Consider the following 55,558-nt stretch of genomic DNA (forward strand, 5'->3'; position numbering starts at 1 on the left):
AGAACACGGAAGTTAAGCTCGCGCGCCGATGGTAGTTGGGGGCTCTCCCCCTGCAAGAGTAGGACGTCGCTAGGCAAATGAGAAGTCAGAGCATTGAGCTCTGGCTTTTTTGTTTTGTCTGAATGCGGGGTTGAGTCATCAGGGGCTCTTCTTGAAATGTGGTTCGCGGATATGTCCTCAGAATCGCGGATAAATGCCCCGGTTTCGCGGATATAAATCGAAAAGCGCGGATATATCATGATTATCGCGGATAAAATGAAAATTTCGCGGATATCGCCCCAATTCACGCCCCAAAAGGTTTTATCTGAATGTGCTTTTAACAAATCAAAAGTTACAAACAACGCTTCGCTGATAAAACCAAACGATCGCCGATAAATCCAAAATATCGCTGATATCCTTCCTAAAAGCGCAAATAACCCATTCCAGCATTCTACCCTAAAACAAACCCATTGCATCCTTTCTAATCTCTCCCATTTCGAAGCAACAATCAATACATTCCACGTTAAACTTCACTAATAGAAGGGTAAAATACATCAAAAGAAAACAGAGAAAGGGATCTATTATGGAAGTATTCGACATCACACTAGCAGACAATTTCGATACAATATCGATACGGATTTTGATCGCAGCAGTATTAAGTGGAGTTATAGGAATCGAGAGAGAGTTTAAAAGGCACCCAGCAGGTTTTCGAACTCACATTCTTGTTGGGGTTGGAGCGTGTTTGATGATGCTATTATCTCTATATGGTTTTGAAGAATATAATGAGACTCACGCTAATATTAACTTTGACCCTTCTCGTATCCCCTCATATGTCATAAGTGGTATAGGGTTTTTAGGTGCTGGAACAATATTAGCAAACGGTTGGACCGTGAGAGGACTAACAACTGCAGCATCGATTTGGGTAGTTGCTGGGATAGGGTTAGTTGTCGGAGTAGGAATGATCTATGAGGCGATATTGACTACACTGATCGTTGTATTGAGCCTCGTTTTCTTAAGCAAAATCGAGAAGCTCTACCTTTCTAAGTCACAGCATTGGGTGAATCTCTTTGTTGAGGAGGGGCTTTCGTTAAAGTCTGTTATAGAAAAGATAGAGGAAATGGATATAAGTGTTCTAGAAATGAAAACGGATGATCCAAAAAAAGCGCGATATGAAGGAGATAAGAAAATCTATACGTATTCAATCCTAGTGAATACAAATAATGCAACGAAACTCTCAACACTAGTCGATCACCTTAAAGAAATCGAGAAGATAAAAAGAATTAATTGCAAGGAATGAATGCCATATATATGGGAATGATGGTAAGGTTCAAGCAAAGAATTGAAGAGACATGTTACTTTCCAATCCATTTGAAAAACGTTATAATGTATTTAACGTCAAATATAGTCAAAGTCAGTTTGGAGACGGAAGGGAGGCAGCGATGTGCGGAATGTTTCCGATGTAATTGAAGCATACATTAAGAAAATCTTGATGGTAGAAGGTAGAGATGCTGTTGAGATAAAAAGAAGTGAGATTGCTGATAAGTTTCAATGTGTTCCTTCTCAAATTAATTATGTGATCAACACCCGCTTTACGATTGAAAAAGGATATATTGTGGAAAGTAAAAGGGGTGGAGGCGGTTATATAAGAATATTAAAAGTGAAGCCTGAGACGCATGCAGATTTAATAGATGACATGCTGAATATGATTAAGACCCAAGTGCCACAGGCGGTATCTGAAAATATTATTCTAAGGCTGTTAGAAGAAGAGGTTATTTCAGCACGAGAAGCGAAGTTAATGCTAAGTGTTCTCGATCGAACAGTCATTACGATAGAGTTGCCGCTGAGAGATCACCTTAGAGCTAATATGCTGCGTGCAATGCTGACATCACTAAAATATAAACAATAGCATTTGTGTACAAATAGGAGGGTTGCCCTATGACGTGCCAGGAATGTGGTGAGCGTCCCGCTACGCTCCACTTCACTAAGATAGTCAATGGACAAAAAACAGAGTTCCATATCTGTGAAGTGTGTGCCAAAGAAAAAGGTGAGGTTGAGCCAGGCACTAACCATTTTTCTATCCATAACTTATTATCGGGGTTATTAAATTTTGAAACACCTTTAAGTGAAAGTTCTTCACACCCTATTTACAATAGAGAACGGCAAAGTTGCCCGAAATGTGGATTAACATATCAGCAATTCACACAAATCGGTCGATTTGGTTGTTCAGAATGCTACACTACGTTCTCAGAGAACCTCGATCCAATACTTAGAAAGGTTCATGGTGGTAATACCGTTCATTCTGGCAAATTACCAAAACGTGCTGGAGCAGCGATCGAGATTGAACGTAAGGTACAAAATCTTCGCAGTAAAATGCAAGAATACATTCAGCAGGAGGAATTTGAAAAAGCTGCTGAAACGAGAGATTTAATTCGATCCCTCGAACATAAAGCGTCGGAAGGGGGAGAATGATGTCACTTCAGCGTTTTATCAGTGAAGCTGTTAGTCCATGGATGCAAGATGAAGGACCAGATTCAGATATTGTCATGAGTAGTAGAATAAGATTTGCTCGAAATCTGAAGAATTATGTTTTTCCGGTTCTTTCTAACGGGCAGCAAAATTTAGAGGTTCTAGAAAGTATCAAGAAGAAATTTAATGCAGCTCCGAACGAAGAAATTGGGAAGCTTGAACTGATCGAGATTGAATCGCTTAGGCCTACTCAGAAAAGAGTTCTTGTAGAAAAACATTTGGTTAGCCCAAATCTTGTAGAACAATCAAAAAATGGAGCAGTCTTACTCAGCGAGAATGAAACGATCAGCATAATGATAAATGAAGAAGATCATTTTCGTATTCAGTGCCTTGAAGCAGGGTTTAGATTGAAAGAAGCCTTAAACCTCGCGAATGCTTTGGATGACTGGATTGAAAGTAAGGTAGATTATGCGTTTGATAAGCGAAAAGGATATTTAACGAGCTGTCCAACGAATGTTGGCACAGGGATGAGGGCATCTGTTATGATGCATCTACCTGCTTTAGTGCTAACACAGCAGCTAAATCACATCATACCTGCAATCAACCAGCTAGGTCTTGTTGTTAGAGGGAGCTACGGTGAAGGAAGTGAAGCTCAAGGAAACATTTTTCAAATATCAAACCAGATTACATTAGGTAAGACCGAGAATGATATTATTGAGGACCTCCAGGGCGTAGTGATGCAAGTCATTGAAAAAGAACGATCAGCAAGAAGGATGTTGCTAGATAATTCAAGAATTGAATTGGAAGACAGAATCTATCGTTCTCTTGGAACTCTTGAGAATAGCAGAATCATTCAATCGAAGGAAGCTGCGAAGTGTCTTTCAAATGTCCGGTTAGGAATCGATATCGGTCTTGTAGCTGGTATCTCGAAATCAATTCTTAACGAGCTAGTAATTCTAACTCAACCAGGTTTTCTTCAGCAATATGCAGGTGCAAGCCTTAATCCTGCAGAACGTGATATTAAACGTGCCACATTAATTAGAGAGAGACTTGAACTAGAAAAACAAACGAAGAAATCGGAGGGTGATGAACGATGATGTTTGGACGATTTACAGAGCGTGCTCAAAAAGTGCTCGCATTAGCACAGGAAGAAGCGATTCGTCTTGGTCATAACAATGTCGGGACTGAACATATCCTATTAGGCTTGATTCGTGAAGGCGAAGGAATTGCTGCTAAGGCATTGACTGCTCTTGGTCTTGGCTCAGAAAAGATTCAGAAAGAAGTAGAAAAGCTGATTGGTAGAGGGCAAGATTCTGTCCAGTCTATTCACTACACACCTCGTGCTAAGAAAGTAATCGAACTATCGATGGATGAAGCACGAAAGCTAAGCCATTCTTATGTTGGTACAGAGCATATCCTATTAGGTTTAATTCGCGAAGGTGAGGGCGTAGCAGCAAGAGTGCTCAACAACCTTGGTGTTAGCTTGAATAAAGCTCGTCAGCAAGTTCTTCAACTTTTAGGAAGCAATGAAAGTTCTTCATCTAGTCACCAGGGGGCAGGAGCTAGTGCTAATACCCCAACGCTAGATGGTCTTGCTAGAGATCTAACAGTCATTGCACGTGACGGCGGACTGGATCCCGTAATCGGTCGTAGTAAAGAAATCGAACGTGTTATTGAGGTATTGAGCCGTAGAACGAAGAATAACCCAGTTCTTATCGGTGAACCGGGTGTTGGTAAAACGGCCATTGCAGAAGGTCTAGCACAGCAGATCATCAATAACGAAGTTCCTGAGACACTTCGTGATAAGCGCGTCATGACACTCGATATGGGTACAGTAGTAGCTGGTACAAAATATCGTGGTGAATTTGAAGATCGTCTTAAGAAAGTGATGGATGAAATTCGTCAGGCAGGAAACATCATCCTATTCATCGATGAACTTCACACCCTTATCGGTGCCGGTGGAGCAGAAGGTGCGATCGATGCATCTAACATCTTGAAGCCAGCGCTAGCACGTGGAGAGCTTCAATGTATCGGAGCAACTACGCTAGATGAATATAGAAAATATATCGAAAAAGATGCAGCATTAGAGCGTCGTTTCCAACCGATTCAGGTAAACGAACCGACGAGTGACGAGTCAGCTCTTATTCTAAAAGGTCTACGCGACCGATATGAAGCACATCATCGCGTAACGATTACAGATGAAGCGATCGACGCTGCGGTAAAACTTTCAGATCGCTATATTTCAGATCGTTTCCTTCCAGACAAAGCGATCGATTTGATCGATGAAGCTGCTTCAAAAGTGCGCCTACGCTCTTATACAGCTCCTCCGAACCTAAAAGAGCTAGATAAAAAGCTTGAGGAAGTTCGGAAAGAAAAGGATGCAGCTGTACAGAGTCAAGAGTTTGAGAAAGCAGCATCTTTAAGAGATTCTGAACAACGCTTGAGAGAAGAACTCGAGCAGACTAAGAAAGAATGGAAAGAAAAGCAGGGTAAAGAAAACCAAGAAGTTTCCCCTGATGATATTGCAATCGTCGTAGCAAACTGGACGGGAATTCCAGTATCAAAGCTTGAAGAACAAGAAACAGAGCGGCTGTTGAAAATGGAAGAGATCCTTCATAATCGCCTGATCGGGCAGGAAGAAGCTGTTAAATCTATTTCTAAAGCGGTTCGAAGAGCTCGTGCCGGGCTAAAAGATCCTAAGCGTCCGATCGGATCATTCATCTTCTTAGGACCTACGGGTGTTGGTAAAACTGAACTCGCTAGAGCCGTTGCTGAAACGCTGTTTGGCGAAGAAGATTCAGTGATCAGAATCGACATGTCAGAGTATATGGAAAAACACGCAACTTCAAGACTAGTAGGTTCGCCTCCAGGCTATGTGGGTTATGAAGAAGGCGGTCAACTTACAGAAAAAGTTAGACGTAAGCCATACTCTGTTATTCTGCTTGATGAAATTGAAAAAGCTCACCCAGACGTCTTTAACATCTTACTTCAAGTACTAGAAGATGGGCGTTTGACAGATTCTAAAGGGCGCGTAGTCGACTTCCGAAATACAGTCGTTATTATGACTTCAAACGTAGGAGCAAGTACGCTGAAGCGTAATAAATACGTTGGCTTCACAACAGGCTCTGAGGGCGAAGAGTACAATGATATGAAGAGTAAAGTGATGGATGAGCTGAAGAAAACGTTCCGTCCAGAATTCTTAAACCGTATCGATGAGATCATCGTGTTCCATTCTCTTGAGAAAAAACACTTAAAAGAAATCATCGTACTGATGGCGAACCAGTTAAAAACTCGCCTCTCAGATCACGGTATCGAATTCGAACTTTCTGATTCTGCTCTCGACAAGATTGCAGAGGAAGGATACGATCCAGACTATGGAGCTCGTCCGTTGAGAAGAGCACTTCAACGTCACATTGAAGATCGTCTTTCTGAAGAACTGCTAAAAGGCAGCATCGAAAAAGGTCAGCGCGTGAAAATCGACTACAAGAACGAAGATTTCGTAGTTGAAACGCTGTCTGAAGCAACGTCTAAGTAAAATGTTTCTACCGGAAGGCTGCTGTCTTCCGGTTTTCTTTTTTTTATAGGCATGTTTCGTCTCAATAAAGGGAAAAGAACAGCGAGTATTTCCATACATAGGCAAGTGCTGTAAGGTCATAGGACCTTGAAAATTGTGATATGATGATATAAGAAAAAGTGTTCGGTACATTGAAGGTGGGGAAGAAGATGGCTAAGAAAAAAACGAAGTTTATGTGTCAAGACTGTGGTTATGAATCTGCGAAATGGATGGGGAAATGTCCAGGCTGTCATCAGTGGAATACGATGGTAGAAGAGTTTGTTCCATCTGACACTGATCGTAGACGATTTGTAACCTCTAATGATACGACAACAAGCAAACCTGAATCGATCCGAAATGTGAAAAAGGAGAAAGAGGATCGTATTTTAACAGGAATCGTAGAACTTGATCGCGTATTAGGGGGAGGAATCGTTCCAGGCTCTCTTGCTCTTGTAGGAGGAGACCCAGGGATCGGAAAGTCTACTTTATTATTACAAACTTCATCAAAACTTGCAGAAAGAGACCACCCAGTTCTTTATATTTCTGGTGAAGAGTCTGTGAAGCAAACGAAGCTCCGAGCAGACCGATTAGGGGTAGATGCAGAAAAACTATTTGTATTAGCTGAGACTGATTTAGAGTATATTAGTAAAGCGATAGATGAAATTGAACCACAACTCGTCATTATCGATTCTATTCAGACCATATTTCGATCGGAAGTTACATCTGCGCCAGGAAGCGTCTCCCAAGTAAGAGAATGTACTTCACAATTGATGAGAATAGCGAAAACACGTGGAATCGCGATCTTTATCGTTGGTCACGTAACAAAAGAAGGATCGATTGCAGGACCTCGTCTACTTGAGCATATGGTTGATGCAGTTTTATATTTTGAAGGAGAACGCCACCATACGTTCAGAATTCTAAGAGGTGTCAAAAATCGATTCGGATCAACGAATGAAATAGGTGTTTTCGAGATGAAAGAAGAGGGTCTAGAAGAAGTTCTTAACCCTTCAGAAATCTTCCTTGAAGAGCGGTCTTCAGGTGCAGCAGGTTCCACTGTTGTCGCTTCGATGGAAGGGACGAGGACTGTATTAGTAGAGATTCAAGCGCTCATATCACCAACAAGTTTTGGAAACCCTAGAAGAACAGCAACGGGTATTGATCATAATCGAGTCTCACTACTGATGGCGGTTCTAGAAAAGCGGGTCGGACTACTCCTTCAAAATCAGGATGCATACCTAAATGTTGCGGGTGGGGTAAGATTAGATGAACCGGCGATCGATTTAGCCATTGCTATCTCTGTAGCTTCCAGTTTTCGTGATAAACCGACGAGAGCTACAGACGTCGTTGTTGGAGAAATTGGCCTTACCGGAGAAATCAGACGAGTATCCAGAATCGAACAACGTGTGCAAGAGGCAGCAAAGCTTGGCTTTGAGAGAGCAATCATTCCTAAGAAGAATATTGGTGGATGGTCATTTCCAGAAGGGATTCAGGTAATAGGTGTTCAAACCGTAGATGAAGCATTAAACGAAGCATTGGGAGGTTAACTGATGGAGATAGAAAAAAAGCAGGAGGTAATCAATGACATCTTAAAGATTGTGGCGCCCGGTACGATGTTACGACAGGGCATCGATAACATATTACGAGCGAAAACGGGTGGATTGATCGTTGTCGGCTATAACGGAAAAGTGCAAGATTTAGTTGATGGTGGATTTTCCATCGACTGTCGTTTCACTCCAGCCTATCTATATGAACTCGCTAAAATGGATGGCGCGATCATCATCAATAAAGAGGCAAACAAAATTCTTTATGCAAACACGCAGTTAATACCGGATACCACGATTCCCTCAACAGAAACCGGGATTCGCCATCGAACGGCAGAGCGTGTCGCCAAGCAAACAGGCAATCTAGTGATTTCGATCTCTCAAAGACGAAACGTTATCACGCTTTACCAGGGCAACATTCGCTATTCATTGAAAGAGATCGGCGTTATTTTGACAAAAGCGAATCAAGCGATGCAGACGCTCGAAAAGTATAAATCAGTACTAGATCAAGGGATAACCGATCTTGGAGCTCTTGAATTCGAAGAGCTTGCCACCTTGCAAGAGGTAGCGCAAGTTATTCATAGAATAGAAATGGTTCTTAGAATCAAGCAAGAAATATTAAATTATATAAACGAGCTCGGTACTGAAGGACGATTGATCAGCATGCAGATGGAAGAACTCGTAACAAATCTTGAAGCAGAGGCAAGATGGCTGATCGGAGACTATGTTAAAGATGTCGACGAAACACCAGCAGATGTTATGAAGAGGTTGAAAAAACTAACGAGCGATGATTTGCTTGAAGATCATTCGATCATGAAAATATTAGGGTATGAAGAACAAAACGAAGCTGTAAAACCAAGGGGATATCGGATCTTACATAAGATTCCTCGCTTACCTTCAAATATCATAGAGAACCTTGTTAGTAGTTTTGGGAACCTAAATGATATTGCTACAGCTTCTATAGAAGAGTTGGATAAGGTTGAAGGAATTGGAGAAATTCGGGCGAAAAAAATAAAAGCGGGCTTGAAACGCATTCAGGAACAGTTGTTTGTAGATCGGCACATATAGGGCGAACAAATAGACATTCAATAGGGGCTGTGCTACTCTATAATTAATTTATATGCATAAAAGCTAACCTATTATCATACTATAAAATTCGCAAACTTCAAGAATAACGTTTCAATTTTAGTAAATTGTATATAATGATAGAAGGAGGTGAAAACGTCGATGATAAAGTGGATCATTCAGTTATTTTTTATCATTTTAGGCGGCGCGCTGGGCTTAATTTACTTACCAGAACTCATTCAATTACTCAATATAGGTGACATACCAACCGTTTTCAGTAATTCTTATGCTGGTGCTGTGATCGGAGCGGTTCTATTTTTCCTAGCAACTTTTTGGATAACAGATTATATAGTTGATTTTATTCGCATCATTGAAGAGAAGGTTGTTAAAGCTCCTGTTGGTGATGTTTTATTTGGGACAATTGGGCTGATTATTGGACTTATAGTTGCATTTTTAATTAATATGCCTCTGGCTGAAATTAAGCTGCCAGTCGTAAGCAATGTTCTGCCTATATTCATGACTGTACTTTGTGGTTATTTTGGGTTTCAAGTTGGGTTCAAGAAACGTGATGAACTTATCAACCTATTCAATAACAACAAAGGTAGAGAGAAGAAGCGAGAGTCTGAAGAACCAGAGATCGATTCTGGCTCATCAAAGCTAAAGATTCTCGATACAAGTGTCATCATCGATGGACGAATCGCTGACATATGTCAAACTGGCTTCCTCGAAGGGACGCTTGTCATTCCGCAGTTTGTCCTTGAAGAACTCCAGCATATTGCTGATTCTTCAGATGTTTTAAAGAGAAACAGAGGCCGACGAGGTCTAGATATTTTAAACAAAGTACAAAAAGAGCTCGCAATAAATGTTGAGATCTATGAAGGCGATTTTGATGACATTCAAGAGGTGGACAGTAAGCTAGTGAAGCTTGCTAAGCTTGTGAATGGAATGGTTGTTACGAACGACTTCAATCTTAACAAAGTGTGCGAACTGCAAAAGGTTCAAGTGCTTAATATCAATGATCTTGCAAATGCAGTTAAGCCCGTTGTCCTTCCTGGAGAAGAGCTTAATGTACAGGTGATCAAGGACGGGAAAGAATACAACCAGGGAGTTGCATACCTGGATGATGGTACAATGATCGTAGTAGAAGACGGTAGAGACTACATTGGTAAAACAATCGATGTTCTTGTGACGAGCGTACTGCAAACATCTGCTGGACGTATGATTTTTGCCAAGCCTAAATTGCTTGAAAAGGCGCTCTAGGGGATAGCTAACGGGGGTTCTAGGTTTGAAGTATTCTGTTGTTATACCTGCAGCAGGCCAGGGGAAGCGTATGAATGCAGGTAAAAATAAACAATTTATCATGCTTGATGAAAAGCCGATTATCGTGCATACGATATCGGTTTTTCAGAGTGATAAGAACTGTGAAGAAATAGTATTAGCAGTAAATGAACGAGAACATGAGGATTTTCATTTATTGATCAGGGAGTACAACCTTACGAAGGTTACTAGGGTCGTCACAGGTGGTAGAGAACGGCAGCAAAGTGTATACGAAGGCCTTAAGGCGCTAGATGGCGAAAAGGTCGTTCTCATTCACGATGGCGCTCGTCCTTTCTTTACACTTGATATGGCTTCTAGTTTAGCGGAGGCTGCCTCTACATATGACGGCGCAGTAGTGGCTGTGCCAGTAAAAGATACCGTAAAGCAGGTAAGTGATTTAAAGGTTGATAAAACCATTGATCGATCAAGCTTGTGGGCAGTTCAAACTCCGCAGGCTTTTCGTCTTTCTATCATAAAGGACATTCATCGTTGGGCCGAAGAGAACAATATCGTTGGGACAGATGATGCGAGTCTTGTAGAAATGAACGGAAGGACCGTTAAGATTATTCCAGGCGACTATTGGAATGTTAAATTAACGACTCCTGAAGATTTAATTTTCGCTAGGGCTATATTAAGAGAGAAGAAGGAGAGTGGATCTTAATGCGAATCGGGCATGGATTTGATGTACATCAGCTTGTCGAGGGACGCCCTTGTATCATTGGTGGCGTTACAATTCCCTTTGAGAAAGGGTTACTAGGTCATTCAGATGCAGATGTCTTGCTTCATTCTGTGGCAGATGCCTGTCTTGGAGCTATTGGGGAAGGAGATATCGGGAAGCATTTTCCTGATACGGATGAGGCATTTAAAGATGCGGATTCGAAAGAACTTCTGCGCCATGTTTTTCACATTGTGAAAGAAAAAGGCTACGTTCTTGGAAACGTAGACTGTACGATTATTGCACAGATGCCGAAGATGGCTCCTCATATCTCTGCGATGCGTGAAGTCATTGCAGAACTCCTTGAAGCAGAGCTTGAACAAGTGAATGTCAAAGCGACAACTTCAGAGAAGTTAGGGTTTACAGGTAGAGGAGAGGGCATCGCGGCAGAAGTAGTCGTCTTACTACAAACCAGTTGACCGATAATTTGACTCTAATGGTAAAATAATAAGACAGTTAAAGATAAAATTAATGGTGGTGTATAAAATGGGAAACGAAGTTAGGGTGCGTTATGCGCCGAGTCCAACGGGGTATCTACATATAGGGAATGCTCGTACTGCATTATTTAACTATCTGTTCGCAAGAAGTCAGAACGGTGAATTCATTATTCGAATCGAGGACACTGATCAAACTCGTAACGTTGAGGGTGGCGAACAGAATCAACTCGATTACTTAAAATGGCTAGGTATGGATTGGGATGAAAGCATCGACAAAGAAGGAGAGTATGGCCCTTATCGTCAGATGGAACGTCTTGATATTTATACAAAACATACGGCTGAACTTCTTGAAAAAGACCTTGCTTACAAGTGTTACTGTACGGAAGACGAGTTAGAGGCTGAGCGGGAAGCGCAGCGTGCACGAGGAGAAATGCCTCGCTACTCTGGTAAATGTCGCCATCTAACTGAAGAAAAGCGTGAAGCGCTAGAAGCGGAAGGCCGCGAGCCAAGTATTCGCTTCGCAGTACCTCGCGACAGAGAATTTTCATTCGACGATATTGTAAAAGAACGCGTTTCGTTCGATTCCAATGGCATCGGTGACTTTGTTATTGTGAAAAAGAATGGGATTCCAACTTACAACTATGCGGTAGCGCTAGATGATCATTATATGAAGATCTCTCACGTGCTGCGCGGAGATGATCATATCTCAAACACACCGAAACAGCTGATGATTTACGATGCGTTCGGGTTTGAACCACCTAAATTTGGTCACATGACTCTGATCGTAAATGATCAGAAGAAGAAGTTAAGTAAACGCGATAAGTCCATCGTTCAATACATTGAGCAATACCACGACCTTGGCTTCCTACCAGAAGCGCTGTTTAACTTTATTACGTTGCTCGGTTGGTCACCGAAAGGCGAAGAAGAAGTATTTACGAAGGATGAGTTGATCGAAATCTTTGATGCGGAGCGCTTATCAACGTCTCCAGCAGTATTTGATTCACAAAAACTGTACTGGATGAATAACCAGTATATTAAAGCTGCTAGCCTTGATCGAGTAGTGGACCTTACACTTCCACATCTTATTGAAGCGGGTCGTTTGTCGGAAGATATGACAGATGAGCAGCACCAGTGGGCGAAAGAGCTTATTTCTCTTTATCAAGAGCAGCTTCATTATGGAAAAGAAATTGTCGAGCTTACAGAGTTGTTCTTTAAGCAAGAAATTAATTATAATGAAGAAGCAATGGCCGTACTGAACGAAGAACAAGTGCCTGAAGTGATGGAAGGTTTTCTTCATCAGCTTGAAGAAGTAGCTAATTTTGAGCCAGCTGAAATCAAAGCTGCAATTAAAGCAACGCAAAAAGCTACGGGTCATAAAGGCAAGAAACTATTTATGCCGATTCGAGTTGCTACTACTGGCGAAACTCACGGACCTGAGCTGCCGAATGCGATTTCCCTGTTAGGTAGGGAAACAGTAAAGGCGCGTTTGAATCAGGTTATCGGATTAAGTCAATCCTAAGAATAAAATACAAAACGATGATGAGGAGAAGTAAGTGAATCGCATCTTATTAGAGAGAGCCGTCTCGGCTGAAAGCGGCTTAAGATTGTCTTCACTGAAATGCACCTCTGAGTCTCCTACAGAACTTCTGTCAGAAAAGTATGTAGGAGCGGTAACCGCCGTTAATGGTGAAAGGTATTTCCTTATAGGAGATATAAAACAGAGTGGAACCACGCGAAAGCGTCTCTGTGTGATCGATATAATCACACAGAGACGCTTTTTTTAATAAGCTGTTTTTGATGAAAAAGGGGAGGGATGAATTCAGTGTGGAAGACAATGAAACAGGATATAGATGTCGTCTTTGATCAAGATCCGGCTGCAAGAAGTTACTTTGAGGTGATTTTGACCTACGCAGGACTTCATGCGATCTGGTCACATAGGTTCGCTCATTGGTTTTGGAAGAAAAAGTTCTTCTTCTTAGCACGATTCGTTTCTCAAATCAGTCGCTTTTTCACTGGGATCGAAATTCACCCCGGTGCAACGATCGGGCAACGTTGTTTTATCGACCATGGAATGGGTGTGGTTATCGGGGAAACCTGTGAGATTGGGAATAACGTAACACTGTTCCAAGGAGTCACTCTTGGAGGAACAGGTAAAGAAAAAGGGAAACGGCACCCTACATTAGAGGATAATACGCTTGTCGCTACTGGAGCAAAAGTTCTAGGTTCGATTACGATTGGAGAGAATTCGAAGGTAGGAGCGGGGTCCGTCGTGTTGCAGAATGTTCCTGCAAATTCAACGGTCGTCGGTATTCCAGGAAAAGTTGTGATTCAAAATGGCGTCAAAGTGCCTCATGATCTTGAGCATCATAATATGCCTGACCCAGTCGCAGATAAATTTAAGCAGATGGAAAAGGAAATGCGTTCGTTACAAGAACAATTAGAGAAGCTAAGGAGTGAAAAAGATGGCGATTAGACTATATAACACTGTGACACAAAAGAAGGAAGACTTTCAGCCAATAGAAGAAGGTAAGGTAATGATGTATGTGTGTGGTCCTACCGTATACAACTATATCCATATCGGAAATGCGCGCCCAGCGATCGTATTCGATGTTGTTCGTCGCTATCTAGAATATAGAGGATACGATGTTCGATATGTTTCTAACTTTACAGATGTAGACGATAAGTTGATCCGTGCTGCAAATGAGCTAGGAGTAGAAGTTCCGGAAGTCGCTGAACGTTTCATCGATGCCTATCATGAGGACGTTGGCGCACTAGGAGTACTCAAAGCAGATGAGCATCCTAGAGTAACGGAAAACATGGAGGAAATCATCACCTTTATCTCCGCTTTGATCGAGAAAGGGTTCGCATATGAATCTGAAGGTGATGTCTATTTTAGAACGAGAGAATTTGAGGGATATGGTAAGCTTTCTCATCAATCGATCGACGAACTCAAACTGGGCTCGCGAATTGTCGTAGGTGAGAAGAAAGAAGATCCGTTAGACTTTACGCTATGGAAGCAGGCTAAAGAAGGAGAGATTTCGTGGGAAAGCCCATGGGGGGCAGGTCGACCAGGCTGGCACATCGAGTGCTCTGCGATGGCAAAGAAATACCTTGGTGACACGATCGATATTCATGCAGGTGGTAAAGACCTCGCTTTTCCACACCATGAGAACGAAGTGGCACAAACAGAAGCACTAACAGGAAAGTCTTTTGCGAATTATTGGCTGCATAACGGGTATATCAATATCAATAACGAAAAAATGTCTAAGTCACTCGGTAACTTTGTGCTCGTGCATGATCTGATCAAACAGCATGATCCAGAGGCTATCCGATTCTTTATGTTATCTGTTCATTATCGTAATCCAATCAACTTCAATCACGAGCTTCTTCAAAGTGCGAAGACTGGTTTGGTGCGTATCAAGGATACTGTAGAGAATTTAACACATCGACTTGAAAATAGTGCGGATCTTGCAAAAGATGCGGATGAATGGAAGCGAAAAATCAAAACGTATCATGACCGTTTCGTTACAGAGATGGATGATGATTTTAACACAGCAAACGCGATCTCCATTTTATTTGAACTATCGAAGGAAGCAAATCTTTATTTGCAAGAATCAAATTCATCAAAAGATGTACTAGAGATGTTCTTAGAGCGATTTAAGGACATTGGATCTGTACTTGGTCTTTCGTTTGAACAAGAACAGGGCCTCCTTGATGAGGACATCGATCAATTGATCGAAGAACGAAATGAAGCTAGAAAGCAACGCAACTTTGCAAGAGCGGATGAGATTCGCGATGAATTGAAGGAGCAGGGAATTCTTTTAGAAGATACACCACAGGGCGTTCGTTGGAAGAGGAGCGAGTAATGAAAGAACTAGACGTAAAACAGCTAAATTCATTAGCTTTGGCTTATATGGGAGACTCAGTGATCGAAATCCACGTTAGAGAACGGCTTTTATCACTGGGTCATATAAGACCGAACCAGCTTCATAAAACAGCAACGAAATATGTATCAGCTAAAGCACAGGCGGCGTATCTTCACGATCTTTTGGACAAGGATGCTCTCACAGAAGAAGAAATAGGGGTCGTGCGCAGAGGAAGAAATGCGAAGTCAGGAACCGTTCCTAAAAACACGTCAGTGAGCACGTACAAATATTCCACAGCTCTAGAAGCGTTGTTTGGATACTTGTACTTACAGGGGAATGCAGAACGACAGCATGAGTTGCTTGAGAAATTTTATAAATTTGTGGAAGAACCGAAGAAAGAAGTGAAATCTGATGGGTAAAGAGTTTATCGTAGGCCGAAATGCAGTGTTAGAAGCACTGAAGTCAGGTCATGAAATTAATAAAATCTGGATTAATGAAGGATCGCAAAAAGGGCCGCTTCAACCTATTGTACAAAAGGCAAAGGCGCAAAATGTTCTTGTTCAATTTGTGCCAAAGAAGAAGTTAGAGCAACTCTCAGGAGAATCAAATCATCAAGGCGTAGTGGCTTCGATTGCTGCATACGAATATGCAGATCTTGAAGATCTCTTTCAGAAGGCGGAGGAATCTGGTGAGCAGCCTTTGTTCCTAATTCTTGATGAAATCGAAGATCCTCACAACCTTGGATCCATTTTGAGAACGGCTGATTCAGTTGGGGCTCATGGTGTGATTATACCTAAGCGGAGAGCTGTTGGACTCACATCGACAGTTGCAAAGTCATCAACCGGGGCGCTCGAATATGTGCCAGTAGCGAGAGTGACGAATCTTGCTCGTACGATGGATGAACTAAAGGATAGAGGAATCTGGTTCGTAGGAACAGATGCTAAAGGTGGACAAGATTACCGAGAAGCGTCATACGACATGGGGATTGGACTTGTTATTGGTAGTGAAGGTAAAGGAATCGGTCGCTTAATAAAAGATAAATGTGACTTTCTCGTTAGCCTTCCGATGGCTGGTAAAGTTACGTCACTAAACGCCTCAGTAGCGGCAGGGCTAATGATGTATGAAGTCTACCGACAACGTCATCCCCTGGGGGAATAGACATGGATGTGCTGCTTGTTGATGGCTACAACATTATCGGCGCCTGGCCTGAACTCAGGAACTTAAAGGACAATGATTTTAGCAAAGCCCGTGAGTTATTGATCGAATATATGGCTGAATATCAAGCATACACAGGGTTTAGGGTGATCGTCGTATTTGACGCTCACCTCTCCCGTGGTGTGGAGAAGAAAGGTAGTTTGTATGGTGTAGAAGTCATCTATACGAGAGAAAACGAGACTGCAGATGAACGGATTGAGAAGCTTGCGCGCGAGCTTAAAGATATTCGTACACAAGTTCATGTGGCTACATCTGATTATACTGAGCAATGGGCCATATTTGGCCAAGGTGCATTGAGGAAGTCAGCTCGGGAGCTATACAATGAAATGCAGCGAATCGAAAAAGGTATTGAAAAAAGAGTAGATCATGTTAATAGAGAAAATCGCAGCTCAGGTTTGTTTTTAACGGATGAAGTTAGCGAAATATTTGAAAAATGGCGAAGAGGCGGTAAATAGTAGGTTGACGATTTTTCGACATGTCCTGTATAATATTTCTATATAGCGTACTGGTCGGGGGGAACGCATATTGAGCACAGTAGACCTCAAGGAAAGCACGGTAGATAATGAGCAGCTGACAGCAGGCCAAAGACACCTGGAAGAAGTAGCGTTCGATCAACTTGATGATGAATTGCTAGTAGTGATGGTTCATGAAGGTCATAGTCGAGCGTTGGAACATCTGATTACGAAGTATAAAAATTTCGTACGCGCTAAAGCGAGGTCATATTTTCTTATTGGAGCAGACCGCGAAGACATCATTCAAGAAGGAATGATCGGTCTCTACAAAGCTATTCGTGATTTTAGAGGAGACAAGTTCTCATCTTTTAAAGCGTTTGCCGAACTGTGCATCACCCGGCAGATGATTACAGCGATCAAAACTGCAACGAGACAAAAGCACATTCCGCTAAATTCTTATGTATCGTTAGACAAACCAATCTACGATGAAGAATCTGATCGGACGTTGCTAGATGTCATTTGCGGCACGAAGGTCACAGATCCTGAGGAACTCATCATTAATCAAGAAGAATTTGATGACATAGAACTTAAAATGTCAGAAATTTTGAGCGATTTAGAAAGAAAAGTGTTGATGCTTTATCTTGATGGACGTTCTTATCAGGAAATTTCTGTGGATTTAAATCGTCATGTCAAGTCCATTGATAACGCGCTTCAACGTGTGAAACGTAAGCTCGAACGCTATTTGGAACTGCGTGAAGTAAGCCTTTAATATGGACAAGCCTCAAGCAGGGGAATTCTTTCCCCTGTTTTTTCTTTGGTAGTGTCCTTCCAGCCTTTATTGACACTCTGAATCGTGCTGTGATAAATTGATAGATGTACTAATATGTACTTTTTGCTAGATTTTTCAACGAACGTCACAGCGTCACTGAACGTTTTTTTATTTTTGTCTTTTTTATGCTGTATAAATGTATGGATTTATATAAAATAAAAGGTGAAGCTAATGTCATACCATCAATTTCGGTATGATCGGCTTATCAAACTTCAAACTGCGTGGCTTAGGAAGGTGTCATTATGCGTAAAAAAGTAGCACTAGCATGTGTCCAATGCAATAGCCGTAACTACACAACTATGAAAAACTCTCAAGCAAACCCAGCCCGCATCGAAGTGAACAAGTATTGTAAATACTGTGATGCGCATTCAGTGCATCGTGAAACAAAGTAAAGGGCGTTCGAATATCGGACGAACAATTATAATGATTCTCGGGGGAGTTTATTTCCACCAGACAATTGGGGGTAGCAGGTAATGGCAAGTATTGTACAACGTTCTGGTAAGTTCTTACGTGAAGTGACAAGAGAAATGAAGCGAGTGAGTTGGCCTACGCGCAAGGATCTAACACGCTATACGATCGTAACGGTTTCAACAGTTATTTTCGTAGCGGTATTTTTTGCTTTGGTTGACCAGGGTATTTCTTCACTTATCCGCCTCATTTTAGGTTAATTCGTTATAAATCTTTCACTATCAGGTTAGAATGATAGAGTAAATGAGTTGGGGAGGGAAGGACGACTAGTCCTGTATATATGGAAAAAAGATGGTATGTTGTTCATACGTATTCTGGGTATGAAAACAAAGTAAAGACAAACCTTGAAAAAAGAGTTGAATCAATGGGCATGACAGATAAAATCTTTCGTGTTCTTGTACCAGTAGAGGAAGAAACTGAAGTTAAGAACGGTAAGAAGAAAACCGTTCTAAAGAAAGTATTCCCTGGTTATGTTATAGCTGAAATGGTTATGACAGATGACTCATGGTATGTAGTTCGTAACACCCCTGGGGTAACTGGCTTCGTAGGATCAGCAGGTGCAGGTTCAAAGCCAACAGCACTTCTTCCTGAAGAAGTTGAAAATCTTCTGAAGCAGATGGGGATGGAACAGCCGAAAGCGGATGTTGATTTCGAACTACAGGAAAAAGTTAAGGTTAAAGAAGGTCCTTTCGCTGACTTTGTCGGTTCGATCGAAGGCATCGACACAGACAAAGGCAAGGTGAAAGTACACGTTAACATGTTTGGTCGTGAGACTCCTGTAGAGCTTGATTTTGGACAAGTTGAGAAGATCTAAAAGAAAAGCTCTTGAAAAACATTTTTATTAATGATAGAATTTTAATGTTTCATGAGTCTCATACCAATCGAGACATTATTTGATATAAAGGTGGGAGGGTGAAAACACCCAAATACCACATCACGGACTTAAGGAGGTGTGTCGCGTGGCTAAAAAGGTAATTAAAGTTGTTAAGTTGCAAATCCCGGCTGGGAAGGCGAATCCCGCACCGCCAGTTGGACCTGCACTAGGTCAGGCTGGAGTTAACATCATGGGATTCTGTAAAGAGTTCAATGCTCGTACTTCTGACCAGGCTGGCATGATTATTCCAGTTGAAATCACGGTTTTTGAAGACCGTTCATTTACATTTATCACAAAAACTCCACCAGCTGCAGTTCTTCTTAAGAAAGCAGCAGGTATCGAGTCAGGTTCTGGTGAACCTAACCGCAACAAAGTTGCGACTGTAAAGCGTGATAAAGTGCGTGAGATCGCTGAAACAAAGATGCCAGATCTTAACGCAGCTAATGTTGATTCCGCAATGCGTATGGTTGAAGGAACTGCACGCAGCATGGGAATTACGATCGAAGACTAATGTGTCACAAGCTGTTGCGATTAAAAGGGATTCCTGCCTGTAACTTTACAGGTTCGCAACTTTTATTATGATATCGGGTAATCCTGGTGTCATAAATAGTGGGAGGTTAATCCGCTAAACCACATTCAAGGAGGAACACAAAATGGCAAAAAGAGGTAAAAGATACCAAGAGGCTGCGAAGCTAGTTGATCGTACAACTTTCTACGAGCCTCAAGAAGCAGTAGAACTCGTTCAAAAGACTTCTATTGGAAACTTTGATGGAACAGTTGAAGCAGCAGTACGTCTAGGAGTAGACCCTAAGAAAAACGACCAACAGGTTCGTGGCGCGGTAGTACTTCCTAACGGAACTGGTAAAACTCAACGCGTTCTTGTATTCGCGAAAGGCGAAAAAGCTAAAGAAGCTGAAGCAGCAGGCGCTGACTATGTTGGAGATGCTGAGTTCATCAACAAAATCAACCAAGGTTGGTTCGAGTTTGATGTAATCGTTGCGACTCCAGACATGATGGGCGAAGTTGGTAAGCTTGGTCGTGTACTAGGACCAAAAGGCTTAATGCCAAACCCGAAAACTGGAACAGTAACATTCGACGTTGAGAAAGCTGTTAACGAAATCAAAGCTGGTAAAGTAGAGTACCGCGTAGATCGTGCTGGAAATGTTCACGCACCAATCGGTAAAGTATCTTTCGAAGCTGATAAGCTAGTTGAAAACTTGAACACTCTAGTTGAAACGCTTATCAAGGTTAAACCTGCAGCTGCAAAAGGAACTTACATCAAGAACGTTTCTGTAACATCTACAATGGGACCTGGTGTAAAAGTTAACGCTTCTAGCTACCGCTAATAAAATTAGCTATTGACTTTAGCGTTTAAATTTTATATACTTTAAAATGTTGTTTGATAAGTTAATACTTTCTGTACCGTAGACAGCAGGGGTGCTAGGCACTTAATATCCTGCCGAGGTGTGAAGTGTTTCGATACAAGTGATCGTTAATGCCTTCATGTCTTCGGATGTGAAGGCTTTTTATATGACCTCATACTCCGGAACGGTATAGACACATTTCTATAGGAGGTGGAACAATGAGCAGTGCAGTTGAACAAAAAAAGAAGCTAGTTACGGAAATTGCAGACAAACTTCGCGATAGCCAATCAACAATTTTTGTTGACTACCGTGGACTTGATGTAAGTGAAGTAACTGAACTTCGTAAACAATTGCGTGATGCAGATGTTGAATTCCGTGTTTACAAAAACACAATGACTCGTCGCGCTGCAGAAGAGCTTGAACTTACTGATTTAAATGAACACCTTGTCGGACCTACGGCAGTCGCGTTCAGTAATCAAGATGTTGTTGCTCCTGCTAAAATCTTGAACAACTTTGCTAAAGATCATCAAGCTCTTGAAATCAAGACTGGTGTAATCGAAGGTAGCGTTGTTTCATACGAAAAGATCAAGGAACTTGCGGATCTACCGAACCGCGACGGACTACTTTCTATGTTGCTATCTGTGCTACAAGCACCTATGCGCAACATGGCATTGGCTACAAAAGCTGTTGCCGATCAAAAAGAAGATCAAGGCGCGTAAGTTTACGGCCTATCAATTCGGTTAATAAAAAACAACTATTAAGGAGGATTTACTCATGAGTAACGAGCAAATCATTGAAGCAATCAAAGAAATGACAGTTCTTGAGCTTAACGACCTAGTTAAAGCTATCGAAGAAGAATTTGGTGTAACTGCAGCGGCTCCAGTAGCAGCAGCAGGTGGCGCAGCTGAAGGTGCTGCAGAAGAGAAGACTGAATTTGACGTAGTACTTGAATCTGCTGGAAGCAGCAAGATCAAAGTCATCAAAGTCGTTCGCGAAATCACTGGTCTTGGCTTGAAAGAAGCTAAAGAACTAGTTGACGGTGCTCCAAGCCCGATTAAAGAAGGCGTATCAAAAGAAGAAGCTGACGAAATGAAATCTAAGCTTGAAGAAGTTGGCGCTGCAATCGAAGTTAAGTAATTGGTTTGAAACAAAAAGCTCGCTTTTAAAAGCGAGCTTTTTGTAGTTTAAAAGTAATTGTAGGTTATGAATGGTTTAAAGCTGGATATGCTTGTAGATGATGGCAATGAAAAGAGGGATTGCGATGGGAGAGCATTACTATACGAGGAAGCCTGAAGTGAAAAGTCAACCCAACCAAATCACGGAAGTTTTGCGAGGGTCTAAGTTTCAATTCACGACGGATTCCGGAGTTTTCTCGAAGAAGGAAGTTGATTTTGGCAGTAAACTTCTTATTGAATCATTTGTAGATCCGGAAGTAGAAGGAGACGTTGCTGATGTTGGTTGTGGGTATGGACCGATTGGAATCTCACTCGCATCTCAGTTTCCTGAACGCCGATTTTACATGTTGGACATTAATGAGCGTGCAGTCGATTTAGCGATGTCGAATGCAGCTCGTAACAACGTGTCAAACCTTTCCGTGATGACAAGTGATCAGCTAAGTTCTGTAAAAGACCGAACATTTGCGTGCGTTATTACAAACCCGCCTATTCGAGCAGGCAAGCAAGTCGTGCATGGTATTTTTGAAGAAGCCCATGATGTATTGAAGGAAAACGGAGCCCTTTGGGTCGTGATCCAGAAAAAACAGGGTGCGCCGTCCGCTATTGCAAAGCTTGAAGAAATGTTCCAAACGGTCGAAACGGTTGTCAAAAAGAAAGGATACTATATTCTTAAAGCAGTCAAGTAAAATATTAAATTATCCTTTGACTTCGTAGACAGGCTGTGCTAATATATTATAATGCCAATGATGGATTTTCCAGGCCTTTTTTGTGTCGAAAAGACGCGAAGTATATTATACTTGAGACTGGGAAAACTAATATAATCGCTTATAGATAAGGGGAAAAACTAATTTGTGCCCTTTTTCTTTTTTGTCCAACGATAGTTTTCTTTTTATAGAGGAAATCGAGGGGCAAAAAAAATAAATACGCTGGATTTGAGGGGTGAATCATTTGACAGGCCAACTAGTTCAGTATGGACGCCACCGCCAAAGAAGAAGCTACGCGCGAATCAAAGAAGTATTAGATTTACCAAATCTAATTGAGATTCAAACGGCTTCTTATCAATGGTTTCTTGATGAGGGTTTACGAGAAATGTTCCAGGATATTTCTCCGATTGAAGATTTCACTGGTAATCTTGTGCTAGAGTTTGTTGACTATAGCCTGGGTGAACCAAAGTATCCCGTGGAAGAAACCAAAGAGCGAGATGTGACATACTCTGCACCTTTACGAGTAAAAGTGCGCCTAATCAATAAAGAGACGGGTGAAGTTAAGGAACAAGAAGTATTCATGGGTGACTTCCCGTTGATGACTGAAACAGGTACTTTTATTATTAATGGGGCAGAACGAGTCATCGTATCTCAGCTTGTGCGTTCTCCAAGTGTCTACTATAGCAAGAAGATTGATAAGAACGGCAAAAAGGGATATACAGCTACTGTCATTCCAAACCGAGGAGCATGGCTGGAATTTGAAACTGATGCCAAGGATATTGTCTACGTACGGATCGACCGTACTAGAAAGCTACCGATTACGGTATTGCTCAGAGCGTTAGGGTTTGGGTCTGATCAAGAAATCATAGATCTCCTAGGTGAAGATGAATATCTTCGCAATACCCTGGAAAAGGACAACACGGACGGAACAGAAAAAGCGCTTCTAGAAATCTATGAACGCTTACGTCCTGGTGAGCCACCGACTGTCGATAACGCAAAAAGCTTACTTGATTCCCGCTTTTTTGATCCGAAGCGTTATGACTTAGCAAATGTAGGACGCTACAAGATTAATAAAAAGCTTCATATCAAGAACCGTCTATTCAATCAACGTTTAGCAGAAACGCTCGTTGACCCTGAGACAGGCGAAGTGATTGCGGAAGAAGGCGCGATTCTTGATCGCCGCCTGCTAGATAAGATTCTACCTGCTATTGAAACAAACGTTGGATTTAAAAACGTTGAACCTCATGGCGGGGTAATTGAAGATGATTCTATAGGATTACAATCTATTAAGATATATGCACCTGACGATCCTGAAGGTGAACGTGTGATTAATGTTATGGGTAATGGTGGAATTGACTCCGGAGTGAAAAACATCACGCCTGGAGATATCATTTCTTCTATCAATTACTTCTTTAACCTTCTTCACCAGGTTGGTAACACAGATGATATCGATCATCTTGGTAACCGCCGCCTTCGTTCAGTAGGTGAATTGCTACAAAACCAATTCCGTATTGGTTTGTCCAGAATGGAACGTGTAGTAAGAGAGCGTATGTCAATCCAGGACACAAATGTGATCACGCCACAGGCGCTAATCAACATTCGTCCGGTAATTGCATCGATCAAAGAATTCTTTGGTAGCTCACAGCTATCTCAGTTCATGGACCAGACAAACCCGCTAGCTGAGCTTACTCACAAGCGTCGTTTATCTGCTCTTGGACCGGGTGGACTAACTCGTGAGCGTGCAGGATTCGAAGTTCGTGACGTTCACTATTCTCACTACGGAAGAATGTGTCCGATCGAAACACCAGAGGGTCCAAACATCGGACTGATTAACTCCCTATCTTCATACGCGCGAGTTAACAAGTTTGGGTTTATCGAGACGCCTTACCGCAGAGTAGATCCTGAAACAGGAAAGGTAACAGAGTTTATTGATTACCTTACTGCTGATGAACAGGATAATTACGTTGTGGCACAGGCAAACGCTAAGCTAAACGATGATGGATCATTTAAAGAAGAAGATATTGTTGCGCGTTTCCGTGATGAAAACATCATCATCAACCGTGACAAGATCGATTACATGGACGTATCCCCGAAGCAGGTTGTTTCGGCTGCAACGGCTTGTATCCCGTTCCTTGAGAACGATGACTCCAACCGTGCACTAATGGGTGCGAACATGCAGCGTCAGGCTGTACCTTTGATGGTTCCTGAATCACCAATCGTAGGAACAGGGATGGAGCACGTTAACGGAAAAGATTCCGGTGCTGCTGTCATCTGTAAACACGACGGTATCGTCGAGTATGCGTCTGCTGCAGAAATTCACGTTCGTCGTATCTCCGTTGTAGATGGTCAGGAAGTGAAAGGCGACCTCGATCGCTATCGATTACTGAAGTTTATCCGTTCCAACCAAGGAACTTGCTATAACCAGAAGCCGATCGTAGACGAAGGTGACCGCGTCGTTAAAGGAGAAATTCTTGGTGACGGTCCTTCAATGGAAAAAGGCGAAATGGCACTCGGTCGTAACGTCCTTGTCGGATTTATGACATGGGAAGGTTACAACTACGAGGATGCTATTATTATGAGCGAACGTCTCGTAAAAGATGACGTTTATACGTCAATTCATATTGAAGAGTATGAGTCAGAAGCTCGTGACACGAAGCTTGGACCTGAAGAAATCACTCGTGATATTCCTAACGTTGGGGAAGACGCTCTCCGTAACCTTGATGAGCGAGGAATTATTCGCATGGGTGCTGAAGTAAAAGACGGCGATATCCTCGTTGGTAAAGTAACGCCTAAGGGTGTTACGGAACTTACGGCTGAAGAACGTCTTCTTCACGCAATCTTCGGAGAAAAAGCTCGTGAAGTACGTGATACTTCATTACGTGTCCCTCATGGCGGCGACGGAATCGTGCTCGACGTGAAGATCTTTAACCGAGAAGATGGCGATGAGCTTCCTCCGGGAGTAAATCAGCTAGTTCGCGTATATATCGTACAGAAGCGTAAGATTCATGAAGGAGATAAAATGGCGGGACGCCACGGTAACAAGGGTGTTATCTCAAGGATACTTCCTGAAGAAGACATGCCGTACTTACCTGATGGTACGCCGATCGATATCATGTTGAACCCGCTTGGTGTTCCGTCTCGTATGAACATCGGACAGGTGTTAGAGATGCACATCGGAATGGCAGCGCGTGCGCTTGGCATCCATGTTGCAACTCCAGTATTTGATGGAGCCCGCGAGGAAGATGTGTGGGAAACGCTTGAAGAAGCAGGTATGCCACGTGATGGTAAAACTGTTCTTTACGATGGTCGTACAGGTGAACCATTCGACAACCGCATCTCTGTCGGTGTCATGTATATGATCAAACTTGCTCACATGGTTGATGACAAACTTCACGCACGTTCTACAGGACCATACTCACTCGTTACACAGCAGCCGCTTGGTGGTAAAGCACAATTCGGTGGACAGCGTTTCGGTGAGATGGAGGTATGGGCACTTGAAGCATACGGTGCTGCATATACACTACAAGAGATTCTAACTGTTAAGTCAGATGATGTTGTTGGACGTGTTAAGACTTACGAAGCAATCGTAAAAGGTGAAAATGTTCCTGAGCCTGGTATTCCTGAATCGTTTAAAGTTCTGATCAAAGAATTGCAATCTCTAGGTATGGACGTGAAAATGCTAGCTAGTGATGAGCAAGAGATCGAAATGAAAGAGTTAGACGATGAAGAAGACCAATCCAGTGAGAAATTAAACTTGAATGTTGGGTCAAATCAGGCGAGTGAGTAAGGGTTAAACCTGAATTCTAAAGGGAGGTAGGCCCCTTGATAGATGTCAATAAATTTGAGTATATGAAAATCGGTCTGGCGTCACCGGATAAAATTCGCTCCTGGTCAAGAGGAGAAGTGAAGAAGCCAGAAACCATTAACTACCGTACCTTAAAGCCAGAGAAAGATGGACTTTTCTGTGAGCGTATCTTCGGCCCTACTAAGGACTGGGAATGTCACTGTGGTAAATACAAGCGTATCCGTTATAAAGGAGTCGTTTGTGACCGCTGTGGAGTTGAAGTAACACGTGCAAAAGTACGTCGTGAGAGAATGGGGCACATTGAGCTTGCTGCCCCTGTCTCCCACATCTGGTACTTTAAAGGGATTCCAAGTCGTATGGGACTTGTTCTTGACATGTCTCCACGCGCACTTGAAGAGGTTATTTACTTTGCTTCTTACGTTGTAACAGAAGCAGGTGACACGCCTCTAGAGAAAAAACAACTTCTTTCAGAGAAAGAATACCGTGCATATCGCGAGAAGTACGGGAAAACTTTCTCAGCTGAAATGGGTGCCGAGGCAATCCGTAGATTACTGTTTGACATCGACCTTGATAAAGAAGTAGATGTTTTGAAAGAAGAATTGAAGACGGCTCAAGGACAGCGTAGAACAAGAGCGATCAAACGTTTAGAAGTACTTGAAGCGTTCCGTGGCTCTGGTAACAATCCAGCATGGATGATCCTAGATGTTCTACCGGTAATCCCGCCAGAACTTCGTCCGATGGTTCAGCTTGATGGTGGTCGTTTTGCGACGTCTGACCTTAACGATCTTTACCGTCGTGTGATCAACCGTAACAATCGTTTGAAGCGACTTTTAGATCTTGGGGCACCGAGTATCATCGTTCAGAACGAAAAACGTATGTTGCAAGAAGCAGTAGACGCTCTAATCGACAATGGTCGTCGTGGCCGACCTGTTACAGGTCCTGGTAACCGTCCATTGAAGTCTCTTTCTCACATGTTGAAAGGTAAGCAGGGACGCTTCCGTCAAAACCTTCTTGGTAAGCGTGTTGACTACTCAGGCCGTTCCGTTATCGTCGTAGGTCCACACCTTAAGATGTACCAGTGTGGTCTACCAAAAGAAATGGCACTTGAACTATTCAAGCCATTCGTGATGAAGGAGCTTGTATCTAAAGGTCTTGCTCACAACATTAAGAGTGCTAAGCGTAAAGTTGAAAAGGTTCATCCTGAAGTTTGGGACGTACTCGAGAACGTTATTAAAGAACACCCTGTTCTTCTTAACCGAGCGCCAACTCTTCACCGTCTTGGTATCCAGGCGTTTGAACCGATTCTTGTAGAAGGACGTGCTATTCGTCTTCACCCGCTCGTTTGTACAGCATACAACGCTGACTTTGATGGTGACCAAATGGCAGTTCACGTTCCACTATCTGCAGAAGCTCAAGCTGAAGCACGTATCTTGATGCTTGCAGCACAGAACATTCTAAACCCTAAGGATGGTAAGCCAGTTGTAACACCATCACAGGATATGGTACTAGGTAACTACTACCTTACTATGGAACGTGAAGGAGCAATTGGAGAAGGTTCTGTATTTAAAGATACAAACGAAGCGCTGATCGCATACCAGAATGGATATGTACACCTTCATTCTCGTGTTGCAATCCCAGCTTCTTCTCTTAATAAATCTGCATTTACTGAAGAGCAGAATAAACAGTTGTTAGTTACAACGGTCGGTAAGCTGATCTTCAACGAGATCTTACCGGAGTCGTTCCCGTATATTAACGAGCCAACGACGACTAACCTTGAAGTAGCAACTCCTGAAAGGTACTTCCTTCCACATGGTGTAAATGTGAAAGAAGAGATCGCAAAGCGTGAGATCATCACTCCGTTCAAGAAAGGCATACTCGGTAAGATCATCGCTGAAGTATTCAAGCGTTTCAAAGTAACGGAAACTTCTCGCATGCTAGATCGAATGAAGGACCTTGGATTCAAATATTCAACAAAAGCTGGTATTACAGTTGGTGTATCTGACGTCGTAGTACTTGCTGAAAAGCAAGAAATCATTTCTGAAGCTGAAGAAAAAGTAGAAAAAGTTCTCAAGCAGTTCCGTCGTGGTCTAATCACTGACGATGAGCGTTATGACCGAGTTATCTCGATCTGGAGTGGTGCAAAAGACCGCATCCAAGAGAAACTGATGAAGACTCTTGAAACAGATAACCCAATCTTTATGATGAGTGATTCAGGAGCTCGTGGTAACGCATCTAACTTCACACAGTTAGCTGGTATGCGTGGTTTGATGGCTAACCCATCTGGACAAATCATCGAACTACCGATCAAATCAAGCTTCCGTGAAGGTCTAACGGTACTAGAATACTTTATTTCTACTCACGGTGCGCGTAAAGGTCTTGCCGATACAGCACTTAAGACAGCGGACTCAGGTTATCTGACTCGTCGACTTGTAGATGTTGCGCAGGACGTTATCGTTCGCGAAGACGACTGTGGAACAGATCGTGGACTTGAAGTTAGTGCGATCAAGAACGGTAACGAATTGATCGAAGGGTTATACGATCGCCTTGTTGGACGTGTAGCGTTCAAGAAAGTGAAACACCCAGAAACGAACGAAGTTCTTGTGGAGAAAAACTCTCTTATCACGGAAGACATTGCTGGGGCAATCGTCGAAGCTGGTATCGAGAATGTTCATATCCGTTCTGCCTTCACATGTAGCACACGCCACGGCGTATGTAAAAAGTGTTATGGACGCAACCTTGCGACTGGTACTCGCGTAGAAGTTGGAGAAGCAGTTGGAATCATCGCTGCACAATCTATCGGAGAACCTGGTACACAGTTGACGATGCGTACATTCCACACAGGTGGGGTTGCCGGAGATGACATCACTCAAGGTCTTCCGCGTATCCAGGAGCTATTTGAAGCCCGTAATCCAAAAGGTCAGGCGGTTATTTCTGAACTTGATGGAACAGTCATCGATATGGCTGAAGTCAAAGAGAAGAAGGAAATCGTTGTACAGGGTGAAACCGAAACTCGTAATTACCCAGTACCTTATGGTGCACGCCTTAAAGTAGCAGTAGGAGATGTCGTTCAGGCTGGTCAAGCCTTAACAGAAGGTTCAATCGATCCTAAGCAGCTCCTAACGATCAGCGGTATCGACGGCGTACAAGAATACCTCCTAGCAGAAGTGCAGAAGGTATACCGTATGCAGGGTGTTGAAATCGGTGATAAGCACGTTGAAGTAATGGTTCGTCAGATGATGCGTAAGATCCGCGTTATCGATGCAGGTGATACGGAAGTACTTCCTGGATCACTTGTTGACATCCATCAGTTCAAAGATGTGAATAGAAAAGTTCTTGTTAAGGGCGGATTGCCAGCTACTGGACGTCCGGTACTTCTCGGAATTACGAAAGCATCTCTTGAGACTGAATCCTTCTTATCTGCTGCATCATTCCAGGAAACAACTCGTGTCCTAACTGATGCTGCGATTAAAGGTAAACGTGACGAACTTCTTGGTCTAAAGGAAAATGTTATTATCGGTAAGCTTGTTCCGGCAGGTACTGGTATGCAACGTTACCGCAGGATCAATGTTGCTGGAGAAGCGCAAGAAGCAACAGAACATCTTGAGCAGGACGAAAGTGCTTTAGTGAATCAAGAATAAACAGGGGAAGTGTTGACATCGGGAGTACAGGGTGATATTATATCCAAGGTGCTCCCGATAATCCTGTTGCTTTGGAGGATATATCTGTGTCTTATGAAAAAGTATCACAGGCAGATGAATTAATAATCGGGACAAAACAAACTCTTAAGGCCCTCCAGATTGGGGAAGCGAAGGAAGTATTTGTTGCTGACGACGCTGATCGCAGGGTTACTTCTAAGGTTGTTGCTCTCGCTAAAGAGAAGAGCATTCCTATACACCGGGTTGATTCAATGAAAAAACTTGGCAAGGCATGCGGCATCGAAGTAGGGGCGGCAACAGTAACGATAAAAGCATAACCGTTTTTGTCTGGTTCAGTATGAACTGACCGGCAAAAACTTTCCTTTTATCTATACATGAACCACCTGGATGTGTGGGCTTGCTAATCACTTAAGAAGGGAGGAAAACAAAATGCCAACTATTAACCAACTTGTTCGCAAGGGACGCGTTTCTAAGACTAAGAAATCTGACTCTCCTGCATTGAACAAAGGATATAATAGCTTCAAAAAGACTCATACAGATCTTTCATCTCCACAAAAACGTGGTGTATGTACTCGTGTGGGTACAATGACTCCAAAGAAGCCGAACTCTGCATTGCGTAAATACGCTCGTGTTCGTCTTACTAACGGAATCGAAGTTACTGCTTATATCCCTGGTATCGGTCACAACCTTCAGGAGCACAGTGTAGTGCTTATCCGTGGAGGACGTGTTAAAGACTTACCGGGTGTACGTTATCACATCGTACGTGGTGCACTTGACACTGCAGGTGTTAACGATCGTATGCAAGGTCGTTCTAAATACGGTACTAAGAGACCGAAAGCAGCTAAGAAGTAATAATCTTAAACAACAATTGAGAAAGGGGGTCTTCCCATGCCACGTAAAGGTCCAGTAGAACGTCGTGACGTATTACCAGATCCAATTTACAAATCCAAGCTTGTAACTCGCCTAATCAACCGTCTTATGGTAGACGGCCAAAAAGGTAAGGCACAACAAGTTCTTTACAAAGCATTCGATCTTATCCAGGAGCGTACTAACACAGAAGCTATGGAAGTATTCGATCAAGCTTTGAAAAACGTTATGCCAGTACTTGAAGTACGCGCTCGTCGTGTTGGTGGTGCTAACTACCAGGTACCGGTTGAGGTACGTCCAGATCGTCGTACAACTCTAGGACTTCGTTACCTTGTTAACTATTCTCGTCTTCGCGGTGAGAAAACAATGGTAGAAAGACTAGCATACGAAATCATGGATGCAGCTAATAACACTGGTGCTTCTGTTAAGAAGCGTGAAGAAATGCACAAAATGGCAGAAGCAAACAAAGCGTTTGCTCACTACCGCTGGTAATCGCCAGTTAAATAAAACTACTATCTTTATAAAAGGAAGGAGAAATACTAATGGCAAGAGAATTCTCCTTAAAAGATACACGTAATATCGGTATCATGGCACACATCGATGCTGGTAAAACAACAACAACCGAGCGTATTCTTTTCTATTCAGGGCGTATCCACAAAATCGGTGAGACTCACGAAGGTGGCTCTCAGATGGACTGGATGGAGCAGGAGCAGGAGCGTGGAATCACGATCACTTCTGCTGCTACCACTGCCCAGTGGAAAGACCACCGTGTTAACATCATTGACACGCCTGGTCACGTAGACTTCACGGTAGAAGTTGAACGTTCTTTACGTGTATTAGATGGAGCAGTTGCGGTACTTGATGCGCAATCAGGTGTTGAACCGCAAACAGAAACTGTTTGGCGTCAAGCTACAAACTACGGGGTTCCACGTATCGTATTCATCAATAAGATGGATAAACTAGGTGCGGACTTCCTATATTCCACAGGCACACTTAATGAACGTCTGCAAGCTAACGCTCACCCGGTTCAGCTACCAATCGGTGCTGAGGATGAGTTTGAAGGTATCATCGATCTTATTTCGATGCAGGCTTTCTACTATCTTGATGAACTAGGTTCTCGTACAGAAGCTCGCGAAATTCCTGCTGAATACAAGGAACAAGCTGAGGAGTACCGTACGAAGTTGATCGAAGCTGTAGCAGAGCTTGAAGAAGATCTAATGATGAAATACCTTGAAGGTGAAGAGCTTACAGAGGAAGAAATCAAGGCTGCAATCCGTAAAGGAACTTGTAACGTTGAATTCTACCCTGTACTATGCGGATCTGCATTTAAGAACAAAGGTGTTCAACTAGTTCTTGATGCTGTTCTAGACTATCTTCCTTCTCCATTAGATGTACCTGCAATCAAAGGACATCTAAAAGATTCTGAAGAAGAAGTACTTCGTTCTGCTGACGATAACGGTCCTTTCTCTGCACTTGCATTTAAAGTAATGACTGACCCTTACGTTGGTAAGCTTACATTCTTCCGTGTTTACTCAGGAACGCTATCTTCAGGTTCTTACGTTAAGAACTCTACAAAAGACAAGCGTGAACGTGTAGGACGTATTCTTCAGATGCACGCTAACTCTCGTGAAGAAATCTCTACTGTATACGCAGGAGATATCGCAGCGGCAGTTGGTCTGAAAGACACTTCTACTGGTGATACTCTATGTGACGAAAAGGATACAGTTATCCTTGAGTCTATGGACTTCCCAGATCCAGTTATCTCGGTTGCGATCGAACCAAAAACGAAGAGTGACCAAGATAAGATGGCAGTAGCACTTGCTAAGCTAGCTGAAGAAGATCCAACTTTCAAAACTGAAACAAACGAAGAGACTGGCCAAACGATCATCTCTGGTATGGGTGAGCTTCACCTTGATATCATCGTTGACCGTCTACGTCGTGAGTTCAAAGTTGATGCAACAGTTGGTGCTCCTCAGGTTGCATACCGTGAGTCTATTAAGAAGGGTGCTAAGGTTGAAGGTAAATTCGTACGTCAGTCTGGTGGTCGTGGACAATACGGACACGTATGGGTTGAATTCGAACCTAACGAAGAAGGCGCTGGCTTTGAGTTTGAAAACAAAATTGTTGGTGGTGTAGTTCCACGTGAATACGTACCTGCAGTTGAAGCTGGTCTTCGCGATGCAATGGATAACGGGCTACTAGCTGGTTACCCACTAATCGACGTTAAAGCTCGTCTTGTCGATGGTTCTTACCACGACGTTGACTCAAACGAAATGGCATTTAAAGTAGCTGCTTCAATGGCTCTTAAGAAAGCTAAAGACCATTGTGACCCTGCACTACTTGAGCCAATGATGAAGGTTGAAGTTGTAGTTCCAGAAGAATACATGGGCGATATCATGGGCGACGTAACAAGCCGTCGTGGACGCGTAGAAGGTATGGCTGCTCGCGGAAACGCACAGGTTATCAACGCGTTCGTACCACTATCTGAAATGTTTGGTTATGCAACTACACTTCGTTCTCGTACTCAAGGGCGCGGTACTTACACAATGTCCTTCGATCACTACGAAGAAGTGCCTAAATCAATCTCTGCAGAAATCATCAAAAAAGCTACAGGCGAATAATTGTAGCAAAGCAAGTTTTGTTGTAATCTAAGATAGGCGAGAATTATATTCATACGCCTATCTTGGCATAGATAATTCTTTGGTAATTAAAGGAGGAAACACTAATGTCAAAAGAAAAATTCGACCGTTCGAAACCCCACGTTAACATTGGTACAATTGGACACGTTGACCATGGTAAAACTACTCTAACAGCTGCGATCACTTCTGTGCTTCACAAGCGTTCTGGTAGCGGTACTGCTATGGCTTACGACCAAATCGATGGTGCTCCAGAAGAGCGTGAGCGTGGAATCACAATCTCAACTGCACACGTTGAGTATGAAACAGAAAACCGTCACTATGCACACGTTGACTGCCCAGGTCACGCTGACTATGTTAAAAACATGATCACTGGTGCTGCACAGATGGACGGAGGAATTCTTGTAGTATCTGCAGCTGACGGCCCAATGCCTCAGACTCGTGAGCACATCCTTCTTTCTCGTCAGGTTGGTGTACCTATGCTTGTTGTATTCCTTAACAAGTGTGACATGGTTGACGACGAAGAGCTACTTGAACTAGTTGAAATGGAAGTTCGTGACCTTCTTTCTGAGTACGACTTCGATGGCGACGAAGTTCCAGTAATCAAAGGTTCTGCACTTAAAGCTCTAGAAGGCGACGATGAGTACGAAGCGAAAATCTTCGAACTTATGGACGCTGTTGATGAGTACATCCCAACTCCAGAGCGTGACACTGACAAGCCATTCATGATGCCAGTTGAGGACGTATTCTCAATCACTGGTCGTGGTACAGTTGCTACTGGACGTGTTGAGCGTGGACAAGTTAAAGTCGGTGACGAAATTGAAATTCTTGGTCTTCAAGAAGAGAGCAAGAAAACAACAGTTACTGGTGTAGAAATGTTCCGTAAGCTTCTTGACTATGCAGAAGCTGGCGACAACATCGGCGCACTACTTCGTGGTGTAGCTCGTGAAGACATTCAGCGTGGACAAGTACTAGTTAAGCCTGGTACTGTTAAGGCTCACACTAAGTTCAAAGCTGAAGTTTACGTTCTTTCAAAAGAAGAAGGTGGACGTCATACTCCATTCTTCGCTAACTACCGTCCTCAGTTCTACTTCCGTACAACTGACGTAACTGGTACAATTCAACTTCCAGAAGGCGTTGAAATGGTTATGCCTGGAGACAACATCGAAATGACAGTTGAACTTATCGCTCCGATCGCAATCGAAGACGGAACTAAGTTCTCTATCCGTGAAGGTGGACGTACTGTAGGCGCAGGCGTTGTTGCAACAATCATCGAGTAGTATCGATATTTTAAAAGCACCCGGATATTAACCGGGTGCTTTTTTATATGAAATATTGCGAAAATAGTAATGCATCTTGCAATTTTTAAAGTAGCCCGTTATAATATTAAAAGTGTGCGATCGACATATTCATTATCTAGACAAAAGCCTTGCGTAAATGCAGAGGTTTTAGTATAATAAGAATGTTGGTCATAAACAGCGATGAAGTGGAAGGTTGCTGACACACCCGGCCCCTTTGCCATGGCGAGTGTGTTGGGGTTATTTTCACGGAGAACTGTCTATTAAAATATGGGCGAAAAAGGAGGGGAAATAATGGCAAAGCAAAAGATTCGTATTCGTTTAAAGGCATATGATCACCGTATTCTTGATCAATCTGCTGAGAAAATTGTAGAAACAGCAAAACGTTCAGGTGCAAAAGTATCCGGACCAATCCCGTTGCCGACGGAAAGAGCTGTTTATACAGTTCTACGTGCGGTTCATAAGTACAAAGATGCTCGTGAGCAATTCGAAATGCGTACGCACAAGCGTCTAATCGACATCATTGAGCCAACACCACAAACGGTTGATTCTCTAATGCGTTTAGATCTACCGTCAGGCGTTGACATTGAAATTAAACTTTAATAGAACGCTATATAAAACTATTTAAAACACATTTAGGAGGTGTGACTAATGACCAAAGGAATCTTAGGAAGAAAAGTAGGCATGACTCAAATCTTTGCTGACAACGGTGATATCATCCCAGTAACTGTGGTTGAAGCAGAACCTAACGTTGTTCTTCAAAAGAAAGCTGTTGATACTGATGGCTACGAAGCAATCCAGCTTGGATTCGCTGACAAGAAAAAGTCTCGTTACAACAAGCCTGAGGAAGGCCATGCTACAAAAGCAAGCACTACACCTAAGCGCTTCGTGAAGGAAATTCGTAACGCTGAAGGTAGTTACGAAATTGGTCAGGAAGTCAAAGTTGATATCTTTAACGAAGGTGACGTAGTTGATGTAACTGGTACGTCTAAAGGGAAAGGTTTCCAAGGTGCTATCAAGCGTCATAACCAATCTCGCGGACCAATGACTCACGGTTCTCGTTACCACCGTCGTCCTGGTGCTATGGGTCCTATCGATCCGATGCGCGTAATGAAAGGTAAACTTCTACCTGGACGTATGGGCGGAGAGCGTGTAACAGTTCAAAACCTTGAAATTGTTAAAGTTGATACAGAACGTAATCTACTTCTAGTAAAAGGGAACGTGCCTGGAGCTAAGAAGAGCTATGTGACTATCCAAAGTGCAACTAAAGCACAAGAAGCTAAGTAAGAAAGGAGGATATCCAAGTGCCTAAAGTAACTATGTTCAACCAATCCGGAGCACAGGTAGGCGATGTAGAACTCGCTGAAGCGATCTTCGGAATCGAACCAAACGAAAGTGTTATGTATGATGCGGTAATCATGCAGCAAGCATCTTTGCGTCAAGGTAACCATGACGTAAAAAACCGTTCAGAAGTACGTGGTGGTGGAGCTAAGCCATGGCGTCAAAAAGGAACAGGTCGTGCTCGTCAGGGCTCAATCCGTTCACCACAATGGGTTGGCGGTGGAGTAGTATTCGGTCCAACACCAAGAAGCTATTCTTACAAGCTACCTAAAAAAGTTCGTCGTTTGGCGATCAAATCTGCATTGTCTTCTAAAGTACAAGAAGAAAACTTTGTAGCTGTAGAAAGCCTTACTTTTGATGCTCCAAAAACAAAAGAAATGGTAACAGTTCTTTCAAATCTTTCTGCAGATAGCAAAACGCTAATCGTTACGGGTGACTATAACGAAGCAGTCGCATTATCTGCGCGCAATATTCCTGGTGTTACTGTTGTAACTTCAGCTGGTATCAACATCCTTGATGTCCTTAAAGCTGATAAACTAGTTATGACAAAAGACGCTTTGGAAAAAGTAGAGGAGGTGCTAGCGTAATGAACGCTCGTGACATCATCAAGCGCCCCGTTATTACTGAAGCTACTACAGACGTAATGGCAGACAAAAAATATACGTTCGAAGTTGATACTCGTGCTAACAAAACTCAAATCAAGAGTGCTCTAGAAGAGATCTTCGGAGTTAAAGTTGCTGGAGTGAACACTCAGAACTATATGGGTAAAAAGAAACGTGTTGGCCGCCACAGCGGATTTACACCACGTCGTAAAAAAGCTATCGTGACGCTTACACCGGATAGCAAAGAATTGGACTTCTTTGAAGGCTAAGAACAATTGTGAAGGAGGGAAATGAGAATGGCGATTAAAAAGTATAAACCGACCACTAACGGTCGTCGTGGAATGTCAGTATCTGACTTTGCTGAAATCACGACAGACAAGCCGGAAAAATCGTTGCTTACGCCGCTTCACAAGAAAGGCGGACGTAACAGCCAAGGTCGCTTAACTGTTCGTCACCAAGGTGGCGGTCACAAACGTAAATACCGTGTTATTGACTTTAAACGAGACAAAGATGGAATACCAGGACGCGTTGCTACAATCGAATACGATCCCAACCGTTCTGCTAACATCGCTCTAATCAACTATGCTGATGGAGAAAAGCGTTACATTCTTGCTCCAAAAGGATTAAAAGTAGGAACTGAAATTATGTCTGGCCCAGAAGCTGACATTAAAGTAGGAAACGCTCTTCCACTAATCAACATTCCAGTTGGTACAACAATTCATAACATCGAACTTAAACCAGGTCGCGGTGGACAGCTAGTACGTTCTGCTGGTGCAGAAGCTCAGCTACTAGGTAAAGAAGGAAAGTACGTACTTGTACGTCTTCGTTCTGGAGAGACTCGTATGATTCTTTCTACTTGCCGTGCTACTATTGGTCAAGTTGGTAACCTTGAACATGAACTTATCAACGTTGGTAAAGCTGGACGCTCTCGTTGGATGGGTATCCGTCCTACAGTTCGTGGTTCTGTAATGAACCCAGTCGATCACCCACACGGTGGTGGTGAAGGTCGTGCGCCGATCGGACGTAAATCACCAATGTCACCATGGGGCAAACCAACTCTTGGTTTCAAAACGCGTAAGAAGAACAAAGACTCCGACAAGTACATCGTACGTCGTCGTAAGAAGAAAAAATAATGCGATTAACCTACGGTTCGCAGGGGCCGTAGCTTAATCACAAAAGGGAGGTTCACAAATGGGTCGTAGTTTGAAAAAAGGACCTTTTGTCGACGATCATTTAATGAAAAAGGTCGAAGACTTGAATGAAAAGAACGACAAAAAAGTTATTAAAACTTGGTCTCGTCGTTCAACAGTATTCCCAGAGTTTATTGGACACACTTTCGCAGTATACGATGGACGCAAGCACGTACCGGTTTATGTTACAGAAGACATGGTCGGACACAAGCTTGGTGAATTTGCTCCGTCTCGCACATATCGCGGGCATGCTGCAGATGATAAAAAAACTAGACGTTAATTTGAGGGGAGGTACAACGAATGCAAGCTAAAGCTGTTGCAAAACACGTGCGTATTGCTCCTCGTAAAGCACGCTTAGTCGTAGATCTCATTCGGGGAAAGCAAGTTGGTGAAGCTATTGCCATTCTTCGCAACACAAACAAAGCTGCTTCTCCATTAGTTGAGAAAGTGCTTAATTCTGCTATTGCTAACGCAGAACACAATCTTGAACTAGAGCCGAACGATCTTACGGTTTCTCAAGTGTTTGTAGACGAAGGAGTAACAATGAAACGTTTCCGCCCACGTGCTATGGGTCGTGCTAGCCGTATTAACAAGCGCACTAGCCATATCACAGTAGTGGTATCAGAAAAGAAGGAGGGATAACGAGTGGGTCAAAAAGTTAATCCAGTAGGACTTCGAATTGGCGTTATCCGTGATTGGGAGTCTAAATGGTACGCAGACAAAGATTACGCTGACCTTTTACACGAAGATATCAAGATTCGTGAATATATTGAAAAACGCTTGAAAGACGCATCTGTTTCAGCCGTTGAAATCGAGCGTGCAGCAAACCGAGTAAACGTAACAGTTAAAACTGCTAAGCCTGGTATGGTAATCGGTAAAGGTGGTTCTGAAGTTGAGTCTCTTCGTAAGTCTCTTACAGAACTAACAGGCAAGCGAGTTCACGTTAACATTTTCGAAATCAAGCAAGCTGACATCGATGCAACTCTAGTTGCTGAAAACATCGCTCGTCAACTTGAAAACCGCATCTCATTCCGTCGTGCTATGAAGCAAACGATTCAACGTGCGATGAGAGCTGGTGCAAAAGGTATTAAAACTGAAGTATCTGGACGCCTAAACGGTGCAGATATTGCTCGTTCTGAATCATACAGTGAAGGTACTGTGCCTCTTCACACACTTCGTGCTGACATCGACTATGGTACTGCAGAAGCAGATACTACTTACGGTAAGCTTGGTGTGAAGATTTGGATCTACCGTGGTGAAGTCCTTCCAACGAAAGGAACGCAAAAAGAGGAAGGGGGAAAATAAATCATGTTGTTACCTAAACGTGTTAAATACCGCAGAGAACATCGCGGAAAAATGCGCGGACGTGCTAAAGGTGGCACTGAAGTAGCTTTCGGCGAATACGGTCTACAAGCACTAGATGCTAGCTGGATCACAAACCGTCAAATCGAATCTGCTCGTATCGCTATGACTCGTTACATGAAACGTGGCGGTAAAGTATGGATCAAAATTTTCCCATCTAAGCCTTATACTGCTAAACCTCTAGAAGTTCGAATGGGTTCCGGTAAAGGTGCTCCTGAAGGATGGGTAGCTGTAGTAAAGCCAGGGAAAATCATGTTTGAAATCGCAGGTGTTTCTGAAGAAGTAGCGCGTGAAGCTCTTCGTCTTGCTTCTCACAAACTGCCTGTTAAAACTAAGTTCGTAAAACGCGAAGAAGTGGGTGGTGACACAAATGAAAGCTGAGGAAATTCGTAACTTGACCACTGCTGAAATCGAACAGAAAGCGAAGTCTTTCAAAGAAGAGCTTTTCAATCTTCGCTTTCAACTCGCTACAGGTCAACTGGAAAACCCAGCCCGCATTCGTGAAGTCCGTAAATCAATCGCTCGCGCTAACACAGTGTTGCGTGAGAGAGAGTTAGGAATCACAAACGGTTAATATGAGGGGAGGTTTGCGAAATGAGCGAACGCAATAATCGCAAAGTATATGTAGGTCGTGTTGTCTCAGACAAAATGGATAAAACAATCACAGTTATGGTTGAGACTTATAAAATGCACCCACTATACGGTAAACGCGTGAAATACTCTAAGAAGTTTAAAGCGCATGATGAAAACAACTCTGCAAAGATCAACGACGTAGTACGTATTATGGAAACTCGTCCGCTATCTAAAGATAAGCGTTTCCGTCTTGTTGAAGTTGTTGAAGAAGCTGTAATTATCTAAATGAACTCGGATCATTTACTCATGTCCGAAGGGAGGTCTATCTAAATGATTCAACAGGAATCTCGTTTGAAATCTGCAGACAACTCTGGTGCTCGTGAATTGCAATGCATTAAGGTTCTCGGTGGTACTGGTCGTAAAACAGCTAACATCGGTGACGTAATTGTTTGTTCGGTGAAACAGGCAACACCTGGTGGCGTTGTTAAGAAGGGTGAAGTTGTCAGAGCTGTTATCGTACGCAGTAAGAGCGGAGTTCGTCGTCCAGATGGTTCTTACATCAAGTTCGACGAAAACGCAGCGGTAGTAATCCGTGATGACAAAGGACCACGCGGAACTCGTATTTTCGGACCGGTTGCTCGTGAACTTCGTGACAACCAGTACATGAAAATCGTATCTCTTGCTCCAGAAGTTCTTTAATCGTTTGAAAATAGATGCCTTGTAAGGAGGTGCGCAGGACGTTATGCACGTTAAAAAAGGTGATAAAGTAAAAGTTATCTCTGGTAAGGACAAAGGAAAGCAAGGTGTGATCCTTGAAGCTTACCCGAAAAAAGATAGAGTAATCGTGGAAGGTGTTAACCTTGTTAAGAAACATTCCAAGCCTTCTCAAGCTAACCCACAGGGTGGAATTGTTGAACAAGAAGCAGCTGTCCATGTTTCTAACGTAATGGCACTAGATCCGAAATCTGGTGAACCTACTCGCGTTGGTTATAAAGAGGAAAACGGCAAAAAAGTTCGTATCGCAAAAAAATCCGGTGAAGTACTCGATAAGTAGTTTTTAGCGAAAGGAGGTCTATCCGATGAACCGTCTTCAAGAAAAGTATCAAAACGAAACAAAACCTTCTCTTATGGAGAAATTTAATTACTCTTCCGTTATGGAAGTGCCAAAAGTTGAGAAAATTGTAATCAACATGGGTGTTGGTGACGCTGTGCAGAACCCGAAAGCTCTAGATACGGCTGTAGAAGAGCTTCAGTTACTCTCAGGTCAAAAGCCTGTCATCACGAAAGCTAAAAAATCCATCGCTGGTTTTAAACTTCGTGAAGGTATGCCAATCGGTGCGAAGGTTACACTTCGTGGCACTCGTATGTATGATTTCTTAGATAAGCTAGTATCTGTATCACTACCTCGTGTACGTGACTTCAGAGGTGTTTCTAAGAAAGCATTCGATGGCCGTGGTAACTACACACTAGGCATCAAAGAACAGTTGATTTTCCCTGAAATTGATTACGATAATGTAAACAAAGTGCGCGGAATGGACATCGTTATCGTAACAACAGCTAAAACGGACGAAGAGAGCCGTGAAATGTTGACACAACTAGGTATGCCATTTCAAAAGTAAGTAAGGAGGGAAAATTGTGGCGAAAAAATCAATGATCGCGAAACAAAAGCGCCAAGCTAAGTTTAACGTTCAGGAATACACACGTTGTGAGCGTTGTGGACGTCCTCATTCAGTTATTCGCAAATTTAAGCTTTGCCGTATTTGTTTCCGTGAACTTGCATACAAAGGTCAAATCCCAGGCGTTAAAAAGGCTAGCTGGTAAACCCGAGATAGGGAAGGAGGTAATTACTAATGGTCATGACTGATCCAATTGCAGATATGCTTACACGTATTCGTAACGCAAACACAGTGCGTCACGAAAAACTAGAATTACCTGCATCTAATTCAAAGAGAAACATTGCTGAAATCCTCAAGCGTGAAGGTTTTGTACGCGATGTTGAAATCGTTGAAGACAACAAGCAGGGCATCATCCGTATCTTTCTTAAGTACGGTTCTAACAACGAGCGCGTTATCACTGGCTTAAAGCGAATCAGTAAACCTGGTCTTCGCGTTTACGCTAAAGCTGACGAAGTACCACGCGTACTTGGCGGCCTAGGAATCGCTCTTGTTTCTACTTCTAAAGGAATTATGACGGACAAAGAAGCTCGTCAACAGCAAGTAGGCGGCGAAGTACTCGCTTACGTTTGGTAATTCTTAAAAGCGGAATGGAGGTGTAATTATGTCACGTGTCGGACTTAAACCGATTGAAATCCCAAGTGGTGTAACAATTGATATTAAAGACGACGTTGTAACAGTAAAGGGACCGAAAGGTGAACTTTCTCGTACGTTCAACTCCGATATTAAAGTAACTATCGAAGATAACGTGCTAACTGTTGCTCGTCCTTCAGAAAATAAAGAGCACCGTGCTCTACACGGAACAACTCGCAGCCTGATCGCAAACATGGTTGAAGGTGTGACTAAAGGTTTTGAAAAAGGCCTTGAAATCATCGGGGTTGGTTGGCGTGCTAACAAATCCGGTCAGAAACTAGTGCTTAACGTTGGTTACTCTCACCCAGTTGAGATCGTACCAGAAGAAGGCATCGAAGTTGAAGTTCCTTCAAACACGAAGGTTGTAGTAAAAGGTATCGATAAAGAGCGTGTTGGAGCTGTTGCAGCTAACATCCGTTCAGTACGTCTTCCAGAGCCTTATAAAGGCAAAGGTATCCGTTATGAAGGCGAATATGTTCGTCGTAAAGAAGGTAAAACTGGTAAATAGGTAAAAACCTAGCGGAAAGGAGTGACATTTCATGATCACTAAAGCCGATAAAAACAAAGCGCGTCAAAAAAGACACGCTCGCGTTCGTCGTAACGTATCCGGCACAGCTGAACGTCCTCGTCTAAACGTTTTCCGTTCAAACAAGAACATTTATGCTCAGCTTATTGATGATGTTAAAGGCGTAACTTTGGTATCAGCATCTAGCATGGAGCAAGGAATGGACGTTAACAACGGCGGTAACACTGAGGCTGCTACTAAAGTCGGAGAAGCAATTGCAAAGCGTGCTGTTGAAGCAGGTCATACTGAAGTGGTTTTTGACCGCGGTGGGTATCTATACCACGGACGTGTTAAAGCTCTTGCAGACGCAGCTCGTGAAGCTGGACTGAAATTTTAATAAAAAGGAGGTTAACCCATGCGTAGCATTGATGCTAACAAACTAGAACTTGAAGAACGCGTAGTTACCGTTAACCGTGTAGCGAAAGTTGTAAAAGGTGGACGTCGTTTCCGCTTTGCAGCAATCGTAGTAGTCGGAGATAAAAACGGTCACGTTGGCTTCGGAACTGGTAAAGCGCAGGAAGTTCCTGAAGCAATTCGCAAAGCTATCGAAGATGCGAAGAAGAACTTGATCACTGTTCCTGTTGTTGGAACTACAATCCCTCACCAAATTACAGGTCATTTCGGAGCAGGTAATGTACTATTGAAGCCAGCTTCTGAAGGTACTGGAGTTATCGCTGGTGGACCTGTACGTGCGGTATTAGAACTTGCTGGTGTAGGCGACATTCTATCGAAGTCTCTTGGATCTAACAATCCGATTAACATGGTGCGTGCAACACTTAACGGCCTTGAAAACCTCAAGCGTGCAGAAGACGTTGCAAAGCTTCGTGGAAAATCTGTAGAAGAGCTATTAGGTTAAGGGAGGGATAACAGATGGCTAAGAAATTAGAAATCACCCTCTCACGTAGTGTGATTGGTCGCCCTCAAGACCAACGCGTGACGGTAAAAACTCTTGGACTGAACAAGATGCATCAAACGGTTGTTCATAACGACAACCCTGCTATTCGCGGTATGGTTAACAAGGTATCTCACCTTGTAACTGTTAACGAAATCGATGCATAAAAAATCTATACATTGAGGAGGTGCCCACATTGAAACTACACGAACTAAAACCATCTGAAGGTTCTCGTAAAGAACGCAACAGACTTGGTCGCGGTATTGCAACAGGTAACGGTAAAACATCTGGTCGCGGTCAAAAAGGTCAAAAGTCTCGTTCTGGCGGCGGAGTACGCCCAGGTTTCGAGGGAGGACAGCTTCCGATTTTCAAACGTCTACCGAAACGTGGATTTACAAACATGAACCGTAAAGAGTTCGCGATTGTTAATCTTGATTCGCTAAACCGTTTTGAAGATGGAACTGAAGTATCCCCAGAGCTATTGCTAGAAACTGGCGTTGTCAGCAAAGAAAAAGCTGGAATTAAGATTCTAGGTAATGGTAAGCTAGAGAAAAAGCTTACCGTGAAAGCCCACAAGTTCTCAGCTTCTGCTAAGGAAGCTATTGAAGCGGCAGGCGGAAATACTGAGGTGATCTAATGTTCCAAGCAATCTCCAACATTATGCGCGTAGGTGATATTAGAAACAAAGTCATTTTTACGCTACTCATGCTTGTCGTGTTCCGTATCGGAACATTCATACCGGTTCCTGGTGTGAACAGAGAAGTATTAGAATTTCAAGATCAAATGAGTCTCTTCGGAGTACTCAACACCTTTGGCGGTGGAGCGTTGCAAAACTTCTCCATCTTTGCCATGGGAATCATGCCTTATATCACTGCTTCAATCATTGTGCAGCTTCTACAGATGGATGTCGTCCCTAAGTTTACCGAATGGTCAAAACAGGGCGAAGCCGGGCGTAAAAAGCTCACTCAAGTTACTCGATATGGAACGATCGGTCTTGGATTTATCCAGGGTATCGCGCTATCTATCGGTTTCAACAACATGGTTGGAGGCCAGTTGATTTCAGATGCAGGTTTCTTGACGTACCTTAATATTGCTCTAGTTCTTACAGCCGGAACGGCTTTTTTGATGTGGTTAGGCGAGCAGATTACTGCTAAAGGCGTTGGTAATGGAATTTCCATCATCATCTTTGCCGGAATTGTAGCTGCAATTCCTCCTGGTCTTAACCAGTTGTACGCACAGATGTTTGAAGGAGCGCAAGATGAGCTGTTCATTAACATCGTTACACTTGCTATTATTGCTCTAGCAGCATTAGCGATCGTCGTAGCTGTTATCTTTGTACAGCAAGGTCTACGTAAGATTCCAATCCAATACGCTAAGCGTACTGTTAACCGCAGACAAGTTGGCGGTCAATCAACACACTTACCGATCAAGGTAAATGCAGCAGGTGTTATTCCAGTTATCTTTGCAATTTCACTTATCATTACTCCTCCAACAGTTGCAAGACTGTTCGGAAGTAATTCGGTAACAGATTGGATCGTCAGAATCTTTGATTACACACAGCCTATCGGCATGGTCGTGTATGCGTTACTCATCATTGGCTTTACGTATTTCTATACGTTTGTCCAGGTGAATCCGGAGAAGATGGCAGAGAATCTGAAAAAGCAGGGTGGATATATTCCTGGTATCCGTCCAGGTAATGCTACGGAAACGTACATTACACGCATTCTCTATCGTTTAACATTTGTAGGAGCTCTATTCCTTGCAGTTGTATCGATTATTCCGGTGTTTTTCACAACCGTAGCAGGACTGCCGCAAACGCTGCAAATCGGCGGAACAAGCTTGCTGATCGTTGTTGGGGTAGCGCTTGATACGATGAAGCAAATTGAAAGTCAATTAATTAAACGTCATTATAAAGGCTTTATTAAATCTTGAGGATAAACTGGGAAGAACTTTCTTCCCCTCCTTCATCCTCGATTGGGTGACGTATGGAGGGATTAGATGAATCTAGTATTAATGGGGCTCCCGGGTGTCGGAAAAGGAACCCAGGCAGAAAAGATTGTCGAAAAGTATGGCATCCCTCATATCTCAACAGGAGATATGTTCCGAGCAGCGATTAAAGAAGGAACACCTCTTGGTATAAAAGCAAAAGAGTACATGGATTCCGGAAATCTCGTACCCGATGAAGTAACGATTGGTATAGTACGAGACCGTTTAGGAAAAGATGATTGCGAAAAAGGTTTTCTCCTTGATGGTTTCCCAAGAACAGTAGCTCAGGCAGAAGCTCTTGAGAAGATCCTCTCCGATATGGATAAACAACTAGATTATGTTGTTAATATCGCTGTTGAAGAAGATCAACTTATGAAGAGATTGACTGGGCGTCGTGTTTGTAAGAACTGTGGAGCAACTTATCATGCGATCTTCAATCCTCCAACGGAAGAAGGAGTCTGTGATAAGTGCGGAGGAGAACTTTATCAACGAGATGATGATAAAGAAGAAACTGTACGCACACGCCTCGATGTCAACAAGCAGCAACAGCAACCGTTGTTGACCTTTTATGAAGGCAAAGGCTATCTAAAAACCATTGACGGCAACAAAGACATCAATGTGGTGTTTGAAGACATCGATCAACTCCTCGGAGGGTTGTCGTAATGATTATTTGCAAGACTCCTCGCGAACTTGATATCATGCGAGAGGCGGGCAAAATTGTCGCATTAACGCATCAAGAACTGCAGAAGCACATTAAGCCTGGAGTTACGACAAAAGAGCTGGATACGATTGCCGATCGGTTTATTCGTCAGCTTGATGCAATTCCTTCCTTTAAGGGTTACAATGGATTTACTGGAAGTATCTGCGCTTCTGTAAACGAAGAGCTGGTACATGGTATTCCAGGAGATCGCGTGTTGGCGGAGGGAGATATTATCAGCATCGATATCGGTGCTAAATATAAAGGTTATCATGGCGATTCAGCCTGGACCTATCCTGTTGGCACTATCTCAGAAGAAGACGAACGGTTGTTAAAAGTTACCGAGGAATCGTTATATAAAGGATTGGCTGAGGCGAAAATCGGGAAAAGACTTTCCGACATTTCTCATGCAATTCAAACGTATGCGGAAGCTGAAGGTTTTTCGATCGTACGAGAATATGTTGGTCATGGTGTAGGACAGGACCTTCATGAAGATCCTCAAATTCCTCATTATGGTCCTCCAGGAAAAGGACCTAGGCTCAAACAAGGCATGGTCCTTGCGGTTGAGCCAATGGTGAATATGGGCTCTCGGTATGTTCGGACGCTTTCAGATAACTGGACTGTAGTAACAACTGACGGTAAAAAATGCGCTCACTTTGAGCATACTTTTACTGTTACAGAAGAAGGATATGAAATTTTAACAAAGGCCTAAGTGAAGGTGATGGTTCTTGAAAGAGTCGGAAACCGTGCCCGAGATCGGTCGGATCGTGCGGAACAAACGGGGAAGAGACGCTGAACAATATAGCGTGATTGTTGAACTGATAGATGATCGTTATGTTTTCATCGCAGATGGCGACAAACGAAAATTTGATCGTCCAAAGCGAAAGAACCTCGCACACCTGGAGCTAACGAATTATGTATCCCCTGAGGTAAAGCGAAGTCTTGAGGAAACGAGCCGTGTCACAAATGGCAAGCTGCGTTTCGCGATCTCAAAGTATATGAATGAATATGTCATTGATTTAAAGGAGGGAGAGCAAGTAGATGGCTAAGGAAGATGTTATTGAAATGGAAGGCACAGTTATCGAACCTCTACCGAATGCAATGTTTCGAGTAGAACTCGAAAACGGTCATAAGATCCTTGCTCACGTATCCGGGAAGATACGCATGCATTACATTCGTATTTTGCCAGGCGACAAAGTAACTGTTGAGCTTTCTCCATATGACTTATCACGTGGTCGAATCACGTATCGATATAAATAAAAAGTTAATCTCCGAATACAAGGAGGGTAAAAAACAATGAAGGTAAGACCATCAGTAAAACCAATTTGTGAAAAATGTAAAGTTATTCGCCGTAAAGGTAAAGTAATGGTTATCTGTGATAACCCTAAACACAAGCAAAAACAAGGTTAATATATAAGGAGGTGCAACGTAATGGCACGTATTGCTGGTATTGATGTTCCACGCGAAAAGCGCATCGTAATCGCGTTAACTTACGTATATGGAATCGGTAAAACTACTGCTAAACAAGTCCTAGTTGATGCTGGTGTATCTGAAGATACACGCGTTCGCGACTTGACTGAAGAAGAGCTCGGAAAAATCCGTGAAGAGGTAGACAAGATTAAAGTTGAAGGTGACCTTCGTCGTGAAGTTTCCCTTAACATTAAGCGTCTAATCGAGATCGGTTCATATCGTGGTATTCGCCACCGTCGCGGTCTTCCTGTCCGAGGCCAACATACGAAGAACAACTCTCGTACTCGTAAAGGCCCTCGCCGTACAGTAGCAAACAAGAAGAAGTAAGGGAGGTAAACTAACAAATGGCTAAACAACGTAAAGCTAATACACGTAAAAAGCGTGTCAAAAAGAATATTGAGAGTGGAGTAGCTCACATTCGTTCTACTTTCAATAACACAATCGTAACTATTACTGACACTCACGGAAATGCTGTATCATGGGCTACTTCTGGGAACATGGGCTTCAAAGGTTCTCGTAAGTCTACTCCATTCGCAGCTCAAATGGCTGCAGAAACAGCTGGAAAGACAGCTCAAGAGCATGGCATGAAGACGATCGAAGTTTCCGTTAAAGGCCCTGGTGCTGGTCGTGAAGCTGCTATTCGTGCGCTTCAAGCTGTAGGTCTAGAGGTTACTTCCATCCGTGACGTAACTCCAGTACCTCACAACGGTTGCCGTCCGCCAAAACGTCGTAGAGTATAATTAATAGAGAATTCAAACGTAGATGTTCCCTTAGGGTGAATGCCTCGTTTTGAAAAATCTCTTATAGAAAGATTCAATCTATCGGTATACAATTAATGAACATGTCAATAATGATAATGTATAAATTGTTGACGGTTGACGAATCATAATTAGGTTGTTGGTAATGGAACCGCCTAAAGGGATTATTCGGTTAGACACAATGTCTAACCGAAGTTCGACGTTTTGAAGGAGGGTTTGTTGGATGATCGAAATCGAAAAGCCAAAAATTGAAGCGGTAGCTATCAACGAGGATGCTAAATACGGAAAGTTTGTTGTAGAACCATTAGAACGTGGTTATGGAACTACACTAGGGAACTCCCTACGTCGTATCTTGTTATCATCTCTTCCAGGTGCCGCTGTGACATCCGTGCAAATTGAAGGAGTACTCCATGAGTTCTCTACAATTGAAGGTGTACACGAAGATGTAACTACTATTATTCTCAATCTTAAGAAGCTAGCAATGAAAATCTACTCTGAAGAAGAGAAAACATTAGTAGTTGATGTGCAGGGCCCTGGAACGGTAACAGCTGGTGATATTACTCATGACAGCGACGTGGAGATCTTAAACCCTGACCTTCATATTGCTACCCTTTCTGCAAGTGCTCGCTTCCACATGAGAATTACTGCAATTCGTGGAAGAGGTTATGTACAAGCGGAAGGAAACAAGAATGATGAACAGCCAATTGGTGTAATTCCAGTTGACTCGATCTTCACTCCTGTTTCTCGTGTGAACTACCAGGTTGAGAACACTCGTGTCGGCCAGGTAACAAACTATGACAAACTAACCCTCGACGTTTGGACAGATGGAAGCATTCGACCTGAAGAAGCGGTATCGTTAGGTGCAAAGATTTTAAATGAACATTTAAATATTTTTGTTGGCTTAACGGATCAGGCTCAAAATGCTGAAATCATGGTCGAAAAAGAAGAGGACCAAAAAGAGAAAGTGCTTGAGATGACAATCGAAGAGCTCGATCTCTCAGTTCGCTCATATAACTGCCTGAAACGTGCTGGCATTAATACTGTCCAGGAACTTACTCATAAGTCTGAAGAAGACATGATGAAAGTTCGTAACCTAGGACGTAAATCTTTAGAAGAGGTTCAAGAGAAGCTTGAAGAGCTTGGACTTGGACTACGCAACGAAGAATAGATATACAAAGTTGTTGATCTAAGAAACAACAAAGGAGGGAATACTTCATGGCATACCAAAAGTTAGGTCGTACAAGTGATACGCGTAAAGCGTTATTCCGTGACCTTGTTACAGATTTGATCATTAATGAACGTATTGAAACTACAGAATCGAAAGCAAAAGAGCTTCGTTCTTTCATCGACAAAATGATTACACTTGGTAAGCGCGGTGATCTTCACGCTCGCCGTCAAGCAGCTTCTTTCGTACGTAACGAGATCGCGGACAAAGAAACTGGCCAAGATGCACTACAAAAACTATTCAGCGATATCGCTACTCGTTATGCAGAGCGCCAAGGTGGTTACACTCGTATCCGCAAACTTGGACCTCGCCGCGGTGACGGTGCTGAAATGGTCATCATTGAGCTAGTCTAAATCGCACTTTATTAAAAAGGGCGGGACAGGATCTCGACTATGGATACTGATTCTATGCCCTTTTTTAGTGCGTTTTTTTAATTCGCACGATAATGTTTTAAAAGAGTGGTAGCATGCTGGTTGCCATTATGAAAGCCTGGCAGACGCCAGGCTTTTTTTACTAACACCTTAGAAGGTATTGCTTCTAGTGAAGGGTATCTTATGCTGATAGGAAAAAGTGGCGGTGTAAAAGACCCGCCATTTTTTCGCACCAGCATACGTATAGAGTTGGTTATACTAGCAGAGACATAGAGTCAGGAGGAACGAATATGAGCGATTTAATATCCGTTCAAAACGTATCATTTCGTTATCAAGAAGAGCAGCCTTACGTGCTTAATAACGTTTCATTAACAGTTCAGAAAGGTGAGTGGCTTGCGATCGTAGGTCATAACGGCTCAGGAAAATCTACGTTAGCCAGACACCTGAATGGCTTGTTACAGCCTGAGAAGGGTGACGTTCTTGTCGAAGGATACAATAGTAGAGATGAGGAAAGTATTTGGGAAGTAAGAAGAAGAGTTGGTATCGTTTTTCAGAACCCAGATAATCAATTCGTTGGTACTTCAGTAAGAGATGACGTAGCGTTTGGTCTTGAGAACAATGGTGTTCCTCGAGATGAGATGATTGAACGCATCACCGAAAGTATCAAGAGAGTGAAGATGGAAGAATACATGGACCAGGAGCCTCATCGTTTATCAGGTGGGCAAAAGCAAAGGGTAGCGATAGCTGGAATTGTGGCTTTACGGCCATCGATCGTTATTCTCGATGAAGCTACTTCGATGCTTGACCCTGCAGGAAGAAAAGAAGTGCTAGAAACGATGAGAGAGTTGAAAGAGGAAGAAGGAATGACTGTAATCTCGATCACACACGATCTTGAAGAGGCTGCAAAAGCAGATCGAATGATCGTGATGAATAAGGGTGAGGTCATTGATGAAGGACTTCCGAAAGACATCTTTCAAAAAGGGGATATGCTAGAGGAAATCGGTCTTGATTTGCCATTTCCTTTACAGATGCACCGTGCATTGAAAGAGAGAGGATTTCCTCTTGATTCGCTCACACTTTCACAGGAGGAACTGGTAGACGAGATATGGACATTACAATCAAAGATTTAGAACATTTATATAGTAAAGGCACACCGTTTGAAAGGATCGCATTAAAAGATGTGGACCTTTCTATTAAGCAAGGGACGTTTCTCTCCATTATTGGACATACAGGTTCAGGAAAGTCCACTCTCATTCAACATTTAAATGGACTTTTAAAACCTACTTCAGGAAGTATCCAAATTGGAGATTTCCATATTAAATCGGGAGAAAAGGAAAAGCGTCTCAAAGACTTGAGAAAACATGTGGGTGTTGTTTTTCAGTACCCAGAACATCAGTTGTTTGAGGAAACAATTGAAAAAGACATTATTTTTGGTCCAATGAATTTTGGAGTAGCAGAAGATGAAGCAAAGAAGCGCGCTGCACATCTGATTGACCTTGTTGGACTCGATCAGTCCTTTTTGCAGCGTTCACCGTTTGACTTAAGTGGAGGTCAGATGAGGAGAGTAGCGATCGCAGGTGTGCTTGCGATGAAACCTTCTATCCTTATTCTCGATGAGCCGACTGCAGGTCTCGACCCACGTGGAAGAAAAGAGATCATGGAATTGTTTTATCGACTGCATAATGAAGAGAACCTTACTACGATTCTCGTGACTCACAGCATGGAAGATGCAGCACGGTATTCTGACCAAATCGTCATCATGGAAAAAGGCACGGTTGCTCTTCAAGGTACGCCGGTAGAGGTCTTCAGTGATGCAGATGCTCTCACAGCTCTAAGCCTAGATGTTCCTGAGACGATGCAGTTTATTCACCGTCTTGAAACGCGGTTTGGTACGAGTCTTCCAAAGAGTGTTTTCACGTTAGAAGAAACGGTTGAAGCGGCTGTCTCCCTTCTTAGAAAGGAGGAGCGCTCATGATGCAAAACATTATTATTGGTCAATATGTACCTGGAAAATCATATGTTCACAACCTTGATCCCAGAGCGAAACTATTAACAACGTTTTTGTTCGTTATTATTGTCTTTCTTGCGAATAACTGGATTTCATATGCATTACTCGGCGCGTTCACGTTGAGTGCGATTGGGGTATCGCGCATTCCAATACGGTTTATCTATAATGGGTTGAAGCCAATTCTATTGATCATTATACTAACCTTTCTTCTTCATGTGTTTTTAACAAAAGAGGGTCCACTGCTTTTCAGTCTAGGATTTATCGAGGTGTACCAGGGAGGCGTTGAGCAGGGGGTATTCATTTCCATGAGACTCTTGTTTCTCATTATGATCACCTCTCTCCTCACCTTAACGACAACACCTATCGATATAACGGTAGGACTTGAAACCCTTCTTGGACCATTTAAACGATTTGGCCTTCCAGTCCATGAATTTGCGCTCATGATGTCGATCGCGCTTCGCTTCATTCCGACACTTCTTGAAGAGACGGAGAAAATCATGAAGGCACAGGCTGCACGAGGTGCGCAGTTCTCTACTGGTCCGATCAAGGAGAGGCTTAAAAGTATCGTACCTTTACTCGTTCCTTTGTTTGTTAGTGCGTTTAAGCGTGCAGAGGACCTCGCGATGGCGATGGAAGCGAGAGGGTATCGAGGCGGTGAAGGAAGAACGAGTATCCGCTTGCTAAAATGGGATGCAAAGGATAGTCTATTGTTCGTACTCCTTCTGTTGCTCACAACTGCTTTGATTTTGTTAAGGAGCTAGGGAGGATAGGATGACTAGGATAAAATTAAAGATTTCATATGACGGCACCGCTTTTAACGGTTATCAGATTCAGCCTAACGGACGTACTGTTCAAGAAGAACTGCAAAGAGCACTGCAGAAGGTTCATAAAGGTAAGACCGTGCACGTAACGGGTTCAGGGAGAACGGATGCTGGTGTCCATGGAGCGGGGCAAGTCGTGCACTTCGATACAGACCTCGCTATTCCACTTGATCGGTGGCCGAAAGCATTGAATACACTCCTTCCGAACGATGTGAGAGTTCTTGAAGCAGACGAGGTTTCTTCCACGTTTCATGCAAGGTACGATGTTGTACGGAAGTCATATGTCTATCGTGTTGATAACGATACAACACCTAATGTTTTTCGAAGGAACTTTGCTCTGCATGAGCCACGCACTCTTAATGTGTCGGCAATGAAGGAGGCTGCAGCACTGCTTATCGGTGAACATGACTTTACTTCGTTCTGTTCAGCACGATCTGAAGTCAAAGATAAAGTTCGAGAGCTGTACAAGATCGAAATCGAAGTGGTGAATAACGAAATCACGTTCCTATTTGAAGGAAACGGCTTTTTATACAATATGGTACGTATCTTAACAGGTACCCTCTTAGAGGTAGGAAGAGGCGAAAGAGGCACAGAAGAAGTGGTCGAGATCTTAAAGGCAAAGAACCGCGATGCAGCTGGAAAAACCGCTTCTCCACAAGGGCTATATTTGTGGGAAGTCAATTATTGTAATTAATAAGTTATTGATTTAAATAACCTTGACATTTGCCCTTGTTTGTTATAAGATATTCTTTGGTATTTCTACATCCACTAGCCCCGGATTTAGAAATCTAACTGACAACCGACAAATAATTTTAGGCAGTTTTTAAAATACATGGAATGATTTTAGGAGGGAAACTCATGCGTACGACATTTATGGCAAAAGGCCACGAAGTAGAACGCAAATGGTATGTCGTTGATGCTGAAGGTCAAACACTTGGCCGTCTTGCAAGTGAAGTAGCAGCGATCCTACGCGGAAAGAATAAACCAACATTTACACCTCACGTTGACACTGGAGATCACGTGATCATCCTTAACGCTGAGAAAATCGAACTTACTGGTAAGAAGCTTACTGACAAGATGTACTACCGTCACAGCGGACACCCAGGTGGTTTGAAATCTAGAACTGCTCTTGAAATGCGTACTAAGCGTTCTGAGCAAATGCTTGAAATTGCGATCAAAGGTATGCTTCCAAAGAATAGCCTTGGACGCCAGATGGCTAAGAAGCTTCACGTATATGCTGGAAGCGAGCACAACCATCAAGCACAAAAGCCTGAAAAATACGAACTAAGAGGATAATAGAAGGAGGGACCCATTTTGGCACAAGTACAATACAACGGCACTGGCCGACGTAAAAACTCTGTAGCTCGCGTACGTCTACTTCCTGGTAACGGACGCATGGTAGTTAACGGTCGTGAACTAGACAACTATTTTGATCTTGAAACACTTAAACTTATCTCTAAGCAGCCACTAGTTGAAACTGGCACTGAAGGCACTTACGATATCTTCGTAAACGTTAAAGGTGGCGGCTTCACAGGACAAGCTGGCGCAATCCGTCACGGAATTGCTCGTGCACTTCTTGAAGCTGATCCAGAATACCGCGGAACTCTTAAGCGCGCTGGATTCCTAACTCGTGATGCTCGTATGAAAGAACGTAAGAAATACGGTCTTAAAGCAGCACGTCGTGCACCTCAGTTCTCAAAGCGTTAATATCTTTACTCAAAAACCTCTGGCATTCGATTGCCGGAGGTTTTTTGCGTTCAGCCAAATCACATACGAAGGTAATTATTCCAAGATGCCTGAATGAATTACCAGTAGCATTTTCGAATACTCTCTCTTGCTCGTTGAACACTAAATGGTAAAGAGCAGTGAGAGGGTGAATGACTTGGATAATGTGATTACAGTATTTAAAGAAAGACAGAGACATAAGCGGATCGAATTCGAGCGGCGTATTTTGACAGAGGTGTCCCTTACTGAACTAACTGAGGATATAAAAGAAATGTTTTCTCCATTCTTTTCTGATGCGATTATTTATAAAGGTGATGTAGAAAACGTGTGTATCGATATTGCGATCGAGGCATACTTACTCGGAGCAGAGTACAGTAAGTTTTCAAGTCACGGGGAGCCGATGAGAAAGGTTCAGGAGAGATGTTTCCTGTTAGAGAAGGCTTTGATCGAAGCGCTTTTTGAGTATTGGACCTTCTGGCGTTCAAGCAGTGGATATGAAGACTCCCTTCAGATCGCATGTGACGTATTTGTTTCAAATTGGTGGAAGAAGGGCTATGAAAAAGGGGTTATGAGACGGCGTCTTCGCCTTCACTAACTTCTTAAAGCAATTCAATACTATTTCCTTCACTCGTCCCATATAAATAAAAATAGGACAGGGAGAAGGGCGGTGTTGGAACAGTATGAAGAAATGGTGGAAGCGGCTAGGTGTTGCAGCCGGTGTTCTCGTTTTACTTTTTATCATCAATTATAAGTTTGCCATCGACCATTCATGGGATGCCTGGCACTTGCCGTTATCTGGTCAAGTAATCGTGATCGACCCAGGACATGGCGGTCCTGATGGTGGAGCGGTAGGGAACAACGTCGTTGAAAAAGATATTTCTCTAGACATTTCACTCAAGTTACGTGATTACTTGCAAGAAGCGGGGGCACTCGTCATCATGACGCGTGAGACGGATACGGATTTAGCATCTGAAGGAACAAGGGGACTTAGCAACAGGAAGGCTGAAGATCTTAGAAAGCGCGTTGAAATAATCAATGATTCAAGCAATGATATGTTCATAAGCATACATCTTAATGCGATCCCTTCTTCTAAATGGAGCGGCGCACAAACGTTTTATAATCCTGCGAATGAAGATAGTAAAGCTTTATCACGCTTTATTCAATCCGAAATTAAGCGAAATCTTGAGAATACAAACCGATTTGCGAAGAACTTAGATAGTGTTTATCTACTAAGAGAGGCTGATATCACGGGATCACTCGTCGAAGTTGGCTTTTTATCAAACCCGACTGAGCGAGAACTACTGAAAACGGAGACGTACCAAAACAAAGTCGCTGCTTCGATTTATCAAGGCATCGTTAGATTTTCAACAAATGAACCAGTACC

General features: G+C 42.9%; 72 protein-coding genes and 2 other annotated features (1 of these 74 cut by a window edge). Of the genes, 71 read left to right on the forward strand and 1 reads right to left on the reverse strand.

The genetic code is table 11. From position 1 onward, the window contains the following. Nucleotides 1-455 (reverse strand): hypothetical protein (locus PFZ69_RS19370; protein WP_270182759.1); only part of this gene is annotated, 455 nt, incomplete at its 3' end. 107 nt (nt 456-562) lie between these two features. Here PFZ69_RS19370 and PFZ69_RS19375 point away from each other — a divergent pair. The 71 genes from PFZ69_RS19375 to cwlD all read left to right on the forward strand — a co-directional run. Beyond that, on the forward strand, nt 563-1,276 hold the full coding sequence (locus tag PFZ69_RS19375) for an MgtC/SapB family protein (RefSeq protein WP_270182760.1): 714 nt from the start codon (nt 563-565) through the stop codon (nt 1,274-1,276). A gap of 144 nt (nt 1,277-1,420) precedes the next feature. Continuing rightward, entirely contained in the window at nt 1,421-1,885 is a 465-nt protein-coding gene (locus PFZ69_RS19380; protein ID WP_270182761.1) for a CtsR family transcriptional regulator, read from the forward strand. A gap of 29 nt (nt 1,886-1,914) precedes the next feature. After that, nucleotides 1,915-2,448 carry a UvrB/UvrC motif-containing protein gene (locus PFZ69_RS19385; protein ID WP_270182762.1) on the forward strand — a complete coding sequence of 178 codons (534 nt, stop codon included), beginning with the start codon at nt 1,915-1,917 and terminating at the stop codon, nt 2,446-2,448. Continuing rightward, nucleotides 2,448-3,542: a protein arginine kinase gene (locus PFZ69_RS19390; RefSeq protein ID WP_270182819.1), complete on the forward strand. Its 1,095-nt coding sequence runs from the start codon at nt 2,448-2,450 to the stop codon at nt 3,540-3,542. The genes PFZ69_RS19385 and PFZ69_RS19390 overlap by 1 nt, the downstream gene beginning before the upstream one ends. Further along, nucleotides 3,539-5,980: an ATP-dependent protease ATP-binding subunit ClpC gene (gene clpC / locus PFZ69_RS19395; protein WP_270182763.1), complete on the forward strand. Its 2,442-nt coding sequence runs from the start codon at nt 3,539-3,541 to the stop codon at nt 5,978-5,980. The genes PFZ69_RS19390 and clpC overlap by 4 nt, the downstream gene beginning before the upstream one ends. 188 nt (nt 5,981-6,168) lie before the next feature. After that, the gene (gene radA / locus PFZ69_RS19400) at nt 6,169-7,542 is read left to right on the forward strand and encodes a DNA repair protein RadA (protein ID WP_270182764.1); all 1,374 of its coding nucleotides are present in this window, start codon (nt 6,169-6,171) and stop codon (nt 7,540-7,542) included. 3 nt (nt 7,543-7,545) lie between these two features. Next, entirely contained in the window at nt 7,546-8,607 is a 1,062-nt protein-coding gene (gene disA / locus PFZ69_RS19405) for a DNA integrity scanning diadenylate cyclase DisA (RefSeq protein WP_270182765.1), read from the forward strand. Between the two features lie 159 nt (nt 8,608-8,766). After that, nucleotides 8,767-9,864: a PIN/TRAM domain-containing protein gene (locus PFZ69_RS19410; RefSeq protein WP_270182766.1), complete on the forward strand. Its 1,098-nt coding sequence runs from the start codon at nt 8,767-8,769 to the stop codon at nt 9,862-9,864. A gap of 25 nt (nt 9,865-9,889) precedes the next feature. Next, entirely contained in the window at nt 9,890-10,582 is a 693-nt protein-coding gene (gene ispD / locus PFZ69_RS19415; protein WP_270182767.1) for a 2-C-methyl-D-erythritol 4-phosphate cytidylyltransferase, read from the forward strand. After that, complete coding sequence (ispF, locus tag PFZ69_RS19420; protein WP_270182768.1) at nt 10,582-11,055, forward strand: 2-C-methyl-D-erythritol 2,4-cyclodiphosphate synthase; 474 nt, start codon at nt 10,582-10,584, stop codon at nt 11,053-11,055. Before ispD ends, ispF begins: the two co-directional genes overlap by 1 nt. Before the next feature lie 67 nt (nt 11,056-11,122). Beyond that, entirely contained in the window at nt 11,123-12,592 is a 1,470-nt protein-coding gene (gltX, locus tag PFZ69_RS19425) for a glutamate--tRNA ligase (protein ID WP_270182769.1), read from the forward strand. Nucleotides 12,593-12,600: 8 nt separating this feature from the next. After that, nucleotides 12,601-12,822: a binding site (T-box leader), on the forward strand. A 73-nt stretch (nt 12,823-12,895) separates the two neighbouring features. Further along, entirely contained in the window at nt 12,896-13,546 is a 651-nt protein-coding gene (gene cysE / locus PFZ69_RS19430; protein ID WP_270182770.1) for a serine O-acetyltransferase, read from the forward strand. Continuing rightward, nucleotides 13,536-14,939, forward strand: a complete 1,404-nt coding sequence (cysS, locus tag PFZ69_RS19435) for a cysteine--tRNA ligase (RefSeq protein ID WP_270182771.1) — start codon at nt 13,536-13,538, stop codon at nt 14,937-14,939. Before cysE ends, cysS begins: the two co-directional genes overlap by 11 nt. Continuing rightward, nucleotides 14,939-15,358 carry a Mini-ribonuclease 3 gene (locus PFZ69_RS19440; RefSeq protein ID WP_270182772.1) on the forward strand — a complete coding sequence of 140 codons (420 nt, stop codon included), beginning with the start codon at nt 14,939-14,941 and terminating at the stop codon, nt 15,356-15,358. The genes cysS and PFZ69_RS19440 overlap by 1 nt, the downstream gene beginning before the upstream one ends. Further along, the gene (gene rlmB, locus PFZ69_RS19445) at nt 15,351-16,097 is read left to right on the forward strand and encodes a 23S rRNA (guanosine(2251)-2'-O)-methyltransferase RlmB (RefSeq protein ID WP_270182773.1); all 747 of its coding nucleotides are present in this window, start codon (nt 15,351-15,353) and stop codon (nt 16,095-16,097) included. Before PFZ69_RS19440 ends, rlmB begins: the two co-directional genes overlap by 8 nt. Before the next feature lie 2 nt (nt 16,098-16,099). After that, on the forward strand, nt 16,100-16,609 hold the full coding sequence (locus PFZ69_RS19450) for an NYN domain-containing protein (RefSeq protein WP_270182774.1): 510 nt from the start codon (nt 16,100-16,102) through the stop codon (nt 16,607-16,609). Nucleotides 16,610-16,724: 115 nt separating this feature from the next. Then, nucleotides 16,725-17,375 carry an RNA polymerase sporulation sigma factor SigH gene (sigH, locus tag PFZ69_RS19455; RefSeq protein WP_263623095.1) on the forward strand — a complete coding sequence of 217 codons (651 nt, stop codon included), beginning with the start codon at nt 16,725-16,727 and terminating at the stop codon, nt 17,373-17,375. A 302-nt stretch (nt 17,376-17,677) separates the two neighbouring features. Beyond that, on the forward strand, nt 17,678-17,827 hold the full coding sequence (gene rpmG / locus PFZ69_RS19460) for a 50S ribosomal protein L33 (protein WP_270182775.1): 150 nt from the start codon (nt 17,678-17,680) through the stop codon (nt 17,825-17,827). Nucleotides 17,828-17,908: 81 nt separating this feature from the next. Then, nucleotides 17,909-18,103: a preprotein translocase subunit SecE gene (gene secE / locus PFZ69_RS19465; RefSeq protein ID WP_270182776.1), complete on the forward strand. Its 195-nt coding sequence runs from the start codon at nt 17,909-17,911 to the stop codon at nt 18,101-18,103. Nucleotides 18,104-18,183: 80 nt separating this feature from the next. Beyond that, nucleotides 18,184-18,717, forward strand: coding sequence for a transcription termination/antitermination protein NusG (gene nusG / locus PFZ69_RS19470; protein ID WP_270182777.1), 534 nt, complete (start codon nt 18,184-18,186; stop codon nt 18,715-18,717). Between the two features lie 145 nt (nt 18,718-18,862). Continuing rightward, a complete protein-coding gene (gene rplK, locus PFZ69_RS19475) occupies nt 18,863-19,288 on the forward strand; it encodes a 50S ribosomal protein L11 (protein ID WP_048313309.1) in 426 nt (141 codons plus the stop codon). Between the two features lie 142 nt (nt 19,289-19,430). Then, entirely contained in the window at nt 19,431-20,123 is a 693-nt protein-coding gene (gene rplA, locus PFZ69_RS19480; protein ID WP_270182778.1) for a 50S ribosomal protein L1, read from the forward strand. A 58-nt stretch (nt 20,124-20,181) separates the two neighbouring features. Then, nucleotides 20,182-20,315: a sequence feature (ribosomal protein L10 leader region), on the forward strand. A 44-nt stretch (nt 20,316-20,359) separates the two neighbouring features. Continuing rightward, on the forward strand, nt 20,360-20,860 hold the full coding sequence (gene rplJ / locus PFZ69_RS19485; RefSeq protein WP_270182779.1) for a 50S ribosomal protein L10: 501 nt from the start codon (nt 20,360-20,362) through the stop codon (nt 20,858-20,860). Nucleotides 20,861-20,915: 55 nt separating this feature from the next. Then, nucleotides 20,916-21,278 (forward strand): 50S ribosomal protein L7/L12, encoded by a 363-nt coding sequence (gene rplL / locus PFZ69_RS19490; RefSeq protein ID WP_270182780.1) that lies wholly within the window; start codon nt 20,916-20,918, stop codon nt 21,276-21,278. 124 nt (nt 21,279-21,402) lie between these two features. Further along, nucleotides 21,403-22,002, forward strand: a complete 600-nt coding sequence (locus tag PFZ69_RS19495; RefSeq protein ID WP_270182820.1) for a class I SAM-dependent methyltransferase — start codon at nt 21,403-21,405, stop codon at nt 22,000-22,002. A 262-nt stretch (nt 22,003-22,264) separates the two neighbouring features. Then, nucleotides 22,265-25,807 (forward strand): DNA-directed RNA polymerase subunit beta, encoded by a 3,543-nt coding sequence (gene rpoB / locus PFZ69_RS19500; protein ID WP_270182781.1) that lies wholly within the window; start codon nt 22,265-22,267, stop codon nt 25,805-25,807. A gap of 35 nt (nt 25,808-25,842) precedes the next feature. Next, nucleotides 25,843-29,463, forward strand: coding sequence for a DNA-directed RNA polymerase subunit beta' (gene rpoC / locus PFZ69_RS19505; RefSeq protein ID WP_270182782.1), 3,621 nt, complete (start codon nt 25,843-25,845; stop codon nt 29,461-29,463). A gap of 86 nt (nt 29,464-29,549) precedes the next feature. Continuing rightward, entirely contained in the window at nt 29,550-29,798 is a 249-nt protein-coding gene (locus tag PFZ69_RS19510; RefSeq protein WP_270182783.1) for a 50S ribosomal protein L7ae-like protein, read from the forward strand. 112 nt (nt 29,799-29,910) lie between these two features. Then, complete coding sequence (gene rpsL, locus PFZ69_RS19515; protein WP_270182784.1) at nt 29,911-30,333, forward strand: 30S ribosomal protein S12; 423 nt, start codon at nt 29,911-29,913, stop codon at nt 30,331-30,333. Nucleotides 30,334-30,369: 36 nt separating this feature from the next. Further along, nucleotides 30,370-30,840 (forward strand): 30S ribosomal protein S7, encoded by a 471-nt coding sequence (rpsG, locus tag PFZ69_RS19520; RefSeq protein WP_270182785.1) that lies wholly within the window; start codon nt 30,370-30,372, stop codon nt 30,838-30,840. Between the two features lie 50 nt (nt 30,841-30,890). Beyond that, nucleotides 30,891-32,969, forward strand: coding sequence for an elongation factor G (gene fusA / locus PFZ69_RS19525; protein WP_270182786.1), 2,079 nt, complete (start codon nt 30,891-30,893; stop codon nt 32,967-32,969). Between the two features lie 104 nt (nt 32,970-33,073). After that, nucleotides 33,074-34,264 carry an elongation factor Tu gene (tuf, locus tag PFZ69_RS19530; protein ID WP_270182787.1) on the forward strand — a complete coding sequence of 397 codons (1,191 nt, stop codon included), beginning with the start codon at nt 33,074-33,076 and terminating at the stop codon, nt 34,262-34,264. Nucleotides 34,265-34,576: 312 nt separating this feature from the next. Further along, entirely contained in the window at nt 34,577-34,885 is a 309-nt protein-coding gene (rpsJ, locus tag PFZ69_RS19535) for a 30S ribosomal protein S10 (RefSeq protein WP_224885234.1), read from the forward strand. A 48-nt stretch (nt 34,886-34,933) separates the two neighbouring features. Beyond that, nucleotides 34,934-35,569 carry a 50S ribosomal protein L3 gene (gene rplC / locus PFZ69_RS19540; protein ID WP_270182788.1) on the forward strand — a complete coding sequence of 212 codons (636 nt, stop codon included), beginning with the start codon at nt 34,934-34,936 and terminating at the stop codon, nt 35,567-35,569. 17 nt (nt 35,570-35,586) lie between these two features. Further along, nucleotides 35,587-36,210: a 50S ribosomal protein L4 gene (rplD, locus tag PFZ69_RS19545; RefSeq protein WP_270182789.1), complete on the forward strand. Its 624-nt coding sequence runs from the start codon at nt 35,587-35,589 to the stop codon at nt 36,208-36,210. Further along, the gene (rplW, locus tag PFZ69_RS19550) at nt 36,210-36,494 is read left to right on the forward strand and encodes a 50S ribosomal protein L23 (protein WP_224885228.1); all 285 of its coding nucleotides are present in this window, start codon (nt 36,210-36,212) and stop codon (nt 36,492-36,494) included. Before rplD ends, rplW begins: the two co-directional genes overlap by 1 nt. A gap of 27 nt (nt 36,495-36,521) precedes the next feature. Continuing rightward, complete coding sequence (rplB, locus tag PFZ69_RS19555; protein WP_270182790.1) at nt 36,522-37,358, forward strand: 50S ribosomal protein L2; 837 nt, start codon at nt 36,522-36,524, stop codon at nt 37,356-37,358. Between the two features lie 58 nt (nt 37,359-37,416). Next, entirely contained in the window at nt 37,417-37,695 is a 279-nt protein-coding gene (rpsS, locus tag PFZ69_RS19560) for a 30S ribosomal protein S19 (protein ID WP_224885224.1), read from the forward strand. Nucleotides 37,696-37,715: 20 nt separating this feature from the next. Then, nucleotides 37,716-38,057, forward strand: coding sequence for a 50S ribosomal protein L22 (gene rplV, locus PFZ69_RS19565; RefSeq protein ID WP_270182791.1), 342 nt, complete (start codon nt 37,716-37,718; stop codon nt 38,055-38,057). Nucleotides 38,058-38,060: 3 nt separating this feature from the next. Then, on the forward strand, nt 38,061-38,720 hold the full coding sequence (rpsC, locus tag PFZ69_RS19570) for a 30S ribosomal protein S3 (protein ID WP_270182792.1): 660 nt from the start codon (nt 38,061-38,063) through the stop codon (nt 38,718-38,720). A 3-nt stretch (nt 38,721-38,723) separates the two neighbouring features. Continuing rightward, nucleotides 38,724-39,158, forward strand: a complete 435-nt coding sequence (rplP, locus tag PFZ69_RS19575) for a 50S ribosomal protein L16 (protein ID WP_270182793.1) — start codon at nt 38,724-38,726, stop codon at nt 39,156-39,158. After that, a complete protein-coding gene (gene rpmC, locus PFZ69_RS19580) occupies nt 39,148-39,351 on the forward strand; it encodes a 50S ribosomal protein L29 (protein WP_048313330.1) in 204 nt (67 codons plus the stop codon). Before rplP ends, rpmC begins: the two co-directional genes overlap by 11 nt. A gap of 20 nt (nt 39,352-39,371) precedes the next feature. After that, on the forward strand, nt 39,372-39,635 hold the full coding sequence (rpsQ, locus tag PFZ69_RS19585; RefSeq protein WP_224885215.1) for a 30S ribosomal protein S17: 264 nt from the start codon (nt 39,372-39,374) through the stop codon (nt 39,633-39,635). A 45-nt stretch (nt 39,636-39,680) separates the two neighbouring features. After that, on the forward strand, nt 39,681-40,049 hold the full coding sequence (gene rplN / locus PFZ69_RS19590) for a 50S ribosomal protein L14 (protein WP_270182794.1): 369 nt from the start codon (nt 39,681-39,683) through the stop codon (nt 40,047-40,049). A 43-nt stretch (nt 40,050-40,092) separates the two neighbouring features. Then, nucleotides 40,093-40,404, forward strand: coding sequence for a 50S ribosomal protein L24 (rplX, locus tag PFZ69_RS19595; protein ID WP_224885211.1), 312 nt, complete (start codon nt 40,093-40,095; stop codon nt 40,402-40,404). Between the two features lie 25 nt (nt 40,405-40,429). Then, complete coding sequence (gene rplE, locus PFZ69_RS19600) at nt 40,430-40,969, forward strand: 50S ribosomal protein L5 (protein ID WP_270182795.1); 540 nt, start codon at nt 40,430-40,432, stop codon at nt 40,967-40,969. A 16-nt stretch (nt 40,970-40,985) separates the two neighbouring features. Further along, nucleotides 40,986-41,171, forward strand: a complete 186-nt coding sequence (locus tag PFZ69_RS19605) for a type Z 30S ribosomal protein S14 (RefSeq protein WP_224885207.1) — start codon at nt 40,986-40,988, stop codon at nt 41,169-41,171. A 29-nt stretch (nt 41,172-41,200) separates the two neighbouring features. After that, the gene (gene rpsH / locus PFZ69_RS19610; RefSeq protein ID WP_224885205.1) at nt 41,201-41,599 is read left to right on the forward strand and encodes a 30S ribosomal protein S8; all 399 of its coding nucleotides are present in this window, start codon (nt 41,201-41,203) and stop codon (nt 41,597-41,599) included. Between the two features lie 28 nt (nt 41,600-41,627). Continuing rightward, entirely contained in the window at nt 41,628-42,164 is a 537-nt protein-coding gene (gene rplF / locus PFZ69_RS19615) for a 50S ribosomal protein L6 (protein ID WP_270182796.1), read from the forward strand. Nucleotides 42,165-42,195: 31 nt separating this feature from the next. Then, a complete protein-coding gene (gene rplR / locus PFZ69_RS19620) occupies nt 42,196-42,558 on the forward strand; it encodes a 50S ribosomal protein L18 (protein WP_270182797.1) in 363 nt (120 codons plus the stop codon). A gap of 18 nt (nt 42,559-42,576) precedes the next feature. Further along, nucleotides 42,577-43,077: a 30S ribosomal protein S5 gene (rpsE, locus tag PFZ69_RS19625; RefSeq protein ID WP_048313339.1), complete on the forward strand. Its 501-nt coding sequence runs from the start codon at nt 42,577-42,579 to the stop codon at nt 43,075-43,077. Nucleotides 43,078-43,091: 14 nt separating this feature from the next. Then, nucleotides 43,092-43,280: a 50S ribosomal protein L30 gene (gene rpmD / locus PFZ69_RS19630; protein ID WP_270182798.1), complete on the forward strand. Its 189-nt coding sequence runs from the start codon at nt 43,092-43,094 to the stop codon at nt 43,278-43,280. 29 nt (nt 43,281-43,309) lie between these two features. Beyond that, entirely contained in the window at nt 43,310-43,750 is a 441-nt protein-coding gene (gene rplO, locus PFZ69_RS19635) for a 50S ribosomal protein L15 (RefSeq protein WP_270182799.1), read from the forward strand. Continuing rightward, complete coding sequence (secY, locus tag PFZ69_RS19640) at nt 43,750-45,045, forward strand: preprotein translocase subunit SecY (protein WP_270182800.1); 1,296 nt, start codon at nt 43,750-43,752, stop codon at nt 45,043-45,045. The genes rplO and secY overlap by 1 nt, the downstream gene beginning before the upstream one ends. 66 nt (nt 45,046-45,111) lie before the next feature. Beyond that, on the forward strand, nt 45,112-45,762 hold the full coding sequence (locus tag PFZ69_RS19645; protein ID WP_270182801.1) for an adenylate kinase: 651 nt from the start codon (nt 45,112-45,114) through the stop codon (nt 45,760-45,762). Continuing rightward, complete coding sequence (map, locus tag PFZ69_RS19650; protein WP_270182802.1) at nt 45,762-46,508, forward strand: type I methionyl aminopeptidase; 747 nt, start codon at nt 45,762-45,764, stop codon at nt 46,506-46,508. The genes PFZ69_RS19645 and map overlap by 1 nt, the downstream gene beginning before the upstream one ends. A 16-nt stretch (nt 46,509-46,524) precedes the next feature. Then, the gene (locus PFZ69_RS19655) at nt 46,525-46,845 is read left to right on the forward strand and encodes a KOW domain-containing RNA-binding protein (protein ID WP_270182803.1); all 321 of its coding nucleotides are present in this window, start codon (nt 46,525-46,527) and stop codon (nt 46,843-46,845) included. After that, entirely contained in the window at nt 46,838-47,056 is a 219-nt protein-coding gene (gene infA / locus PFZ69_RS19660; protein ID WP_113808059.1) for a translation initiation factor IF-1, read from the forward strand. The genes PFZ69_RS19655 and infA overlap by 8 nt, the downstream gene beginning before the upstream one ends. A gap of 36 nt (nt 47,057-47,092) precedes the next feature. Next, nucleotides 47,093-47,206, forward strand: a complete 114-nt coding sequence (rpmJ, locus tag PFZ69_RS19665) for a 50S ribosomal protein L36 (protein ID WP_036787716.1) — start codon at nt 47,093-47,095, stop codon at nt 47,204-47,206. 21 nt (nt 47,207-47,227) lie between these two features. Further along, nucleotides 47,228-47,593, forward strand: a complete 366-nt coding sequence (rpsM, locus tag PFZ69_RS19670) for a 30S ribosomal protein S13 (protein ID WP_270182804.1) — start codon at nt 47,228-47,230, stop codon at nt 47,591-47,593. Nucleotides 47,594-47,610: 17 nt separating this feature from the next. Continuing rightward, on the forward strand, nt 47,611-48,006 hold the full coding sequence (gene rpsK / locus PFZ69_RS19675; protein WP_270182805.1) for a 30S ribosomal protein S11: 396 nt from the start codon (nt 47,611-47,613) through the stop codon (nt 48,004-48,006). A 241-nt stretch (nt 48,007-48,247) separates the two neighbouring features. Continuing rightward, the gene (locus PFZ69_RS19680; protein WP_224885182.1) at nt 48,248-49,192 is read left to right on the forward strand and encodes a DNA-directed RNA polymerase subunit alpha; all 945 of its coding nucleotides are present in this window, start codon (nt 48,248-48,250) and stop codon (nt 49,190-49,192) included. 47 nt (nt 49,193-49,239) lie between these two features. Beyond that, nucleotides 49,240-49,602, forward strand: coding sequence for a 50S ribosomal protein L17 (gene rplQ, locus PFZ69_RS19685; protein WP_270182806.1), 363 nt, complete (start codon nt 49,240-49,242; stop codon nt 49,600-49,602). Nucleotides 49,603-49,910: 308 nt separating this feature from the next. Continuing rightward, nucleotides 49,911-50,750: an energy-coupling factor ABC transporter ATP-binding protein gene (locus PFZ69_RS19690; RefSeq protein WP_270182807.1), complete on the forward strand. Its 840-nt coding sequence runs from the start codon at nt 49,911-49,913 to the stop codon at nt 50,748-50,750. After that, nucleotides 50,726-51,595: an energy-coupling factor ABC transporter ATP-binding protein gene (locus PFZ69_RS19695; RefSeq protein ID WP_270182808.1), complete on the forward strand. Its 870-nt coding sequence runs from the start codon at nt 50,726-50,728 to the stop codon at nt 51,593-51,595. The genes PFZ69_RS19690 and PFZ69_RS19695 overlap by 25 nt, the downstream gene beginning before the upstream one ends. Beyond that, nucleotides 51,592-52,389 (forward strand): energy-coupling factor transporter transmembrane component T family protein, encoded by a 798-nt coding sequence (locus PFZ69_RS19700; RefSeq protein ID WP_270182809.1) that lies wholly within the window; start codon nt 51,592-51,594, stop codon nt 52,387-52,389. Before PFZ69_RS19695 ends, PFZ69_RS19700 begins: the two co-directional genes overlap by 4 nt. A 10-nt stretch (nt 52,390-52,399) precedes the next feature. After that, nucleotides 52,400-53,143 carry a tRNA pseudouridine(38-40) synthase TruA gene (truA, locus tag PFZ69_RS19705; protein ID WP_270182810.1) on the forward strand — a complete coding sequence of 248 codons (744 nt, stop codon included), beginning with the start codon at nt 52,400-52,402 and terminating at the stop codon, nt 53,141-53,143. A 164-nt stretch (nt 53,144-53,307) separates the two neighbouring features. After that, nucleotides 53,308-53,745 carry a 50S ribosomal protein L13 gene (gene rplM / locus PFZ69_RS19710; RefSeq protein ID WP_270182811.1) on the forward strand — a complete coding sequence of 146 codons (438 nt, stop codon included), beginning with the start codon at nt 53,308-53,310 and terminating at the stop codon, nt 53,743-53,745. An 18-nt stretch (nt 53,746-53,763) separates the two neighbouring features. Continuing rightward, the gene (rpsI, locus tag PFZ69_RS19715) at nt 53,764-54,156 is read left to right on the forward strand and encodes a 30S ribosomal protein S9 (protein WP_270182812.1); all 393 of its coding nucleotides are present in this window, start codon (nt 53,764-53,766) and stop codon (nt 54,154-54,156) included. 184 nt (nt 54,157-54,340) lie between these two features. After that, nucleotides 54,341-54,769: a DUF2521 family protein gene (locus PFZ69_RS19720; RefSeq protein ID WP_270182821.1), complete on the forward strand. Its 429-nt coding sequence runs from the start codon at nt 54,341-54,343 to the stop codon at nt 54,767-54,769. A gap of 85 nt (nt 54,770-54,854) precedes the next feature. Beyond that, nucleotides 54,855-55,558: the 5' portion of an N-acetylmuramoyl-L-alanine amidase CwlD gene (gene cwlD, locus PFZ69_RS19725; protein WP_270182813.1), read on the forward strand. The gene runs 10 nt beyond the window's last position; the window shows 704 of its 714 coding nt (coding positions 1-704); it begins with the start codon at nt 54,855-54,857; its stop codon lies off the right edge, out of view.

Source organism: Alkalihalobacillus sp. CinArs1, from assembly GCF_947387515.1.
In the GTDB taxonomy this organism is placed as follows: Bacteria; Bacillota; Bacilli; order Bacillales; family Guptibacillaceae; genus Guptibacillus.

Bases quoted from the DNA above. Each gene is read 5' to 3' on its own strand.
- PFZ69_RS19375 (WP_270182760.1), top strand. From the start codon at position 563: ATGGAAGTATTCGACATCACACTAGCAGACAATTTCGATACAATATCG.
- PFZ69_RS19385 (WP_270182762.1), top strand. From the start codon at position 1,915: ATGACGTGCCAGGAATGTGGTGAGCGTCCCGCTACGCTCCACTTCACT.
- PFZ69_RS19390 (WP_270182819.1), top strand. From the start codon at position 2,448: ATGTCACTTCAGCGTTTTATCAGTGAAGCTGTTAGTCCATGGATGCAA.
- clpC (WP_270182763.1), top strand. From the start codon at position 3,539: ATGATGTTTGGACGATTTACAGAGCGTGCTCAAAAAGTGCTCGCATTA.
- radA (WP_270182764.1), top strand. From the start codon at position 6,169: ATGGCTAAGAAAAAAACGAAGTTTATGTGTCAAGACTGTGGTTATGAA.
- disA (WP_270182765.1), top strand. From the start codon at position 7,546: ATGGAGATAGAAAAAAAGCAGGAGGTAATCAATGACATCTTAAAGATT.
- PFZ69_RS19410 (WP_270182766.1), top strand. From the start codon at position 8,767: ATGATAAAGTGGATCATTCAGTTATTTTTTATCATTTTAGGCGGCGCG.
- ispF (WP_270182768.1), top strand. From the start codon at position 10,582: ATGCGAATCGGGCATGGATTTGATGTACATCAGCTTGTCGAGGGACGC.
- gltX (WP_270182769.1), top strand. From the start codon at position 11,123: ATGGGAAACGAAGTTAGGGTGCGTTATGCGCCGAGTCCAACGGGGTAT.
- cysS (WP_270182771.1), top strand. From the start codon at position 13,536: ATGGCGATTAGACTATATAACACTGTGACACAAAAGAAGGAAGACTTT.
- PFZ69_RS19440 (WP_270182772.1), top strand. From the start codon at position 14,939: ATGAAAGAACTAGACGTAAAACAGCTAAATTCATTAGCTTTGGCTTAT.
- rlmB (WP_270182773.1), top strand. From the start codon at position 15,351: ATGGGTAAAGAGTTTATCGTAGGCCGAAATGCAGTGTTAGAAGCACTG.
- PFZ69_RS19450 (WP_270182774.1), top strand. From the start codon at position 16,100: ATGGATGTGCTGCTTGTTGATGGCTACAACATTATCGGCGCCTGGCCT.
- rpmG (WP_270182775.1), top strand. From the start codon at position 17,678: ATGCGTAAAAAAGTAGCACTAGCATGTGTCCAATGCAATAGCCGTAAC.
- secE (WP_270182776.1), top strand. From the start codon at position 17,909: ATGGCAAGTATTGTACAACGTTCTGGTAAGTTCTTACGTGAAGTGACA.
- nusG (WP_270182777.1), top strand. From the start codon at position 18,184: ATGGAAAAAAGATGGTATGTTGTTCATACGTATTCTGGGTATGAAAAC.
- rplA (WP_270182778.1), top strand. From the start codon at position 19,431: ATGGCAAAAAGAGGTAAAAGATACCAAGAGGCTGCGAAGCTAGTTGAT.
- rplJ (WP_270182779.1), top strand. From the start codon at position 20,360: ATGAGCAGTGCAGTTGAACAAAAAAAGAAGCTAGTTACGGAAATTGCA.
- rplL (WP_270182780.1), top strand. From the start codon at position 20,916: ATGAGTAACGAGCAAATCATTGAAGCAATCAAAGAAATGACAGTTCTT.
- PFZ69_RS19495 (WP_270182820.1), top strand. From the start codon at position 21,403: ATGGGAGAGCATTACTATACGAGGAAGCCTGAAGTGAAAAGTCAACCC.
- rpsL (WP_270182784.1), top strand. From the start codon at position 29,911: ATGCCAACTATTAACCAACTTGTTCGCAAGGGACGCGTTTCTAAGACT.
- rpsG (WP_270182785.1), top strand. From the start codon at position 30,370: ATGCCACGTAAAGGTCCAGTAGAACGTCGTGACGTATTACCAGATCCA.
- fusA (WP_270182786.1), top strand. From the start codon at position 30,891: ATGGCAAGAGAATTCTCCTTAAAAGATACACGTAATATCGGTATCATG.
- tuf (WP_270182787.1), top strand. From the start codon at position 33,074: ATGTCAAAAGAAAAATTCGACCGTTCGAAACCCCACGTTAACATTGGT.
- rpsJ (WP_224885234.1), top strand. From the start codon at position 34,577: ATGGCAAAGCAAAAGATTCGTATTCGTTTAAAGGCATATGATCACCGT.
- rplC (WP_270182788.1), top strand. From the start codon at position 34,934: ATGACCAAAGGAATCTTAGGAAGAAAAGTAGGCATGACTCAAATCTTT.
- rplW (WP_224885228.1), top strand. From the start codon at position 36,210: ATGAACGCTCGTGACATCATCAAGCGCCCCGTTATTACTGAAGCTACT.
- rplB (WP_270182790.1), top strand. From the start codon at position 36,522: ATGGCGATTAAAAAGTATAAACCGACCACTAACGGTCGTCGTGGAATG.
- rpsS (WP_224885224.1), top strand. From the start codon at position 37,417: ATGGGTCGTAGTTTGAAAAAAGGACCTTTTGTCGACGATCATTTAATG.
- rplV (WP_270182791.1), top strand. From the start codon at position 37,716: ATGCAAGCTAAAGCTGTTGCAAAACACGTGCGTATTGCTCCTCGTAAA.
- rplP (WP_270182793.1), top strand. From the start codon at position 38,724: ATGTTGTTACCTAAACGTGTTAAATACCGCAGAGAACATCGCGGAAAA.
- rpmC (WP_048313330.1), top strand. From the start codon at position 39,148: ATGAAAGCTGAGGAAATTCGTAACTTGACCACTGCTGAAATCGAACAG.
- rpsQ (WP_224885215.1), top strand. From the start codon at position 39,372: ATGAGCGAACGCAATAATCGCAAAGTATATGTAGGTCGTGTTGTCTCA.
- rplN (WP_270182794.1), top strand. From the start codon at position 39,681: ATGATTCAACAGGAATCTCGTTTGAAATCTGCAGACAACTCTGGTGCT.
- rplX (WP_224885211.1), top strand. From the start codon at position 40,093: ATGCACGTTAAAAAAGGTGATAAAGTAAAAGTTATCTCTGGTAAGGAC.
- rplE (WP_270182795.1), top strand. From the start codon at position 40,430: ATGAACCGTCTTCAAGAAAAGTATCAAAACGAAACAAAACCTTCTCTT.
- rpsH (WP_224885205.1), top strand. From the start codon at position 41,201: ATGGTCATGACTGATCCAATTGCAGATATGCTTACACGTATTCGTAAC.
- rplF (WP_270182796.1), top strand. From the start codon at position 41,628: ATGTCACGTGTCGGACTTAAACCGATTGAAATCCCAAGTGGTGTAACA.
- rplR (WP_270182797.1), top strand. From the start codon at position 42,196: ATGATCACTAAAGCCGATAAAAACAAAGCGCGTCAAAAAAGACACGCT.
- rpsE (WP_048313339.1), top strand. From the start codon at position 42,577: ATGCGTAGCATTGATGCTAACAAACTAGAACTTGAAGAACGCGTAGTT.
- rpmD (WP_270182798.1), top strand. From the start codon at position 43,092: ATGGCTAAGAAATTAGAAATCACCCTCTCACGTAGTGTGATTGGTCGC.
- secY (WP_270182800.1), top strand. From the start codon at position 43,750: ATGTTCCAAGCAATCTCCAACATTATGCGCGTAGGTGATATTAGAAAC.
- PFZ69_RS19645 (WP_270182801.1), top strand. From the start codon at position 45,112: ATGAATCTAGTATTAATGGGGCTCCCGGGTGTCGGAAAAGGAACCCAG.
- map (WP_270182802.1), top strand. From the start codon at position 45,762: ATGATTATTTGCAAGACTCCTCGCGAACTTGATATCATGCGAGAGGCG.
- infA (WP_113808059.1), top strand. From the start codon at position 46,838: ATGGCTAAGGAAGATGTTATTGAAATGGAAGGCACAGTTATCGAACCT.
- rpmJ (WP_036787716.1), top strand. From the start codon at position 47,093: ATGAAGGTAAGACCATCAGTAAAACCAATTTGTGAAAAATGTAAAGTT.
- rpsM (WP_270182804.1), top strand. From the start codon at position 47,228: ATGGCACGTATTGCTGGTATTGATGTTCCACGCGAAAAGCGCATCGTA.
- rpsK (WP_270182805.1), top strand. From the start codon at position 47,611: ATGGCTAAACAACGTAAAGCTAATACACGTAAAAAGCGTGTCAAAAAG.
- PFZ69_RS19680 (WP_224885182.1), top strand. From the start codon at position 48,248: ATGATCGAAATCGAAAAGCCAAAAATTGAAGCGGTAGCTATCAACGAG.
- rplQ (WP_270182806.1), top strand. From the start codon at position 49,240: ATGGCATACCAAAAGTTAGGTCGTACAAGTGATACGCGTAAAGCGTTA.
- PFZ69_RS19690 (WP_270182807.1), top strand. From the start codon at position 49,911: ATGAGCGATTTAATATCCGTTCAAAACGTATCATTTCGTTATCAAGAA.
- PFZ69_RS19695 (WP_270182808.1), top strand. From the start codon at position 50,726: ATGGACATTACAATCAAAGATTTAGAACATTTATATAGTAAAGGCACA.
- PFZ69_RS19700 (WP_270182809.1), top strand. From the start codon at position 51,592: ATGATGCAAAACATTATTATTGGTCAATATGTACCTGGAAAATCATAT.
- truA (WP_270182810.1), top strand. From the start codon at position 52,400: ATGACTAGGATAAAATTAAAGATTTCATATGACGGCACCGCTTTTAAC.
- rplM (WP_270182811.1), top strand. From the start codon at position 53,308: ATGCGTACGACATTTATGGCAAAAGGCCACGAAGTAGAACGCAAATGG.